The 55,670-nt window shown below is 74.2% G+C and carries 51 protein-coding genes and 2 pseudogenes (1 of these 53 running past the window's edge); 19 read left to right on the top strand and 34 right to left on the bottom strand.

Going from position 1 to position 55,670, the window contains the following annotated elements; translation table 11 throughout:
* From AB0A69_RS31285 to AB0A69_RS31235, 11 genes and pseudogenes are all read right to left on the bottom strand, one after another.
* On the bottom strand, positions 1-203 hold the start of the coding sequence (locus AB0A69_RS31285) for an ABC transporter ATP-binding protein (protein ID WP_361429017.1). It extends 1,531 nt beyond the left edge of the window; the window shows 203 of its 1,734 coding nt (coding positions 1-203); its start codon is at positions 201-203; its stop codon lies off the left edge, out of view.
* Positions 200-1,933, bottom strand: a complete 1,734-nt coding sequence (locus tag AB0A69_RS31280; RefSeq protein WP_361429015.1) for an ABC transporter ATP-binding protein — start codon at positions 1,931-1,933, stop codon at positions 200-202. Before AB0A69_RS31280 ends, AB0A69_RS31285 begins: the two co-directional genes overlap by 4 nt.
* The gene (locus tag AB0A69_RS31275) at positions 1,930-3,048 is read right to left on the bottom strand and encodes a hypothetical protein (RefSeq protein WP_361429013.1); all 1,119 of its coding nucleotides are present in this window, start codon (positions 3,046-3,048) and stop codon (positions 1,930-1,932) included. Before AB0A69_RS31275 ends, AB0A69_RS31280 begins: the two co-directional genes overlap by 4 nt.
* Positions 3,048-4,397, bottom strand: a complete 1,350-nt coding sequence (locus tag AB0A69_RS31270) for a YcaO-like family protein (protein ID WP_361429012.1) — start codon at positions 4,395-4,397, stop codon at positions 3,048-3,050. The genes AB0A69_RS31275 and AB0A69_RS31270 overlap by 1 nt, the downstream gene beginning before the upstream one ends.
* Positions 4,394-5,776, bottom strand: a complete 1,383-nt coding sequence (locus AB0A69_RS31265) for a CocE/NonD family hydrolase (protein ID WP_361429010.1) — start codon at positions 5,774-5,776, stop codon at positions 4,394-4,396. The genes AB0A69_RS31270 and AB0A69_RS31265 overlap by 4 nt, the downstream gene beginning before the upstream one ends.
* On the bottom strand, positions 5,773-6,582 hold the full coding sequence (locus tag AB0A69_RS31260; RefSeq protein WP_361429008.1) for a hypothetical protein: 810 nt from the start codon (positions 6,580-6,582) through the stop codon (positions 5,773-5,775). The genes AB0A69_RS31265 and AB0A69_RS31260 overlap by 4 nt, the downstream gene beginning before the upstream one ends.
* Before the next feature lie 193 nt (positions 6,583-6,775).
* Positions 6,776-6,913 (bottom strand): streptamidine family RiPP, encoded by a 138-nt coding sequence (gene amiA / locus AB0A69_RS31255; RefSeq protein WP_361429006.1) that lies wholly within the window; start codon positions 6,911-6,913, stop codon positions 6,776-6,778.
* A 61-nt stretch (positions 6,914-6,974) separates the two neighbouring features.
* Positions 6,975-7,809, bottom strand: a pseudogene (locus tag AB0A69_RS31250) (ABC transporter ATP-binding protein).
* A 25-nt stretch (positions 7,810-7,834) separates the two neighbouring features.
* Positions 7,835-8,848, bottom strand: a complete 1,014-nt coding sequence (locus AB0A69_RS31245; protein ID WP_361429004.1) for an iron ABC transporter permease — start codon at positions 8,846-8,848, stop codon at positions 7,835-7,837.
* On the bottom strand, positions 8,845-9,783 hold the full coding sequence (locus AB0A69_RS31240; protein ID WP_361429044.1) for an iron ABC transporter permease: 939 nt from the start codon (positions 9,781-9,783) through the stop codon (positions 8,845-8,847). The genes AB0A69_RS31245 and AB0A69_RS31240 overlap by 4 nt, the downstream gene beginning before the upstream one ends.
* Before the next feature lie 53 nt (positions 9,784-9,836).
* Positions 9,837-10,829 (bottom strand): ABC transporter substrate-binding protein, encoded by a 993-nt coding sequence (locus tag AB0A69_RS31235; protein WP_361429002.1) that lies wholly within the window; start codon positions 10,827-10,829, stop codon positions 9,837-9,839.
* A gap of 147 nt (positions 10,830-10,976) precedes the next feature.
* Between AB0A69_RS31235 and AB0A69_RS31230 the strand changes: the two genes are divergently transcribed.
* From AB0A69_RS31230 to AB0A69_RS31220, 3 genes are all read left to right on the top strand, one after another.
* Complete coding sequence (locus tag AB0A69_RS31230) at positions 10,977-12,200, top strand: hypothetical protein (protein WP_361429000.1); 1,224 nt, start codon at positions 10,977-10,979, stop codon at positions 12,198-12,200.
* A 177-nt stretch (positions 12,201-12,377) separates the two neighbouring features.
* A complete protein-coding gene (locus tag AB0A69_RS31225) occupies positions 12,378-13,139 on the top strand; it encodes a hypothetical protein (protein ID WP_361428998.1) in 762 nt (253 codons plus the stop codon).
* Between the two features lie 83 nt (positions 13,140-13,222).
* Positions 13,223-14,647 (top strand): hypothetical protein, encoded by a 1,425-nt coding sequence (locus AB0A69_RS31220; protein WP_361428996.1) that lies wholly within the window; start codon positions 13,223-13,225, stop codon positions 14,645-14,647.
* Between the two features lie 14 nt (positions 14,648-14,661).
* Here AB0A69_RS31220 and AB0A69_RS31215 read toward each other — a convergent pair whose 3' ends face one another.
* The 4 genes from AB0A69_RS31215 to AB0A69_RS31200 form a co-directional block, all read right to left on the bottom strand.
* Positions 14,662-15,240: a TetR/AcrR family transcriptional regulator gene (locus AB0A69_RS31215; RefSeq protein WP_361428994.1), complete on the bottom strand. Its 579-nt coding sequence runs from the start codon at positions 15,238-15,240 to the stop codon at positions 14,662-14,664.
* A gap of 88 nt (positions 15,241-15,328) precedes the next feature.
* On the bottom strand, positions 15,329-15,739 hold the full coding sequence (locus AB0A69_RS31210; protein WP_361428992.1) for a RidA family protein: 411 nt from the start codon (positions 15,737-15,739) through the stop codon (positions 15,329-15,331).
* Positions 15,740-15,925: 186 nt separating this feature from the next.
* Complete coding sequence (locus tag AB0A69_RS31205; RefSeq protein ID WP_361428990.1) at positions 15,926-16,147, bottom strand: hypothetical protein; 222 nt, start codon at positions 16,145-16,147, stop codon at positions 15,926-15,928.
* 22 nt (positions 16,148-16,169) lie between these two features.
* Positions 16,170-16,610, bottom strand: a complete 441-nt coding sequence (locus AB0A69_RS31200) for an ATP-binding protein (RefSeq protein WP_361428988.1) — start codon at positions 16,608-16,610, stop codon at positions 16,170-16,172.
* A gap of 130 nt (positions 16,611-16,740) precedes the next feature.
* Between AB0A69_RS31200 and AB0A69_RS31195 the strand changes: the two are divergent.
* Positions 16,741-17,563: pseudogene (locus AB0A69_RS31195) on the top strand (helix-turn-helix transcriptional regulator).
* A complete protein-coding gene (locus AB0A69_RS31190) occupies positions 17,560-17,748 on the top strand; it encodes a DUF397 domain-containing protein (protein ID WP_361428986.1) in 189 nt (62 codons plus the stop codon). Before AB0A69_RS31195 ends, AB0A69_RS31190 begins: the two are co-directional and overlap by 4 nt.
* On the opposite strand, the gene AB0A69_RS31185 is transcribed toward AB0A69_RS31190, so the two are convergent.
* Positions 17,735-18,583, bottom strand: coding sequence for an arylamine N-acetyltransferase (locus AB0A69_RS31185; protein ID WP_361428984.1), 849 nt, complete (start codon positions 18,581-18,583; stop codon positions 17,735-17,737). The two genes, AB0A69_RS31190 and AB0A69_RS31185, sit on opposite strands and share 14 nt — an antisense overlap.
* Positions 18,584-18,678: 95 nt before the next feature.
* On the opposite strand from AB0A69_RS31185, the gene AB0A69_RS31180 reads away from it, so the two are divergent.
* Complete coding sequence (locus AB0A69_RS31180; protein ID WP_361428982.1) at positions 18,679-19,476, top strand: SMI1/KNR4 family protein; 798 nt, start codon at positions 18,679-18,681, stop codon at positions 19,474-19,476.
* 74 nt (positions 19,477-19,550) lie between these two features.
* Here AB0A69_RS31180 and AB0A69_RS31175 read toward each other — a convergent pair whose 3' ends face one another.
* Both AB0A69_RS31175 and AB0A69_RS31170 read right to left on the bottom strand, forming a co-directional pair.
* Positions 19,551-19,889 (bottom strand): HEAT repeat domain-containing protein, encoded by a 339-nt coding sequence (locus AB0A69_RS31175; protein ID WP_361428980.1) that lies wholly within the window; start codon positions 19,887-19,889, stop codon positions 19,551-19,553.
* Between the two features lie 64 nt (positions 19,890-19,953).
* Positions 19,954-20,835: an NmrA/HSCARG family protein gene (locus tag AB0A69_RS31170; RefSeq protein WP_361428978.1), complete on the bottom strand. Its 882-nt coding sequence runs from the start codon at positions 20,833-20,835 to the stop codon at positions 19,954-19,956.
* A 102-nt stretch (positions 20,836-20,937) separates the two neighbouring features.
* On the opposite strand from AB0A69_RS31170, the gene AB0A69_RS31165 reads away from it, so the two are divergent.
* Together AB0A69_RS31165 and AB0A69_RS31160 are read left to right on the top strand one after the other, a co-directional pair.
* Entirely contained in the window at positions 20,938-21,417 is a 480-nt protein-coding gene (locus AB0A69_RS31165; RefSeq protein WP_361429042.1) for a MarR family transcriptional regulator, read from the top strand.
* 333 nt (positions 21,418-21,750) lie between these two features.
* Positions 21,751-22,197, top strand: a complete 447-nt coding sequence (locus tag AB0A69_RS31160) for a VOC family protein (protein ID WP_361428976.1) — start codon at positions 21,751-21,753, stop codon at positions 22,195-22,197.
* A gap of 59 nt (positions 22,198-22,256) precedes the next feature.
* Here AB0A69_RS31160 and AB0A69_RS31155 read toward each other — a convergent pair whose 3' ends face one another.
* The 3 genes from AB0A69_RS31155 to AB0A69_RS31145 form a co-directional block, all read right to left on the bottom strand.
* Positions 22,257-23,477, bottom strand: coding sequence for a hypothetical protein (locus tag AB0A69_RS31155; protein WP_361428974.1), 1,221 nt, complete (start codon positions 23,475-23,477; stop codon positions 22,257-22,259).
* Between the two features lie 89 nt (positions 23,478-23,566).
* The gene (locus AB0A69_RS31150) at positions 23,567-24,694 is read right to left on the bottom strand and encodes a hypothetical protein (RefSeq protein WP_361428972.1); all 1,128 of its coding nucleotides are present in this window, start codon (positions 24,692-24,694) and stop codon (positions 23,567-23,569) included.
* Positions 24,691-25,479, bottom strand: a complete 789-nt coding sequence (locus AB0A69_RS31145) for a GntR family transcriptional regulator (RefSeq protein WP_361429040.1) — start codon at positions 25,477-25,479, stop codon at positions 24,691-24,693. The genes AB0A69_RS31150 and AB0A69_RS31145 overlap by 4 nt, the downstream gene beginning before the upstream one ends.
* A 212-nt stretch (positions 25,480-25,691) precedes the next feature.
* On the opposite strand from AB0A69_RS31145, the gene AB0A69_RS31140 reads away from it, so the two are divergent.
* Complete coding sequence (locus AB0A69_RS31140; RefSeq protein ID WP_361428970.1) at positions 25,692-26,666, top strand: (2Fe-2S)-binding protein; 975 nt, start codon at positions 25,692-25,694, stop codon at positions 26,664-26,666.
* Positions 26,667-26,867: 201 nt separating this feature from the next.
* Positions 26,868-27,980 (top strand): DUF2637 domain-containing protein, encoded by a 1,113-nt coding sequence (locus AB0A69_RS31135; protein WP_361428968.1) that lies wholly within the window; start codon positions 26,868-26,870, stop codon positions 27,978-27,980.
* 130 nt (positions 27,981-28,110) lie between these two features.
* Here AB0A69_RS31135 and AB0A69_RS31130 read toward each other — a convergent pair whose 3' ends face one another.
* The 3 genes from AB0A69_RS31130 to AB0A69_RS31120 form a co-directional block, all read right to left on the bottom strand.
* Positions 28,111-28,530 carry an ATP-binding protein gene (locus AB0A69_RS31130; protein WP_361428966.1) on the bottom strand — a complete coding sequence of 140 codons (420 nt, stop codon included), beginning with the start codon at positions 28,528-28,530 and terminating at the stop codon, positions 28,111-28,113.
* A gap of 163 nt (positions 28,531-28,693) precedes the next feature.
* The gene (locus AB0A69_RS31125) at positions 28,694-30,439 is read right to left on the bottom strand and encodes a pyruvate dehydrogenase (RefSeq protein WP_361428964.1); all 1,746 of its coding nucleotides are present in this window, start codon (positions 30,437-30,439) and stop codon (positions 28,694-28,696) included.
* Between the two features lie 37 nt (positions 30,440-30,476).
* A complete protein-coding gene (locus AB0A69_RS31120; protein ID WP_361428962.1) occupies positions 30,477-31,748 on the bottom strand; it encodes a protein phosphatase 2C domain-containing protein in 1,272 nt (423 codons plus the stop codon).
* A 156-nt stretch (positions 31,749-31,904) separates the two neighbouring features.
* On the opposite strand from AB0A69_RS31120, the gene AB0A69_RS31115 reads away from it, so the two are divergent.
* Both AB0A69_RS31115 and AB0A69_RS31110 read left to right on the top strand, forming a co-directional pair.
* Positions 31,905-32,897: a helix-turn-helix domain-containing protein gene (locus tag AB0A69_RS31115; protein WP_361428960.1), complete on the top strand. Its 993-nt coding sequence runs from the start codon at positions 31,905-31,907 to the stop codon at positions 32,895-32,897.
* Between the two features lie 42 nt (positions 32,898-32,939).
* A complete protein-coding gene (locus AB0A69_RS31110; protein ID WP_361428958.1) occupies positions 32,940-33,422 on the top strand; it encodes a DUF456 domain-containing protein in 483 nt (160 codons plus the stop codon).
* 47 nt (positions 33,423-33,469) lie between these two features.
* Here AB0A69_RS31110 and AB0A69_RS31105 read toward each other — a convergent pair whose 3' ends face one another.
* Both AB0A69_RS31105 and AB0A69_RS31100 read right to left on the bottom strand, forming a co-directional pair.
* Complete coding sequence (locus AB0A69_RS31105) at positions 33,470-34,792, bottom strand: Ada metal-binding domain-containing protein (RefSeq protein ID WP_361428956.1); 1,323 nt, start codon at positions 34,790-34,792, stop codon at positions 33,470-33,472.
* Between the two features lie 79 nt (positions 34,793-34,871).
* On the bottom strand, positions 34,872-38,225 hold the full coding sequence (locus AB0A69_RS31100; RefSeq protein WP_361428953.1) for a tetratricopeptide repeat protein: 3,354 nt from the start codon (positions 38,223-38,225) through the stop codon (positions 34,872-34,874).
* A 192-nt stretch (positions 38,226-38,417) separates the two neighbouring features.
* Here AB0A69_RS31100 and AB0A69_RS31095 point away from each other — a divergent pair, with 192 nt between their 5' ends.
* Entirely contained in the window at positions 38,418-39,356 is a 939-nt protein-coding gene (locus tag AB0A69_RS31095; RefSeq protein WP_361428951.1) for a hypothetical protein, read from the top strand.
* Positions 39,357-39,483: 127 nt separating this feature from the next.
* Here AB0A69_RS31095 and rsgA read toward each other — a convergent pair whose 3' ends face one another.
* The 6 genes from rsgA to AB0A69_RS31065 form a co-directional block, all read right to left on the bottom strand.
* On the bottom strand, positions 39,484-40,638 hold the full coding sequence (rsgA, locus tag AB0A69_RS31090; RefSeq protein WP_361428949.1) for a ribosome small subunit-dependent GTPase A: 1,155 nt from the start codon (positions 40,636-40,638) through the stop codon (positions 39,484-39,486).
* A gap of 276 nt (positions 40,639-40,914) precedes the next feature.
* Positions 40,915-42,180, bottom strand: coding sequence for a cation:proton antiporter (locus AB0A69_RS31085; protein WP_361428947.1), 1,266 nt, complete (start codon positions 42,178-42,180; stop codon positions 40,915-40,917).
* A gap of 1 nt (position 42,181) precedes the next feature.
* A complete protein-coding gene (locus AB0A69_RS31080) occupies positions 42,182-42,652 on the bottom strand; it encodes a TrkA C-terminal domain-containing protein (RefSeq protein WP_361428945.1) in 471 nt (156 codons plus the stop codon).
* Positions 42,653-42,722: 70 nt separating this feature from the next.
* A complete protein-coding gene (locus AB0A69_RS31075) occupies positions 42,723-43,295 on the bottom strand; it encodes a DM13 domain-containing protein (RefSeq protein ID WP_361428943.1) in 573 nt (190 codons plus the stop codon).
* A gap of 125 nt (positions 43,296-43,420) precedes the next feature.
* A complete protein-coding gene (locus AB0A69_RS31070) occupies positions 43,421-44,536 on the bottom strand; it encodes a HAMP domain-containing sensor histidine kinase (RefSeq protein ID WP_361428941.1) in 1,116 nt (371 codons plus the stop codon).
* Complete coding sequence (locus AB0A69_RS31065; RefSeq protein ID WP_361428939.1) at positions 44,529-45,221, bottom strand: response regulator transcription factor; 693 nt, start codon at positions 45,219-45,221, stop codon at positions 44,529-44,531. Before AB0A69_RS31065 ends, AB0A69_RS31070 begins: the two co-directional genes overlap by 8 nt.
* Positions 45,222-45,332: 111 nt before the next feature.
* On the opposite strand from AB0A69_RS31065, the gene AB0A69_RS31060 reads away from it, so the two are divergent.
* Positions 45,333-45,752, top strand: coding sequence for a VOC family protein (locus AB0A69_RS31060; RefSeq protein WP_361428937.1), 420 nt, complete (start codon positions 45,333-45,335; stop codon positions 45,750-45,752).
* Here the strand turns inward: AB0A69_RS31060 and AB0A69_RS31055 are convergent.
* Together AB0A69_RS31055 and AB0A69_RS31050 are read right to left on the bottom strand one after the other, a co-directional pair.
* On the bottom strand, positions 45,692-46,420 hold the full coding sequence (locus AB0A69_RS31055) for a helix-turn-helix domain-containing protein (protein ID WP_361428935.1): 729 nt from the start codon (positions 46,418-46,420) through the stop codon (positions 45,692-45,694). The two genes, AB0A69_RS31060 and AB0A69_RS31055, sit on opposite strands and share 61 nt — an antisense overlap.
* A gap of 10 nt (positions 46,421-46,430) precedes the next feature.
* A complete protein-coding gene (locus AB0A69_RS31050; protein ID WP_361428933.1) occupies positions 46,431-47,624 on the bottom strand; it encodes a YihY/virulence factor BrkB family protein in 1,194 nt (397 codons plus the stop codon).
* 17 nt (positions 47,625-47,641) lie between these two features.
* Here AB0A69_RS31050 and AB0A69_RS31045 point away from each other — a divergent pair, with 17 nt between their 5' ends.
* The 5 genes from AB0A69_RS31045 to AB0A69_RS31025 all read left to right on the top strand — a co-directional run bounded on the left by AB0A69_RS31045 (position 47,642) and on the right by AB0A69_RS31025 (position 55,636).
* On the top strand, positions 47,642-49,279 hold the full coding sequence (locus tag AB0A69_RS31045; protein WP_361428931.1) for an acyl-CoA dehydrogenase family protein: 1,638 nt from the start codon (positions 47,642-47,644) through the stop codon (positions 49,277-49,279).
* A 304-nt stretch (positions 49,280-49,583) separates the two neighbouring features.
* Positions 49,584-50,879 carry a GAF domain-containing protein gene (locus AB0A69_RS31040; protein WP_361429038.1) on the top strand — a complete coding sequence of 432 codons (1,296 nt, stop codon included), beginning with the start codon at positions 49,584-49,586 and terminating at the stop codon, positions 50,877-50,879.
* Between the two features lie 33 nt (positions 50,880-50,912).
* Positions 50,913-54,788: an ATP-binding protein gene (locus AB0A69_RS31035; protein ID WP_361428929.1), complete on the top strand. Its 3,876-nt coding sequence runs from the start codon at positions 50,913-50,915 to the stop codon at positions 54,786-54,788.
* A gap of 43 nt (positions 54,789-54,831) precedes the next feature.
* Positions 54,832-55,410: a GNAT family N-acetyltransferase gene (locus AB0A69_RS31030; protein ID WP_361428927.1), complete on the top strand. Its 579-nt coding sequence runs from the start codon at positions 54,832-54,834 to the stop codon at positions 55,408-55,410.
* A 142-nt stretch (positions 55,411-55,552) separates the two neighbouring features.
* Complete coding sequence (locus AB0A69_RS31025) at positions 55,553-55,636, top strand: putative leader peptide (protein WP_312846103.1); 84 nt, start codon at positions 55,553-55,555, stop codon at positions 55,634-55,636.
* Positions 55,637-55,670 lie beyond the last annotated feature (34 nt).

Genomic DNA, 55,670 nt, shown 5'->3' with positions numbered 1-55,670 from the left:
CCGGTCGTGGCGGCGGCGGGGGCGGTGCGGTCCATGACGGCGGTGCCGACGGTGTGCGCGGCGAGCGCCACCAGGGCGACGAGCGCCGCCTGGTCGACGAGCGCGGCGGCGAAGGTGCGTGCCGTCATCGCCTTGTGGGCGGCGAGGACGGGCAGCAGGGCGCGCAGCGCGCCCCGCTCGGGGGTCGTGGTTCCGGCGCTCACGCCGCCTCCTCATGGGTGCGTCCGGCGGCGACGAGCCGCGCGTAGAGGGCGCTGCGCGCCAGCAGACTCGTGTGCGTACCGACCGCGTCGACCCGCCCGCCGTCCAGCACGACGATCCGGTCCGCGTCCCGTACGGAGGCGAGGCGGTGCGCCACGACCAGGCACGTACGGCCGCGCGCGGCGCGGAGCAGCTCGCGCCCGATGAGGGCCTCGCGGCGCTCGTCGACCGCGCTCGTCGCCTCGTCGAGGACGAGGACCGGGGCGTCCGCGAGGAGCGCCCGGGCGAGGGCGAGGCGCTGGCGCTGGCCTCCGGAGAGCGTCGCGCCGCGCTCCCCGACCTGGGTGTCGTAGCCGTCGGGAAGGCGGGCGATCTCGTCGTGGACGCCCGCGGCGCGGGCGGCGGCGTACAGCTCGTCGTCGGTCGCGCCGGGGCGGGCCAGGCGCAGGTTGTCGGCGACGGAGGCGTGGAAGAGGTACGTCTCCTGCGACACGACGGCGATGCCGCGGCGCAGCGCGGCGAGCGCGAAGGCGGTGTGGTCCGTGGAGTCGAGGGTCACGCGGCCGCCGTCCGGGTCCCACTGGCGCAGGAGCAGGGCGACGAGCGTCGACTTGCCCGCGCCGGAGGGGCCGACGACGGCCGTCGTGCGGCCCGCTTCGGCGGTGAACGACACCCCGCGCAGGGCGGGCGCGGTGGCGCCGGGGTAGGTGAACCGCACGTCGTCGAAGCGGATGGCCGGGGGGTGCGCGGGGGTGCCCTCCGTGCCCCCGTCCCGTACGGACGGTCGCGCGGTGCGGAGTTCGGCGATGCCGTCGGCGGCCGAGACGCCGAGGTAGCCCGCGTGCCACTCGCGCGACAGGTCGCGGACCGGGCGGAAGCACTCCGAGGCCAGCATGAGGAGCAGGTACGTGCCCGTGGCCGCGGTCCGCCCGGACGCGGCCGACGCGCAGGCGACCAGCGCGGCGGCGACCGTGCCGCCCTGGACGGCGAGGTCGGTGATGCCGGTGTCGATCAGCGACACGCGCAGTTTGGCGACGGTGGCGCGGTGCAGGGCGGCCGAACGCTCCTCCAGGCGCGCGCGCACGCGGGCGACCGCACCGGCGGCCCTCAGCGCGGGCATGCCCTGCAGCGCCTCCAGGTAGTCGGCGGAGAGCGCCTCGTACGACCCCCAGTGCTCCTGGCCGCGCCGGGCCAGCAGCGTGTCCCACCAGCGGGGCGCGAAGAGGGCGAGGACGAGGGCGGGGGCGAGGGCGAGGAGCGCGGCCGGCTCGACCACGGCGACGGCCACGAGCAGCAGCGGCGGCAGCACGCAGGTGACCAGGAGCTGTGGCAGGTAGCGGGAGACGTACGCGTCGACGCCCTCGACGCCGTCGACGAGCGTGGCGCGTACGGCTCCGGCGCGGCCGTCCGTGCCGCGGCCGACGGGGCCCAGGGTGCCGAGCCGCTGAAGGAGCGCGTCGCGCAGGCCCGTCCGTACGCGCGCCCCGGCGCGAACGGCGAGCGTGCGCTGACGGCGGGTCAGCGCGGCGCGGACCGCGACGGTGGCGAGGACGGCGGCCAGGAGGCCGGGCAGGGCGGCGGTCTCGCCCCGGGCGATCCGGGCCAGCGCGAGGGCGAGGAGCACGGCCTGGGCCAGGTGCGTGACGGCCACGGCACCGAGCAGAGCCGTGGCCCCGAGGAGGGGGCGGCGCGCGATCCTGGCGGCGCGCAGCAGCTCCGGGTGGAGCATCATGGCCGGTGGGTCCCTTCTGTGTCGGCGGTGCGGAGCCCCAGCGCGAGGGCGTGCACGAGGTCGGGCGGGCCGTCGGGGCCGTGCTGCCAGGAGCCGATCGGGCGCGAGGCCTGCCCGAGGTGGCCCGCCACGGCCTGGGCCAGGCCCACGGCGTACCCGGCGTGCAGGTGGGCGTGGCGGACCCGGGCGGGCGGCGCGTCGTCGGGGCAGCCGTGCGCGAGGAGCAGGGCGCCGACGTGCCCGAGCCAGTGCTGGTCCGCGGCGCGGGCGGCGAGGGCCGGGGGGATCTCGGTGGTGAGGTGCCACCGCACGGCCGTCGTGCGGCGGGCCACCGCCAGGACCGTGTCGAGCGCGGGCCGTTCGGGTACGGCGGGGAAGGGCGGCTCCGCGCTGCGGCGCGAGCGCAGCGCGGCCTCAGGAAGCGCGGGGGCCTCCGTACGCAGCCAAGCCGTCCCGCCGCCCAGCCCGCCGAGCGCCTTCCAGGTGTCCTCCAGGACCGGGGTCGGCGCATGGCGCGTCGGCGGGGGCGGGGCCCCGGGTCCGTACGCCGACCAGCGTTCCAGTACGTCGGGCGGGCCGGGTGTCAGGCGGACGGCGGCGAGCGGGTGTTCCGGTTCGGCGCCGTGCCAGTCGGGCGGGAGGCCCGCCGCCCGGGCGAGGAGCGTGACGTCCGCGTCCGGGCACCACTCCGGCGCGCCCGCGAGCGCGAGGGCGGCCGCGGCGTGGCCGGTGTCCAGGAGCAACAGCGGCCAGGCGCGGTGGCCGTAGTGGGAGGCCGTGCGCCGCGCGGTGACGGTGAGGACGGCGACCGCGCCCGGCGGGGCGCCGGCGGGCGCGGGACCGCGCGCGATCAGGCGGTGGCGTACGGGGTCGTACGCGTACCGGCCGGGCGGCAGCGCGGTGCCCGGGCCCAGCAGGAGGTGGGCGTTGACCGGGTGCAGGGCGCCGGCGGACGCGGCCGGGCGCAGCCGGCCGCCCGCGAGGGACAGCCGCAGGAGCCGGTCCAGCGGCGGCGGGACGGGCCGGGGTTCGCCGGGCCAGGGGGTGACCTGGTGCCCGGCCGGGAAGTCCGGGCCGGGCGGCTGGGGGGAACGGGCTCGGGTCAGGGCGTTCATCACATGTGGGGCGGCGGCGCGAGGGTGAAGTCGGCGGCCGTGGCGGGTGCGTGGGTGCGCCAGTGGCGTGCGAGGGCCGCTTCGCCGAAGCGCGGGCAGCCGAGGTAGGCGAAGGCCGCGGGCTGGTTGGGGATCAGGCCGGAGACGAGGACGCGGGCGACGCGCAGGGGCGTCTCCCGGACGTCCTCGGTCGTCAGGTCGAAGGTGAGGATCCGGTGGCCGGCGAGGCGGGCCTCCAGGTCGCTCCGGGTGCCGGGCTTGACGTCGGTGACGGGGACGGTGCCGAGCGCCGGGTCCGTGAAGCGGCGCGCGTACGGCTCCATGCGCGGGTCGAGCCACACCTGGACGTGGGCGCCGAGGTCGCGTACGGCGGCGAAGTCCGCGCCGCAGTCGTCGAGGTAGCGGCGGTCGGGGCGGTGGTCGAGGTAGAGGCCCCGGGCCAGCATGCCCGCCTCGATGGCCTGGAAGACCCAGCCGTCGGCGTCGGTGGTGCCCTGGGTGAAGACCCACGTGTGCACGGCTTCGAGGACGGCCTTGCGGGCGGCTTCGGCCGGGTCGTAGCGGCAGGCGAAGCCGGCGGCGTACAGGCCGCGGGCGGGGTCGTGGACGAGGGCGGCCATGCAGGGCGCGAACTCGGAGGGCATCTCCACGATCCACACGTCGAGTGCGCAGCCCGCGAGGTCGTCGAGGAGGCCGGGGACGCTGGCGGGGTCGATGCCCCGGGTCGGCCCGTCGAGGTGCCACCACAGTTCGAGGGCGTCGCGCTCGACGATCTCGAGGAGCGCGCGTTCGACGGCGTCGTCCAGGCCCTGGCCGGTGGCGATGCCCGCGTAGTTGAGGTGGTGCGTGCGCGGGAGCGAACAGTGCGCTCCCTGGCGCCAGTTGAGGTGGGTGAGGGCGACCGGGGCCCACACCTCCTCGCCGTCCTCGGTGCCGCGCGCCCAGAGGGCGGGCGTGTCGGGGGTGAGCGGCCGGTACGGGAACCCGGGCCGGGCGTACTGCCAGGGCGCGTAGGCGGGCAGGTCGCCGGGGCCGTACAGGCGCTTGCCCTCGGCGGCGAGTTCGGCGGCGGTGGCGCGGCGCGGCGCGTCGGGGTGGCCGGGCGGCGGGACGCGGTTGCCGCAGTAGCGTTCGACGGCCTCGGCGATGGCCGCGACGCGGGCGCCCGCCGGGTCGCCGAAGGTGGTGCCGAGCGAGACGCGGTCGGCGGGCCAGGCGCCGAACCGGCGGGCGTCGGAGACGTCGGCGGTCATGGCGGTGTAGCGGGGTGGGGCGCCGGTGGGGTGCGGTACGGGCTCGACGCCGCGTATCAGCCCGCAGACCGGGTCCACGAGGGCTTCGATGTTCACGTCTGGATCTCCTGTACGGGGTCGACGGGGTGGGCGCCCCGGACGACGGGGAGGAGCAGGGCGCTGCCCCGGGTGCGTACGGTGCGGTGGGAGGGCAGCAGGCGGGTGGCGGTCACCGGGTCCTCGCCGGTGTGCGGGTTGCGGGCGTGCGCCGGGAAGTGGTGGCCCGCGACCTCCAGGCGCAGCCGCGTACCGGCGCGCAGCCGCCGGGCCAGGTGCCCGAGGGGGACGGTGAAGGGCCCGGGCTCGGTGCGGCGTACGACGCCGGTGGCGAGCGGCTCGGCCCGGCCGTCGGGGTCGAGGGCGACGAGCCGTACGGCCCAGTCGGCGCTGGGCGCGTCGGCGGTGGCGTCCAGGGAGACGTCGGCGGGGCCGAGCAGGTCCAGCGGGCGCGGCAGGGGCGGCGAGAGCAGCAGGCAGCGGTCCGGGGTGCCGTCCGCGGGCACGTCCAGGTCGTCGGAGCGGACGGGGCGCTCGGGGTCGGCGGTGAAGTCGGCGCCGCGCAGCAGCCGCAGGCCGGTGCCGAAGGCGTACGGGGCCGGGTCGAGCGGCTGGGGGCGGTACCAGTGGTCGCTGCCGCCGAGCGCGAGCGCGCCGGTCCGGCCGGTGAGCGCGCCGGCGAGTGCGGCGCGGGCCCAGCCGGTGTAGAGGGCGCCGAGGGAAAGGCGGTGCGCGGGGCGGGCCTCCGGCGCCGGTTCGGCGGTGAGCCGGTGGCCCCAGGGGCCGAGCAGCAGACGGGCGGGGCCGGGCCAGTGCCGCCACAGCCGGAGGGTGTCCTCGGCGAACGGGTCGCGGCTGCCTCCGACGGCGAGCAGCGGCACGGCGGAGGCGGGTGTCTCGCGGCGCGGCGCCCGCCACAGGGCCCGCCAGGCCGGGGAGTCGAGGATCCCGGTGACGGGGAGGTGGTCCAGCGCCGCGGGCGTGACGGTGAGGCCGCCGTGCTGGGACCACCAGCCCGCGCGGGCCTGGAGGCGTTCCGGGCCGGTCGTCTCACGCGCGGTCTCGGCGAGGCCGAGGGCGGGAACGGCGGCGATCACGGCGTCGGCGCCGGGTGTGACGAGGGCGCAGTGGGCGGCGTAGGAGGCACCGGCGGCGATGACCCGGCCGTCGCTCCAGGGCTGGGATCGGACCCAGTTCAGGGTCGCCTCGCCGTCCGCGCGTTCGTGGTCGCCGTACGGCTGCCAGTCGCCGTCGGAGGCGTGCCGGCCGCGGACGTCCTGGGCGAGCGCGGCGAAGCCCCGGGCGGCCCAGCCGCGCAGCTCGGCGCGGTGGTGGCGGCGGTCGTACGGGGTGCGGACGACCACGGCGGGGTGGGGGCCGGGCGCCGGGGGCAGGCAGACGTCGGTCGCCAGCCCGTCGATGCGGACGGTGCCGGTCACGGGCGGGCGTCCAGCGGGGCGACGTCCGGCACGGGCAGGACGGGGTGTTCGGTGACGGTGAGGTCGCGCACGTCGAGGCGGCGCAGCCGGCGCCGTACGGGCAGGGGCGCGCCGTTCGCCCAGGCGATGAGGTCGCCGGTGAGCAGGGCGGCGGTGAGCGCGGCGGAGGCCTCGGTGTGGCCGCCGCCGTCGGGGGTGGTGTGTCCGGCCCAGTAGGCGGCGAGTTCGCGGTGCGCGGGGGTGGCGGCGAGGCGCCGGAGCCGTACGTGCGCGGAGGTGACGTCGCCGGGGGCGCACGCGAGGGGCTCCAGCCAGGCGTGTGCGCCTTCGCGGTGGCAGCGCAGGAAGGCGGTACCGCGGGCGGGGAGTTGGTCGGCCTCGTCCCAGACGCCTTCGGGGGCGGGTCCGTCCAGGCACCAGACGACCGCGGTGCGCGCGGGGTCCTGGTCCCGGAGGGCCTGGTCCAGGTCCGGGAGGGCCGCCTCCCGCACGCGGGCTCCCGCGTCGCGGACGTACCGCGTGAGCGGCCCTGTCAGCCCGGGGTCCCCGAGCACGACCACGGTGCGTCCGTCGAGCGGGGCGGAAGCCCGCGTGCGGGTGGTGTAACCGGCCTCCTCGAAGGCGTCGGCGAGGGCTGCCAGCTCGCCGGACACCGGGTGACCGGTCGTCAGATGTGCCAGGAGGTCCGTCTCGTCCACGTCTCCGGTGTTCACCCGCAGAAACGTTCCGTCGGGCGTGCGGACGGCAAGGCCCTGGTCAGGGACGGTGACGAGGGCGACGCCGGGGGCGAGCCGCACGGTGGCCACGAGGTTCCTCCAAGGGGGAAGGGCGGGACGGGGACGGGACGGGCCCGCCCGGGAAGGCGATCCGGGCGGGCCCAGGCACGGGTGACGCGGTGTCGGCCTCGCTCGGCCGACTCGGCTCTACTCGGCCTTGTTCGGCCTTACTTGGCTTGGCCTTGGCCGGCCTTGGCCGGCCTTACTAGGCCCTGCGTCGGCCTTACTTGGCCGCGTCGGCCTCGACGGCGTCGGCAGCGTCGTCGAAGGGGTTCTCGACGAGGGCGTTGGAGTGGGTCGCCGACAGGTGGGCGAGCTGACCCTGCTCGGCGATCGGCGTGAACACCTTGTTCTGCTCCATGAGTTGAGCCTCCGTTTTCTCCGGGTGACCGCGCCGCCGGATCGGCGACGCACCACAGACACTAATGAATATGATTTTCATTCCGCAAGAGGTGGGGCGGTCGGGAGAGGGTGATCCGGGTAACACACCGGCCATCCGCCCTCCGGATCGCGCCCCACCCGGCCCGCCACGCCGAGGACGTCGGCGAGCAGCACCGGGGTCACCACCTCCGCCGGCGGCCCGTCCGCCGCCACCCGGCCGCCCCGCAGCGCCACGATCCGGTCCGCGAACCGCGCCGCGTGCCCGAGGTCGTGCAGCACCATCACGACCGTCAGCCCCCGCTCCTCGCGCAGCCGTACGACGGTCTGCATCACCTCCAGCTGGTGCCGCAGGTCGAGGTAGGTGGTCGGCTCGTCGAGCAGCAGCACGCGGGTGTCCTGGGCGAGCGCCATGGCCAGCCGTACGCGCTGGCGCTCGCCGCCCGACAGCGCGTCCACGGGCCGGTCGGCCCACGCGGTGACGCCCACGTCCGCCATGGCGCGGGCGCACACGGCGTCGTCGCCGTCCCGCAGCATGCCGAGCGGCCCGCGCGCCGCGTACCGCCCCTGACGTACGAGCTGACGCACGGTCATACCCGGTACGGCGGGAGCCTGCTGGTGCAGCAGGGCGACTCGGCGGGCGGCGGCGCGGCGCGACAGGCGGGCGAGGTCGTCGCCGTCGAGCAGCACCCGTCCGGCGGCCGGTTTGAGCAGCCCGGCGCAGAGCCGCAGCAGGGTGCTCTTGCCGCAGCCGTTGAGGCCGACGAGGGCGACCAGGTCACCCGGGGCGATGGTCAGGTCGACCCCGTCGAGCACCTCGCGGCCCGGGTAGCCGAAGCGGAGCCCCTCGACGCGTACCGAGCCGGTGGCCGTGGCCACCGGGTCCAACAGAACGCTCACGTTCTCACTCCTCACTCGCCGTGCGGCGGCGCGCCACGATCAGCAGCAGCGCCGCGCCCACGCAGGTCGTCAGCGCCCCGGCGGGTACGCTCAGCCGGTCCATGTCCAGGGCCCGGGCCGCCACTTGCGACAGCCACTGGGCCCCCGCGTCCGCCCCGCCGACCACCACCGCGCCGAGCAGCGCGGCGCCGGGCAGCGCCACGCGCAGGTCGGCCCCGAAGAGCGCGAACGCGAGGTGCGGCACGAGCAGCCCGACGAACCCGAGCGCGCCGACCGTCGAGACCGCCCCGGCGGTGAGCGCCACCGCGCACACGAGCGCGGCGACCCGGGCCCGGCCGGTGTGCAGCCCGGCCGCCGCGGCCTGTTCGTCGCCGCAGCGCAGCAGGGTCAGGGGCGCGGCCAGGGCGTAGGCCGCGACGGCCCACACGGTCGCCCACGGCCACAGCAGGTTCCAGTGGGCCCACACCCGGCCCTCGGTGGAGCCGACGAGCCACTGGACGACGCTGCCGAGTTCGCCGGGCGCGACCAGCAGCATCACGGCCGTCAGCCCGGCGAGCACCGCCGAGACCAGCACGCCGTACACGGCCATCTGCGCCGGATCGCCCTTGTCGCGCCCGGCCAGCAGCCACAGCAGGCTCGCCCCGGCGAATCCGCCCAGGCAGGCGGCGGTCACCACGGCCGCCGGGGACTCCCAGCCGGCCAGGCCGAGCCCGGACGCGGCGACCGCACCGAGCACGGCGCCCGGCGTGACGCCGGTGACCTCCGGCCCGGCGAGCGGATTGCGCAGCGCCGACTGGAGGACCGTGCCGGCGAGCCCGAGCGAGGCGCCCGCGGCCAGGGCCACCAGGGTGCGCGGCAGGCGCAGGTGGAGGACGACGTGCCGGGCGGTGGCGTCGCCGCCGCCGCTCAGGACGTCCCAGACGCCGGAGGCCGGCACGGCCCGTCCGGCGACCAGCCCTGCGGCCGCCACGACGACGGCGAGGAGCAGCAGGGCGGTGGTGCGTCGTGCGTACGTCACCGGCGGGACCTCGCCTTCAGCAGGGCGACTCCGGCCGGGACCCCGACGAGCGCCGTCCAGGCGCCGACCGGGGTCTCGATCGGCGCGAGGGCGAGCCGCGCCGGCTGGTCGGCGCAGGCCACGACGAGCGCGCCCCACACCGCCGACCACGGCAGCCAGCCGACCGCGTCCGAGCCGGGGCGCAGCTTCCGCGCCAGGTGCGGCGCGAGGAAGCCGACCCAGGCGACCGGCCCGCACACGGCGACCACCGGCGCGATCAGCAGCACGGAGATGGTGAGCGCGGCGAGCCGCGCGCGCCGTACCCGTACGCCCAGGGCCTGGGCGTCGTCGTCGCCGAGCCGCAGCACGCCGAGGACCGGCGCGCAGAGCACCAGCGCCGGAACGGCCACCACCAGCCAGGGCGCGAGGCCCGTCACGTCGTCCCAGGTGCGGGCGGAGAGGCTGCCGAGCAGGTAGCGGTAGATGAGCTGGAGGTCGAGCTGGTCGGCCAGCACCAGCAGCACCAGCAGCGCGGCCTGGAGGGCCGCGGCGACGGCCGCGCCGGTGAGCAGCACGGCGGACGGGCTGCGCCCGAACCCGGCGGCGAGCAGCGTCAGTACGCCGCCGACGGCCGCGCCCGCGAGGGCGAGGAGCGGCTGCACGGCGAGCGGCACGGACAGCGCGAGGACGAGCGGGGCGGCGACGCCGAGCGCCGCCCCGCTGGAGACGCCGAGCATCTCGGGGACGGCGAGCGGGTTGCGCAGCGCCTCCTGCAGGACGAGCCCGGCGGCGCCCAGGCAGGCGCCGGCGACGAGCGCCAGCACGAGCCGGGGCAGCCGCAGTTCGGTCACGATGACGCCGGCGAGCCCGTCCCCGCCGAGCGCGTCGGCGAGCGCGGCGGGGGGCACGTACGGCGTACCGAGGCAGAGCGCGCAGCCGATGACCGCCAGCAGCACGACGGCCACCGCGGCCCCATGGCGTACGGAGACTCGTGCGGACACTCGTGCGGTCACTTCAGCGCGGCCGTGGCCTCGTCGAGGACGATGCCGAGCGACCGGGTGCCGCGCCCCTTGGCCCACACCTCGGAGTCGACCTCGTGGACGTCACCGTTCTTGACGGCCGGAATGCGCGACCAGAGCGGGTTCTTGGCGAGCTTGTCGGACAGCTTGCCGTCGGAGGGTCCGCCGAAGGAGAGCGTCTCGACGAACATCACGTCCACGTCGGCGGCGAGGATCTCCTCCATGCTGTACGTGCCGTCGACGCCGCGGCTCTTCCACGGGTAGTGGGCGATCTTCGGGAAGAGCCCGCCGGCGACGTCGTTGCCGGGGGTGGCGACGCCGAAGTTCTCGTCGCTGCCGAAGATGATCAGTGCGGTCTTGTCGCTCTTGCCGCTCTCGGCCTTGGCCAGCTTGGCGCGGAACGCCTTCTCGGCCGCCTCGCCCTGCTGCGTACGCCCGGTGAGGGCGGCGAGGTTGCGCAGGTAGCCGACGCTGTCCTCCCAGCGGTTCGGCTGCACCGGCCAGAAGACGGTGGCGCCCTTGAGCGCGGGGGCGAGCTTGCCGTGCGTGTCCTCCAGGCCGATGACCAGGTCCGGCTTGTACGACAGGATCGCCTCGGCCTCGGGGGCGAGGAACCCGCCCGGTACGACCGGGATCTTCGCGGCCTTCTCCTTGCCCAGGAACTTCGGGTGGGCGAGCAGCTTGGAGTTGGTGGCGGCGGGCGTCATGCCGAGCTCGGCGAGCATGTCGTCGCAGAGCGCGACGAGGCAGACGACGCGCTGCGGCGGGGCCTTGGTGGTGACGGTGACGCCCTTGGCGTCGGTGACGGAGCGGGCGGCGGCGATGGGCTCGACCTTCACCTCGGTCTTCGGCCCGGCCTTGGCGCCGTCCTCGGCGCCGCCCCCGGCGGTGTCGGCGGTCGAGCCGCAGCCGACGAGCAGCGCCCCCATGACGGCCGTGGCGGCCCAGCGGCGCACGGTGATCCCCAGCATTCTGCGTGACATATGGCTCTCGGTTCCCTGTCTCGGTCCCGGGGCGGGATCGGGCGTGCGGCAAGGGCGCCCCGGGCCGCTCCCCCCACCACACAGATGTGCCACATGATAATCATTATCAACAATGTCGCCGTTCCACCACCCCTCGGGAGCCTCGCCATGCCGCTCGCCCCACGTCTGCTGGTTGCCGATCAAGTCGCTGGATGCATACGCGTGTTGGACCTGCCGGACGGCCGCGTCCGCGGTGTCCTGGAAGGCCGGCACCTCGCCGAGCACGCCGGGTTCCTGGCCCTGCCCGGTGGCCGCTGGGCGTTCGTCGACGACCTCGCGGGCGAGCTCGTCGTCCTCGACCCGTACGGCCCCGACGCGGGCCGCCCGCTCGTCGCGGCGACCACGCCGGTGGCGATCCCGGCCGAGCACCTGGCCGTCGACCCGTCGGGGCGGTACGCGGCGGTCACGACCGGCCTGGGCCGCAGCTGGGAGCCGTGGTCGGACCTGCTGACGGTGGTCGACCTCGACGGCGGCAGGTCCGTCCGGGTCCGCACGCGGGTGGGCGAGCCGGGCGTCACGGTCCTGGACGGGCCCGGCGAGCCCGGCGGCCCGCTCGTCGTCCTGCGGCACCGGGAACCCGGCGCGCTGGCCGCCTACCGGTACGACGACCTGCTGGCCGCCGCCCCCGCGTGCCCGCCCGCGACGCCCGCGTACGAGACGGAGCTGCCCGACCACGACGGCCACGGCGACGCCCACGACCCGCTCACCGGGCGGCTGTTCGCGGCCGCCGGGTCCGGGGTGCACCGCGCCCGGCGCGACGGCGACCGCCTGGTGGCCGAGGAGCCGCTGCCCTGGGCGGGCCCGGGACGCGGCTACTACCTGCGGCTCGACCCGGTACGCCGGGTGCTGTGGTCCTGCGTGCGCGGCGGGCCCGCCGACCCCGGCCGCTGGCCGGAGTGGACCAACGACGCCTGGTTCCACACCCTCGACGGCGAGCGCACCGGTCGCGTGCCCCTCGGCCCCGGCCTGGTCTTCCGGCTCGCGGTCGCCGCGCGGCACGTGGCGTACGCGCGTGTGCACCCGGACGGCGACGAGCTCGTGCTGCTCGACCGCGACGAGCCGAGGGTCGTGGCCCGCCGGCCGCTGCCGCCCATGGACGGCGCGCCGAAGCCCGGCGCCACACCCTGGGACGGGGTGCAGCGGCGGGCGATCGCCGCCTCACCGGGCGCGGGGTTCACCGCCGTCACCCGCGGCGGCCACGGCGAGGTTCACCTTTTCGACGGAACCGAGCCGGTGGCCACGTACACCCTGCCGACCCCCCTCGACGACGGGGGCCACCTGGCCCTGACGGCCCCGGGAGACGGCGCCTGGGGCGACCCGGTGGGCCGCTGAGGGGCTGCGGCGGGCGCGGCCGACGGTGGCCGGCCGCCCACTGATTGTGAATCAATTCACCTGACCCTCTTGGCCGGGCGTGCCGTTCCGTGCTGAGATTCGTCCGGGCTCAACGGCACTCACAGCACTCAACAGCTCAATGGCGCGCTCGGGGAGGGCAATGTGGCGGATACCGCCATGTCTGGTTCCGGAACGACCGCAAGCGACGATCCCCTCCAGACCGCGGTATGGCGGCTGCGTTCCCGCGGCTGCTGGAGCGACGCGGCCGCCCTGCTCGCACCCCGCGCGGACCAACCCGCGGCGGCGCTGCAGCGCGCGGCCCTGCTGATCGAGCGGTGCCTGTACACCGAACAGGGCTGGGCCGAGGCGGAGGACGCCCTGCGCGTGGCGGAGGCGCTCGCCCACGACGACGGCGAGCGCGGCGCGGCCGCCTGCGAACGCGGCTACCTCGCCTACGCGTCGACGCTGCACGGCGTACGGGACCGGGCCGACGAGGCCCGCGCGGCGCTGGGCCGCGCCGCCGCACTGATCGGACCCACCGCGCCAGGCCGCCCGCTGCTGGACTTCCGGCGCGGCCTGCTCGCCCAGAACCTCGCCGACTCGCCGCAGGCCGCCCGCGCCGCGTACCGCCGCGCCCACGCGGGCGCCACCGCCCAGGACGACCGGCTGCTGATGTCCTTCACCTGGCGGCACCTGGCGGGGCTGGCCCTGCGCGACGGGGAACTGGCCGAGGCCCGGCACGGCTTCGCCGAGTCGCTGCGGCTGCGCGAGGAGCTCGGCTACCTGGTCGGTACGGCCCCGGCCCTGGCGGCCCTCGCGGAGGCCGAACCGGAGCCGGAAGCGGCACGGCTGCGCGAGGAGGCGCGGCGGCTGTTCCGGCTGCTGGGCGGCGTACCGACGTGGCTGGCGGCGCAGTTGGCGGTCCGGCCTGCCGCCTGAGGGGCGCGCGCCCGGCGTCGGGGGGCACTGCCAGAGGGCGTTGTCAGAGGGCGTTGTCAGAGGGCTCTGCCATGATCGGTGGCATGAGCGACACCAGCCTCGACCAGGCACGCAGAGCCCTCGACGCCCTCCGTACACGCGAGGGCGTCGAACTCCTCGACGGCATCCCGGACACCGAACTCGACACCTGGCCGATCGCGATACCGGCGGCCGTCCGCGCGGTGCTGCGCGAGGTGGGCGGCATCCGGTACGGCCGCGAGCGCTACGACTTCGAGCCCCGGGGGCTCGACGTCGGCCAGTGGGGCACCGGCGACCTGCTCGTGGGCGTGGGCGGCGAAGACGACTGGGGGCCGATGGTCCGCGTCGAGGAGTACGACGACATGGAGATCGTCATCGAGGCGCCGACGTTCACCTCCTGGCTGCTGACCCTGGGCGCGGAGCGATCCGCCCCCGAGGCGACCCTCGCCGCCATCCCCTCCATCGAGGCCGCCGAGGGCCCGGACGCGGAGCTGGCCGCCCTGGCCGACGGCGGGGACTCCCTCACCGACCTGGTGGACCTGCGCGCGGTTCCCGGCTACCCGTGCCGGGTGGCGTGGGAGCCGTACCACTCCCTGGAGTACGACACCGCCGACACGGGCAGCAGCGACATCGAGTACGAACTCATCGGTGGAGGCCGGGCGTTGCTGCTCCGCAGCGTGCCCAGCGGCGACTTCCTGGACCGCCCGGTGCGCCGCCACCGGATCCCCGCCGACGCGCCGCGCCGCGCCGTCACCGAACTGCGCGCCCTCGCCGCCGACCACCCCGACCTGGTGACCCTCGAACCGGGCTGCACCGACGAGGAGATGGACAGCTGGCCGGTCCCGGTCCCGGAGGACATCCGCACGGTCCTCCGCGCGATCGGCGGCGTCCGCATGCCGGGCCTGCACACCCTGCGCCTGCTGCCCGGCGCGCCGGAGCACACGGTCGACCCGGAGGTGCACCGCATGATGGGCGGCGACGGCACGTACTGGCCGATCGCCCACGTCACGTACGGCTCCAGCGTCGCGCTCGCCCAGATCCGCATCGACCCGGACACCGGCGAGTGGGGCTACGTCGTCTCACTCCCCTGCGACCTGCGCGACCTTGGCGAGGAGCCCGAGCTGTCCCTGCTCGCCGAGTCGCTGCCGCACCTCCTGCTGACGATCGCCAAGGCAGCCCGCGAAGCCGCCGCGGCCCCGGACTTCGCCGGTCGCATGACCTCCGCCTTCCTGTACTTCACGCCCAACACCGGCGAACCGTGGACCCGCCCGGTCCCCGTCGAGGAGTGGTCCGACTCCTCCGACCCGCTCCGCGCCGCGCTCGCCACCCTCCCGCCGGGCACCCACGTCGCCGACCTGCGCGACTCCCCCATCCCCACGGACCTCTGCTTCCACCGCTCTTACCTCTGGCCCTACGGCGCGGACTCCCTGGACCGCCTCCACTTCACGGCGGCGGGGCGGCTGGTGGCGGCCATACCGAGGAAGCCCTGACCCGGCCTCGGGTGTCACAGGTCGGCGAGGGTGCTGTCCACGGTGGCGAGCAGGGCCTGCCTGTCGTCCCGGACCCTGCCGAGCACGCGCAGTCCGTAGTACGTGCTCTGGATCCGGCGCGCTAGGGCGCGGACATCACCGGTGGCACGGATCTCGCCCGTGTGGCGGCCGGCGGTGAGGACCGCGTACAGCTCGTCCTCGACCCGGTCGAAGCTGCGCCGTACCGCTTCCCTGATGTCCTGGTCGAGGCCGGCCGCCTCGATGGCCGCGTTGATCGCGAAACAGCCCCGGCGGTCGGTCTCGTCGAGGTCCGCGTCGATGGCGTGGATCATCATCTCGCGCAGCCGGTCCTTGACGGGGCCCGGGCGCTGGAGGAGCGCGATCTGCTCGGCGGTGCTGGTCTCGTAGTACCGGTTGAGGGCGCGCAGGTAGAGGAGGCGCTTGCCGCCGAAGGTGTTGTAGAGGCTCGAGGGCCCGAGGCCCGTACTGTCGCACAGGTCGCGGGTCGACGTGCCCTCGTAACCATGGCGCCAGAAGGTCTCCATGGCGGCGGTGACGACGCGGTCCTCGTCGAACTGTCGGGGCCTGGCCATGTCCCCCACCCTAGGTTTTTTGGAACAGGTTGACAAAACGTGACTGCGGGCGGCCTTCGGGCGGTACGCGCCGCCCACAGTCCGCGCGTCAGGCCACGGCACCGACCGCCTCGATCTCGATCATCCAGTCCGGGTCGGCGAGCGCGGCGACCTGGACGAAGCTTTCCGCGGGGAACGGCGGAACGTAGTACTCCGCACGGAGGGCCGCGAAAACGTCCTGGTGGGAGAGGTCCGTGACGAAGACGGTGACCTTCACCGCCTGGTCGAGACCCGAGCCCCCGTTGGCCAGGACGGTGGCGACGTTGGCCAGGGCCCGCCGCGCCTGCGCCTCGAAGTCCCCGCGCCCGACGGTGGCTCCCGTCGCGTCGACCGGCGCCTGACCGGAGGTGAAGACCAGCCCGCCCACGCGGATGCCGAGCGAGATGCCGTCCTGCGCGTACCAGTCGGGGTCCGCCGTGACGCGGGTACGAGTGAGGGGCGGCGTGGAAAGCGGTGTCATGTCTGCTCCTTCTGGCGTGACTTGGTGGTCGGATGTGTGCCTGGGAGGGCCCCATGTTTTGGATCGAGTGCTTCATAACGCGGCGCGAGACATCAAGCACCTCGCCCCGGCAGGGACCGTAGCACGTTATGAAGCGAATGCTTCAAAACCGGGGCCAGACCGGAGGCTCACGCGGGGCGGCGATCCCTACGCGTCCTCCGGTAGGTGGTAGTAGACGGTCCCCGACCGCCAGGCGCCGTGCTCGGTCATCTCCGCCTCGATGACGACGTCCTGGATCTCGACGGGCCCCAACGCCTCGATGGCGTCGGCCAGTCGCCGCAAGAGAGCGGGAACGCTGTCGCAGCCGGGGCCGAAGGGGTTGGCCAGCGAGAAGTGGCGCACGGTCCAGTGCGCGGGAGTTTCGGTCACGGGCCGATCCTAGGATCTGCCGCTACCCGGCCCACATCTTCAGCTCGGCCCACACGGTCTTGCCCACCGGCACCCTGTCCGCCACGCCCCACGCGTCGGCGAGTGCCGCCACCAGGAGCAGCCCGCGCCCGCCGTCCCCGTACGGCTCGGGCGCCACCACCACCGGTCGGCGCTCGCCCCGGGTGTCGCCGACCTCGATCCGCAGGACACCGTCCCCCGACAGCGCGAGCCGCACCTCGAAGTCCCGCCCGGGCACCCGCCCGTGCGTCACGGCGTTCGCCGCCAGCTCCCCCACGACGAGCGCGGCCGCCTCGGCGCCGTCGCTCCCGTACGGAACACCCCACACGTCCAGCCGGTGCCCGGCCAGATGCCGGGCGAGACGCGCACCGCGCCGGGTGGAGCTGAACCGCTGAGTGAACACACGTACGGTAACCGGGCTTTGCTCTGTCACGTGACCGCTCATGCGCCCACCGTGGCGGCTGCGCAAGGGGGTTGACCAGCCCAACCACTCGTACGCTGCCACGGCGTACGGACTCACGCTGTGGACAGTACGCGTCACGGTCCGTGACGATACGGGACGGAGGTGTTGCCTTATGACAGCCAACAACACGGAACCCGAGTCGTCCGACAGTCTCAAGGCGTTCGGCGCGGTACTCAAGGCCTTTCGCATCCGGGCGGGCCTGACACAGGAGGAGTTCGCCGCCAGGGTCCACCACTCCGTCCACTTCGTGGCCTCGGGTGGAACAGGGCCGCCGGATGCCGTCGCCGGAGTTCGTGGAGCTGGCGGAGGAGGTGCTGGACGCGTTCGGGGCGCTGCGGGGTGCGGCGCAGCATCTGTCGCGGGAGAGGTTGGCGTCCTGGTTCCGCCACTGGTTCAAGTTGGAGGAAACAGCACGGACCGTGTGCACGTACGAGTGTCGAGTGATTCCCGGTCTGCTCCAGACCGAGGCGTACGCGCGAGCACTGATCCTGAGCGTTCCGCCGCCTCCGACACCTGAGGAGGTAGAAAACCGGGTGTCCACGCGGCTGGCACGCCAGTCCCTCTTGCTCCGCAAGGAGCCCATCGCATTCAGCTTCATCGTCGAGCAAGCCCTGCTCGAACGCCAAGCGGGCGGTGTCGAGGTCACGCGTGAGCTCCTCGACCACCTGATGGCATGCGCGTCCCGAACGAACATCGAACTGCAAATCGTGCCGCTGCAACTCCCCGACCACGCCGCCCAAGACGGTCCCATGCAACTGGCGGAGACACCGGACCACAAATGGCTCGGCTACGTGGAGGGCCAGGTGTCGGGAGCCCTGATCACGGACCCGAGAGCCGTCAGCAAGCTCCAGCAGCGCTATGCCAAACTGCGCTCACAGGCACTCACCCCCGCAGATTCCTTGAACCTGCTGAAGCGAATGCGAGAGGCCCTATGACTAACACGACGGAACTTGCCTGGTTCAAGAGCAGCTACAGCAGCTCGCAGAACGACAGCTGCGTCGAGGTCGCCACCTGCGCCTCCACCGTCCACGTGCGCGACTCCAAGGACCCGGCGGGCCCGCAGCTCGCGCTCTCGCCCGCCGCTTGGGCCGCCTTCGTACCGCACGTCAGCTTGGGGTGACGGGCGGCAGATCGTCGGGCGGCGTGATGCCGAAGGTGTCGGCGAGGACGCCGGACAGCTCCTCGTCGGTCACGACGCGCTCGGTGCGGCTGCCGTCAGCGCGGGTCTCGGCGAGGCGGCGGTTCGCGAGGGACAGGTGCGTGTCGTCGGTAACGCGCTGGACGTAGAGGGTGCGGGAGAACGGGGAACGGGGGTTGGTGGCGATGTGCCAGTTGATGACCTCGAAGTCGGGTGCCTCGAAGGGCTCGACCGTGAACGCGTACTGATCGGCCCACATCCCGGCGCCGCCGCCCTCGGCAGGCTCGTACGCCTGGAGCACCCACATCTCCAGCGGTCCGTCGTGCGGGGCGTGCACGAGACGGTGGCGGCGCGAGCCCGCGCGGAACTCGGTGTCGGTGACCAGCGGCGCCGCCTCGATGAGCGAGCCCGCCGCGCCGAAGCCGACGTCCGCGAGGAAGTCGCCCTCGCCCGGTACATGAACGAGCAGGCACATGTGCGTGCGCGGCCGGATCGCGCCGTCGGCGCCGACGAGGACGCGGGCGGCGAGCCGGGTCACGCGGAAGCCGAGGGCTTCCAGAGCGGCGGCGAAAAGGGTGTTGTGCTCGTAGCAGTAGCCGCCGCGTCCGCCGTGGATCAGCTTGGCGACCAGGTCCGGGAGGGCGAGGGACGGCGCGATGCCCCGGATCGGGTCCAGGTTCTCGAAGGGGACGGCGTAGAGGTGCGCACGGTTCAGGGCCCGCAGCGTGTCGGCGTCGGGCTTGTGGTCGCCCCGGAGCCCCACGTGGGTCAGGTAGGCGTCGAGGTCGAAGGGCGCGGTGTCGTCAGGTCTGGCCATGATCCAACCGTACGCATGTACGGGACGATGCGGCCAGGGCCTGCTCGCACAGCGGGACACGTGCCTTGTCAGTGCTGTGCGCTTCACTGTCCTCCATGGAGCTCACGCACGCCGACGTCAACAACCTGCTGGCCCGGCTCGACCCGCCGGGCGGCTTCATGTACCTGCCCAGCGGCATGGACCCGCAGGTCCTGACCGACCTGCTCTCCGGCATGCTCGGCACCCCGTGCACCCTCGTCCTCGACGACTTCACCGATCCGACGGTCGACGAGTCCAGGGGTGCGGCGCTGCTCGCCTTCTTCGAGGGCCGGGCCGTGAAGATACGGGCGTGGGCGTACGGGGATCAGTGGATCGGCACGGGTACGGCGCGGGACGCGGAGGGGACCGAGCGGCCGGTGCTGGCGGTCGCCCGCAGGGTGGTGCCCGAACCCGTGGCGGTCGCTCCGGGCGATGACGTCGACTGGGTGCGGCGGCTCATACGGATCACGGGCTGGACACAGCCCGCGCAGCGGCCGGACGTGGACTGGGCGGAAGTGGAGTCGCGCCTGGGCACCGCGCTGCCGAGCGACTACAAGCGCATGGTCGAGACCTTCGGAGAGGGCGCCTTCGACGCATGGCTGGCCCTGAACCAGGAGCCGTGGACGGACCTCAGGGAGGACGGCCTGCTCATCTGGGCGGCTACGGAGCACGAGGAACTGTACTGCTGGAGGACCGACGGCGACGACCCCGACCGTTGGCCCGTCGTGGTCCAGACGTTCGACGGCGAGGACGTCCCCTTCGACTGCCAGACCGCCGAGTTCGTCTGCCGCATCCTCGTCGACCCGCACCACCGGTTCACGATGGCCCGTTATTTCGACACCCACTGGTTCATGAGCTATCGGGACGCGGACTGAGCGATGGCGAGGAGCGCCGGCCGAAGGCGCGGAGCGATGTCTTCGCGGTCCCGGCCCACGGCGGACGATACAGATCAGCACCCTGTGTCGTGCGTCCACGCCGAGGCAGCTGCGGCACCACGTCCCACGAGCGCGTCACCTACCCCGGTCTGCAGCCAGTCGGCCTGGTTGTCATCAGCTTCGGCAGCCGCGAGAGCGATGAGCCTTATGGCGGCCACCGTCCCCACTCGGGCCAGGGCCTCCGCCGTGTGTCGAGTCACCGCCGTGTCCTCGTCGTCCAGCAGCAGCGCCACCAGCGCTTCCGCGGCCTCGGGAACCTCGGCGAAGGGAGCGAGGGCACGCCCAGCACGAGCACGTCGCGTCCACGAAGGAGACGACGCCTCGGCCAAGGCCGCCTCCAACGCACTCCTCATCTCTGGCACGACAGACAGTCTTATGCCTCGAAGCGCCGCGGCCAAACGATGGTGGCAGGTGAGGTCACCGATGCGCGGGTATGGAGGCCAGGTGCGCGGTCCAGTCCTGGTGGGCGGCCCAGTCGGTGAAGCTGTGCCAGCCGACTTCGGGGTAGTCACGGCGCAGCCCGGCGACGTCGACATCGAGGCCCGAGGTGGTGAAGTACTCGAACATGGCGGCCAGGTCGGCGGACCGGGTCCGCACCTGGGCCAGCGGCACCTCCTGATGACCGATCGGGCGGCCGATGGCTCCTGCGAGGATCTGCGCCATCTCGGCGGGGGTGCGCTCATCGGAGGCGATGTCGATGCGGCGGCCGGCGAACTCGTCGCGGCGCTGGAGGACCAGCGCGGCAAACGTGCCGATGTCGGTGGCGGGGATGAGAGTGAGCGGACGGTCGGCAGGCATGGGCCAGGCGAACGCGCCCTGGCGCAACCCCTCCAGGGTCCAGCCGCTCGCGTAGTTGTCCATGAACGCGGCCGGGGCGATGACCGTCCAGGGCACCGAGGCCTCGCGCAGGTGCCGCTCGACCAGGTGCTTGCTCTCGTAGTGCGGGACACCGGTGTGGCGGTCGGCGTGGGCGGCGGAGGTGAACACGACGTGCTGGAGGCCGGCGGCCGCCGCGGCATCCACCAGGGTCTTGCCCTGCCGCGTCTCGGTGGAGGTGTCGGCGCCGAACGGGGTGGTGACCGCGAAGAGCGAGTCCGCCCCGAAGAGCGCCGCGTCGAGGGACGCGCGGTCGTCGAAGTCGGCATGGCGAACATCGGCTCCGAGGCCGCGCAGGGTGGCGGCGGCGGGCGAATCAGGACGGCGGGTGAGCGCGCGCACGTGGTGGCCGGCGGCGAGCAGGGCGCGGGCGGTGGCCCCTCCCTGGGCTCCGGTGGCTCCGGTGACGGCGACGTCGAGCATAGGCCCCCCAGGGATAGAGTAACTGCGTGACGCATTGACTGTGTCACGCAGCAGAATAGCCCGAGATCGCTGCGTCGCGCAGCAATGGGGAGTGTGATCCAGTTGGCAGAGTCGCGCCGGGCCCAGCTGTACGAGGAGCTGTCGACGGAGTCCCGCCGCTACCTGGCGGCGTATGTGCTGTTCAACCAGGCCCTCGCCGACCATCTCGGGCTGCACCCGACGGATGTGCAGTGTCTGAGTCTGCTGACGGCCGAGCCGGGGCCGCTCACCGTCCGGCAAATCGCCCACATGACGGGTCTGACCACAGGCTCTGCCACACGGCTGGTGGACCGTCTCGAACGAGAGGGCTACGTGGTCCGCACCCCCGACCAGCAGGACCGCCGCCGGGTACTGGTCGCCCCCGTGGCAGAGCGCGTCGCGCGCGTCACCGAGGTATGGGACGACCTCGGCCGTGCCTGGCAGTCGCTGCTCGACGGCCATACCGAGGACGAACTCGAAGTCATCACCCGTCACATGCGACAAGCTCAGGACCTCAGCCACGCCCAGATGCGACACCTGCGCTCCCGCCCCAAGCCAAACTAAGCGTCCACACGGCGGGTGTCCGGGGCGCTGGCTCAATCGGCGCGTACCCGGGCGGCGAGCCGGTGGCTGGTGGTGCGCGGCAGCGGCTGGGGCAGCCGGGCGGGCGACACCGAACTGCCCCAGGCCACCGAGGGGCGACGCCCGGCTACCCGGAGGCATCACAGGCCACACCAGCCCCTCTCACCCCATCCCTTGACGAAACAGTCCACCTAAACGATCGCGGTCGGGTGTGTGGGCACTTTGCCCCACGACAGGGGTCACCTCAGCTTGTCGTGCAACGTCCGGCCAGAAAACCGGCAGACATGGCTTCGGCATCTGCTCGATCATGAGTTGATGACTGCCTTCTACCATGTGTGCTTCGTCGTGCCGGACATCGAGAGGGCTATGGAGGATCTTGGGAGGTCTGTAGGGGTCGGCTGGAGCGCTCCTGTAGCTGATCGGCTTGGCGAGTGGGACTATCGCATCGCCTTCACCCGCGGCGGACCACCATTCATAGAGTTGATCGAGGGGCCCACTGGGAGTCCTTGGGACGCGTCGCAAGGAGCCCGGTTCGATCATCTGGGGTACTGGACCAGCTCTGTCCAGCGAGGCTCGGAGCGTCTGGCGAACGACGGTTTCGCCGCCGACTTCTCCGGCTGCCCCTACGGCCGGCCCTTCGCCTACCACCGCTTGGACAGCATTGGCGCCCGCGTCGAGCTGGTGGATGTGACGCGGCAAGCGAGCTTCTTCCTGAAGTGGCACAGCGATGGAGGCCCAATGCCTGTGATCGACGAGAGATGACAGCAGGGTGGGGGCGGCCGCACCTTGAGCTCGCGCCGTCGCCCGCGCCCCGCGAATCCTCAGCCCGCCGTCGTCGCCGTGACGCCCGACGGCGCCTTGCGCGGCGCGCCCGCGCACTGCAGGGCGAGGTTCTTGTCGGCCTGCGCCAGCTGCCGCAGGGCGTCGGAGAGGCAGGTGCGCAGAGCCTGCTGGCCGTAGAAGTTGGGGTGGAGGGACTCGGCCTCGTCGGTGGCGGGGAGGGGGGTCTTGGAGCGTTCGAAGTAGCGGGCCCACTGGGCGTCGGCGGCGGCGGGGAGGTAGACGCGGCCCCGGGTGGTGAGTTCGGCCTGGTGGGTGGAGGTGTGGCAGACCTCGTGGCCCTCGGCGACCCTGCGGACGTCGAGGAAGGAGACCTGCTGGGCCGTGGCGGCCTTCTTCAGGGCGGCGGACAGGGCGGGGTAGACCTGCGTGTTCAGCCAGGCGAGGTCGCGGTTGTAGAAGGGGCAGCCGTAGGTGCCCCAGCGGGTCCAGCTGTGTTCGTCGTCGGCGGTCGTGGCCGGGTCTCCGGGGGCGAGCGTGGCGGGGTAGGACTGGAGGACGATCCGGGCCGACGAACCGGCGGCCGCGAGGGCCTCCTTGACCTTGGCGACCGTGTCGGCGGCCTCCTGCTCCGCCGCCTTGACGCTCTTGAGGACGGGACCGGTCACCGCCGGGTCCACCGAGCAGTACGCGTTCGCCTTCCAGGACGCGGCGCACCTGCGGGCGGCCTCCGGGAGTGCGGAGCCGCCGACGGAGACGACCACGTACCCGACCTTGGTGCGCTCCGAGGCGAGGAGCGCCTTCAGCTGCTCCAGCTGGGGCCGCTCGCTGCGGTAGGGCTCGCTCAGGACGTGCCGGGTCTGCGCGCCGGAGCAGGCGAGGTTGAGGGGGTGGGCGATCTCGCCGTGCGGGCTGGGCGCGCCCTTGGCGCCGTGGATCTCGGCCGTGTCGGAGCGGTGGCAGTCCGAGGCGCTGGGCGCGTACACCGAGTCGAGCGGCAGGTTCTCGGCCTGCGTGCGGTCCGTCGCGGCGCGCAGCTCGGCCGGGACGCCGCCCTTGGCCCAGTCGCCCTCCGCGTTGCCCTTCCATCGGGCCCCCTCGCCGGCGATGAAGCCGTCGCCGAGGGCGACCGCGTAGACGGAGTCCGTGGCGGCCCCCGGCGCCGGCGCGGGCGCGGGGGCCATGGCCGTGAGCGAGGCGGGCAGCGCGACCAGCGCGCAGAGCGCGGCGGTACGGCGACGGCGGCGGCGCGAGTGGCTCATGAGGGCGGCGTCCCTTCGGGCGGGCAGGATGCGGGGTCGAGGGGATCCTGACCACGACGAGTGCCCACGGCGTGGGGTGGGACGCCCGATCACCCGCAGGAGCGTTCCGCCTGCGCCAGGCAGAGCAGTACGTCGTCCAGGCCGACGACCAGCGAGCCGTCGCCCGTCACGGCGACCGCGCGGATCCGGGGCCCGGGGCGGAAGCGCAGGACCCGGCGGGTGCCGAGGCCGTGCAGCTCGGCGAGGCCGTCCGCCCAGGCGACCGCGAGGAACCGGTCGGCGGCGTGGAGGGCGACGACCGGGTGCGGGCGTGCGGCCACCGGACGGCGCGCGGGCGCACGGCGGGGGCGCCAGGCGCGTACGGTGCCGTCCGTTCCGCCGCTGTACGCGGTCGACGCCGAGGCCGCCAGCGCGGTGACGCGGCCGGGGTGCAGCGCGGCCTGGTCCACCCCGCCGAGGCCGAAGGCGTGCACCGTGCCCATCCGGTCGCCGGTCAGCACCGTGGGGCCGGCGGTTGCGAGGGCCGTCGCGGGGTGCCGGGCCAGGGTGGCCGTCACGGCCTCGGTCAGCCGGGTCGGCTGGCCGCCGCGCGTGTGCAGCCGGCCCCGTTCGTCCAGCGCCAGCCGCGTTCCGTCGGGGAGGCACGCGACCGCCGTGGCGCGCGGCTCGTCCGCCACGACCAGGCGCCCGTCCGGCGTGGTCGTCAGCGCGGTGCCGGGCGTACGGCGTGACCACGCCAGGTGCCACGGCTGCCCGGCGGCCGACTCCGCGAGGGCGGGCGCGAGCCGCGGGTCGGCGGTGTCGTCGAGCGCCGTGAGCAGGACCAGGGCGCGGCCCGCCGGGGTCTGCCCGTCGCGGATCAGCGCCTGCCCGGCGCGCAGCCACGCGGCGCGCAGGCCCCCGTGGGGGTCGGTGCCGGACTCGTACGCCTCGGTGACGGACAGCGGGTCGGCGGCGCAGACGGCCGCCGGGTCGTCGAGGTTCTGCGGGGAGCAGGGAGCAGGGGACGGCGGCGGACCGGTCGCGACGACGTCGAGGTGGCCCAGGGCGCGGAGCGCGTGGACGAGGTCGTCGTCGGGGGCGAGGTCCACCCGTACGGTGCGGGGCGGGCCGGCCAGCAGCGCGGACAGCAGCTCGGCGGGGGTCCCGGCGACCACGCCCAGCCGGTTGGCCAGCGTCCACACGGCGGCGCCCCGGGTCACGCCGGTGCCGCTCACTTGGCGCTGGTGAAGTGCTCGCGTACCAGCGACTGCACCACCGACAGGTCCTGGGCGATCAGCGCCTCCAGCAGGGCGCTGTGCTCGGCGGCGTCCGCGACGAGGTCGGCGCGGCGGGCCCGGGGCTGGTCGGTGAGCGGCCACTGGGCGCGGCGGTGCAGGTCGTCGGCGATGTCGACGAGCTGGGCGTTGCCGGCCAGGGAGAGGACGGCGCGGTGGAACGCGCGGTCGGACTCGGCGTAGTGGGCGATGTCGCCCCGGGCGGCGGCCGCGGCGGTGGCCTCGGCGAGGGGCCGCAGCTCCGTCCAGCGGTCGGCGGGGATCGTACGGGCCAGGCGCAGCATGACGGGCACCTCGATGAGGGCGCGGACCTCGGCGAGTTCGGCGAGCTCGCGCGGGGTGCGGCGGGTGACGCGGAAGCCGCGGTTCGGCACGACCTCGACGGCGCCTTCGAGCGCGAGCTGCTGCATCGCCTCGCGGACGGGGGTGGCGGAGACGCCGAAGCGGGCGCCGAGCGCGGGGGCCGAGTACACCTCGCCGGGGGCGAGCTCTCCGCTGACCAGGGCGGTGCGCAGGGCGTCGAGGATCTGCCCGCGTACGGAGTGCCGCTGCACGAGCGGTCCGGCGGCGGCACCCGGGGCGGGGGCGCCGGGGGCTGGGGCCGGGACGCCGGCACCCGAGGTAGGGGCGCCGGGGGCCGGGGGCTCGCTGTGGGTGTGTTCGCCGCGTGCCTGCTGTTCGGGGAGGCGGGCCGCCGGGTGCCCGCCGGGGCGCTGCCCGGGCAGTGACCGGTGCGGCGGGTGCGGCGGGGTCGTGGCCTTCTCGCGCGCGCTGCCCTGCTGCTCCACTCGGGTCCTCCTGGTGCCTGGTGCCAGGGCCCGGCTCGCGGTGGAAAGGGCCCGTGTGCACGATAAGGCCACGCAGTCGCAGTTCCCATGTCGATCAGATCGGGTAAGGTAAGGCTTACCTGCCAACGATCGTGATCGGTGGTCCCTGCATGACCGTCCCCGCGCTCCTCTCCACTCCCCGTCCCACCGTCGCGGCCTCGCCCGTGGCGGAGGCGTACGCCCGCCTCGCCGAGGTGTTCCCCGGGCTGCGGGTGCGTGAGCTGGCGGACGGCGAGTCGGCGCCGCGCGGTGGTGGCTGGGTCGGCGCGGACGAGCTCGCGGGCGGCGGGGAGGCCTTGGACGCGTTCCTCGCCTGGGACGACGCGCAGGTGGTGCGGGACTACGGGCAGCGGGCCCGGCCCGACGTCGTCGCCAGCTTCGCGCTGCACCGGTACGCGTGGCCCGCCTGCCTCCTCGTCACCGTGCCGTGGTTCCTGCACCGCCGGGTGCCCCGCCTGCCGGTCGCGGACGTGGCGTTCCAGCGGGCGCTGGGCCGGATGACGGTCCGGGTGCGGGAGTTCGCCTGCCTGCCCGGTGACCCTGCGGCCACGCTGCCCGGCGCCCGGGTCGTCCCGGACGAGGAGGCGCTGCGCGCGGAGGTGCGGGCGGCCGTCGCCGAGCACCTGGCCCCGGTCCTGGAGGGCTTCGGGCCGCGCATGCGGCGCGGCAAGCGGGCCCTGTGGGGCATGGTGACGGACGAGATCGTCGAGGGGCTCTGGTACGTCGGCCACCTGCTGGGCGAGGAGCCGCGCGCGATGGCGGAGCTGGACCTGCTGCTGCCGGGCGCGAGCACGGGCAAGGCCATGGGCACGAGCCGGGGCACGGGCACGGGCACGGGGGCCACGGCCGGCAGCGGCTCCGGGCCGGACGCGAGAGCCGAAGCCGCCGCCCGCGCCGCCGCGCTCAAGCCGTACGTCGGCTCCGCCGGGTTCCGCGAGCTGACCGGGCCGAACGGCGAGACGCTGCCGACCCGCGACCGGGCCAGCTGCTGCCTCTTCTACACCTTGCGCCCCGAGGACACCTGCGTCACCTGTCCGCGTACCTGCGACGCCGACCGCGTACGCAAGTTGAGCGCATCGGCGTGACCTCCACGCCACCCGCCCGGGTGGTGTGAATCGAACGCAACTCGCGCCTCCCCTACGGCAGTTCGATCAGATCGCACCTATTCGTATGCCGTGCGGCCCCGATGGCGTCCTCTTGCTCCGAAACCCCCGTGGTGCCCCGCGGCCTTCGGCCAATATGGCGGCCGACCGCCCTACCGCGAGCGACGATGCGAGGGACACCGCATGAGACTGACCGACATATCGCTGGACTGGCTGCTTCCGGGCGGCGTGATGCTGGTGGGGGTCGTGGCGGCGGTGGCGGTGCTCACCCGCGGCAAGCGGGCCGGCGAGAAGGCCGCCGACGACTCCTGGGAGCGCGGCGAGGAGCGCCGCCGCCGTAAGGAAGCCGTCTACGGCACCGCCTCCTACCTGCTCCTCTTCTGCTGCGCCGCGGTCGCCGCCGCTCTCTCCTTCCACGGACTGGTCGGCTTCGGCCGGCAGAACCTGAGCCTGTCCGGCGGCTGGGAGTACCTGGTGCCGTTCGGCCTCGACGGCGCCGCGATGTTCTGCTCCGTCCTCGCGGTGCGCGAGGCCAGCCACGGTGAGGCGGCGCTCGGCTCGCGCCTGCTGGTGTGGACGTTCGCGGGCGCGGCGGCGTGGTTCAACTGGGTGCACGCGCCCCGGGGCGCCGGGCACGCGGGCGCCCCGCACTTCTTCGCGGGCATGTCGCTGTCGGCGGCCGTGCTGTTCGACCGGGCGCTGAAGCAGACCCGCCGGGCCGCGCTGCGCGAACAGGGCCTGGTGCCCCGGCCGCTGCCGCAGATCCGGATCGTACGGTGGCTGCGGGCGCCCCGCGAGACGTTCGGCGCGTGGTCGCTGATGCTGCTGGAGGGCGTACGGACGCTGGACGAGGCCGTCGACGAGGTCCGCGAGGACCGGCGGCAGAAGCAGCAGAGCCGCCTGCGGCGGCGCGAGGAGGCGAAGCGGGAGCGGGCGCGCCTGCGGGCGTTCAACCGGCAGCACCGGGCCTGGGGGCTCGGGCGCGGCGGCCGGCAGGTCGACATGCGGTCCATGAACCCCGCCATGGGTTCCACGCACGTCGAGGTGCAGGCCGTCAACGTGGCGAACCGCCCCTCCGGCTCCGGCTCCGCGTCGACGGCCGTGGGATCCCCCATCGCGGAGCCTGCCATACCGGGGACGGCGGAGCCGCCGCCCCGATCCCGGCCCTCCCTCCAGGCCGTGAAGGACACTGAGCCGCGCATGGTCGACCTCACCGCGGAGGACGACACGCAGACGCTGCCACGGCTGGATTCCCTGGAGCAGAAACTCGCGCACCTGGAGCAGCAGTTCGGCTGAAGCACCCGGGGTGAACCCGGGCCGGGACCAGGTGCGTGGCCGGCGGGTCCGTCAGGTCCGGCGGGTCCGTCAGGTCCGTCAGGTCCGGCGGGTCCGTCAGGTCCGGCGGGTCCGTCCTGGCGCTCGCGCGTCAGGCGGGCCCGACCGCGCCGGACACCTCGAACCACACCGTCTTGCCCACCCCGTGGCCCCGTACCCCCCACGCGTCGGCGAGCGCCTGCACCAGGAAGAGGCCTCTGCCGTGTGTGCTGTCATCGGCGACGGATATGTGCGGCAGGGGCGGCGCCCCGTCGAAGTCCCGCACCTCCACCCGTAATCCGCCTCCCGGCTCGACCGTGGCCGTGACGACCGCACCGTGCCGGGTGTGGATCAGGGCGTTCGTCACCAGTTCGCTGGTGAGCAGCTCCGCCGCGTCGGCGGAGCCCGGTTGGCCCGAGCGCCGCAGCAGCTCGCGCAATCCGTGCCTCACCTCCCGTACGGCCGTGAGGTCGTCGCCGCTCACGTGCTTGCGCCACCGCGTCGGTCGTGCCGCTGTCTGACGCCTGCTCATAGCCCCCACCCGCACGGCTCGGCCCTTTCGCTCGAACTGGTTCACGGGATGCATGCCCCCGCCCACACGCCGTCACGCCTACGATTCCCAGGCCAGGGGGGCGGTCAGGGGGGCGCATCGGGGTAGTACGCGAGCGTGCGGGGAGCACCGGTCGGGCAGCGGGTCACGGCCGGGGGATGTTGCGCAGGTTGGAGCGGGCCATCTGGAGCATCCGGCCCACCCCTCCGTCCAGCACGATCTTGCTGGCGGAGAGCGCGAAGCCCGTCACCATGTCGGCCTTGATCTTCGGCGGGATGGAGAGCGCGTTGGGGTCGGTCACCACGTCGACGAGCGCCGGGCCCTTGTGCTTGAAGGCGTCCTTCAGCGCGCCCGCGAGCTGCTTCGGCTTCTCCACGCGCACCCCGTACGCGCCGGCCGCCCGGGCGATGGCCGCGAAGTCGGGGTTGTGGTTCTCGGTCCCGTACGACGGCAGGCCCGCGACGAGCATCTCCAGCTCCACCATCCCCAGGGAGGAGTTGTTGAAGAGCACCACCTTCACCGGCAGGTCGTGCTGCACCAGGGTCAGGAAGTCGCCCATCAGCATCGAGAAGCCGCCGTCGCCCGACAGGGAGACGACCTGCCGCTTGCGGTCGACGAGCTGGGCGCCGATGGCCTGCGGCAGGGCGTTGGCCATCGAGCCGTGCCGGAACGAGCCCAGGATGCGGCGCCGCCCATTGGGGGTGAGATAACGGGCGGCCCACACGTTGCACATGCCGGTGTCCACGGTGAAGACCGCGTCGTCGTCGGCCATTTCGTCCAGGACGGCGGCGACGTACTCCGGGTGGATCGGCGTGTGCTTCTCCACCTTCCTCGTGTACGCCGTGACGACCCCCTCCAGGGCGTCGGCGTGCTTCTTCAGCATCTTGTCGAGGAACTTGCGGCTGGACTTGGGGCGCACACGGGGCACGAGACAGCGCAGGGTCTCGCGCACATCGCCCCAGACGGCCAGGTCCAGCTTGGAGCGGCGGCCGAGGTGTTCCGGCCGCACGTCGACCTGGGCGATCTTGACGTCGCCGTCCGGCAGGAAGGCGTTGTACGGGAAGTCCGTGCCGAGGAGCAGCAGGAGATCGCACTCGTGGGTGGCCTCGTAGGCGGCGCCGTAACCGAGCAGCCCGCTCATCCCCACGTCGTACGGATTGTCGTACTGGATCCACTCCTTGCCGCGCAGGGCGTGACCGACCGGTGCCTTGACGCGCTCCGCGAACTGCATCACCTCGGCGTGGGCGCCCTGGGTGCCGGCGCCGCAGAAGAGCGTGACCTTGTCGGCGTCGTCGATGAGCCGGACGAGCGCGTCGATCTCGGCGTCGCCGGGGCGGACGGTGGGGCGGGTGGTGACCAGGGCCTGCTCGACGGGCTTGTCCGGGGCCGCCTGGGCTGCCAGGTCGCCGGGCAGGGCGACGACGCTCACCCCGCCGCGGCCGATGGCGTGCTGGATGGCGGTCTGGAGCACCCGGGGCATCTGCTGCGGGCTGGAGATCAGCTCGCAGTAGTGGCTGCACTCCTGGAACAGCCGCTCGGGGTGGGTCTCCTGGAAGTAGCCGAGGCCGATCTCGCCGGAGGGGATGTGCGAGGCGAGGGCGAGGACCGGGGCCATGGAGCGGTGCGCGTCGTACAGGCCGTTGATGAGGTGGAGGTTGCCGGGGCCGCACGAGCCGGCGCAGGCGGCGAGCCGGCCGGTGAGCTGGGCCTCGGCGCCGGCCGCGAAGGCGGCGGCCTCCTCGTGGCGCACCTGCACCCAGTCGATGCCGCGGGTGCGGCGGATGGCGTCGACGACGGGGTTCAGGCTGTCGCCGACGACGCCGTACACCCGCTGGACGCCGGCGCGCACGAGGATCTCGACGAACTGTTCCGCCACGCTCTGTTTGGCCATGGTCCATCCATCTCATGGCCGCCGCGTTCCCGCCTCTTCATTCCTCCCACAGGGCCACGGCCGTACGGTCATCGGCGTAGCCCTTCACCCTCAGCTGGGTGTCCGCGAGGAACCGCGCCAGGCCGGGCGGGCCGCCGCTCCCCCACCGCTCGGCGAGCTCCTTCGCCAGCGCCCCCTCGCCGCGCAGCGGCTCGGCGAGCCCGGGGCCGGCCAGCAGCAGCGTGTCGCCGGGGCGGGCGACGGAGGCGCGGAAGCGGAACGGCTCCGCCGGGGGCGGGACGGGAGGTTCGATGTACGGGGAGGGGGGCGTGGGGACGCCCAGGTCCATGGTCAGCCGGTCGCCCTCCGGGGTCTCGGCGGGCGTCGCGCCGGCCCTCGCCGGGTCCGGGGGTGAGCCGTAGCCGACGACGGGCTCGCCGGTGAGGTCCTTCCGCTCCGGGGGCCGCGGCTCGATGTCCTGCCAGACGCCGCCGCGCAACCGGAACAGCCCGCCGTCGCCGACGCCGAAGAACACGCGCGTACGGCAGCCCGGATCGGCGGTCATCAGCAGGCAGCGCAGCCCGGCGGTGTATTCCTCCGGCGCGACGCCCAGCTCGGCGGCGCGGGCGCGCAGCTTGCCGTAGGTGCGGTCGGTCAGCCGGTGCAGGCCCGACTTGAGGTCACGGCGGCGGCCCGCCCTGATGTCCTCGGACAGCCGCGCGTGGCTGCGGCCCACCGCGTCGCCGATCCGCCGGCAGGCGTCGGCGGCGGCGAGGTGCGCGGCCTCGGCGGCGCGTGCGCCGGTGGCGACCGCGACCAGCACGAGGGCGGCGTCTCCGCCGCCGAACCGGGCGGTCAGCAGCGCGTCGCGGCGCGGCTCGCCCCGGTACCGCGCGGAGTCGCCGCGTACGGACGCGGCGCGCAGAGTGTACGTGCCGTAACGGGCGCCGTCGAGCACGGTGTCGGCGACCAGCTGCCCGAGGTGCCCGGCCTGGGCGGGGGGCAGGGCCGTCGGTTCGGCGTCGTACGTCGGCGGGCCGGCGCCGACGTAGCCGGCGCGCGGGCCGGGGAGCCGGGGTGACGCCGCATCAGCCGCTATGCCGGAGGCCGGGGCGGGCGCCGAACCGGACGCCGTGTCGGACGCGCTGTCGGACGCCGAACCGGGGGCCGGGGCGGACACCGGGCCGGCCACCGTGTCGGACGCCGAGTCGAAGCGGTCGTCCAGAGTGTCGCCCGTCGCGGCCGGGGCCGTGTCCGGTGCGCCGTCGTCGTACAGCTTCTCCCACCAGTCGTCCCCGCCGGTGGTGGGCGTCTCCCCCTGTGGGCTCATGCCCTTAATTGTCCACCGCCCGGTGCGGAGGAAAACGGTCATCCGGAAAATGACCGCACCATGGCAGCGGGGCGGGTGGGGCGGTCATGATGAGCACGGCGGGTTCACGCCGTGGCCGTTTCACGCCACGGCCGCGGGAACGAGGGGGCTTCAGGGGTGCTGTCCGCGATAGGCCTGGACGAACGGCAGGAGTCGGCGTACCGCGCGCTGGTGTCGCTGGGTGCGGCTGAGGTCGCGGATCTCGCGCACCGGCTGGCGCTGCCGGAGCCGGACACGGAACGCACGCTCCGGCGGCTGGAGTCGCGGGGCCTGGCCGCCCGGTCCCCGGTGGGCGCGGGGCGCTGGGTGGCGGCGCCGCCGGCCGTGGCGCTCGGGGCGCTGCTGACGCGCCAGCGGCACGAGCTGGAGCGGGCGGAGCAGGCGGCGGCGGTGCTCGCCGAGGGGTACCGGGCGGAGGCGGCCGGGCCCGAGGCGCACGACCTGGTGGAGGTGGTGACGGGCGCGAGCGCGGTGGCGCACCGGCTCCGGCAGCTCCGGCTGGGGGCGGCGCGGGAGGTGTGCGCGCTGGTGACGGAGCCGTACGGTCCCGGCCCCGGCCCCGGTCCCGAGCCCGATGCCGAGCACGCGTCCGCGTCCGAGTCCGCGTCCGCGCCCGTGGAGTACCGCGCGGTCGTGGCCCGGTCGGTGCTGTCGCGGCCGGACGGGGTGGCCGGGCTGCCCCGTGCGGGGCGGCTTCGGGTCGCGGACCGGCTCCCGGCGGACCTGGTGATCGCCGACGGGACCCTGGCCATGGTGGCGCTGGCGGGTGGCCGGGACGCCGAACCGGCGGGGCTGGTGGTGCACGCGAGCGGGCTGCTGGACCTGCTGACGGCCCTCTTCGAGGCGGTGTGGCGCGAGGCGGTGCCGCTGCGGCCGGGCTCCGGAGAGCGCGTGACGGAGGGCACGGCCCCCGGTCCGGACGCCACGGACCTGGAGATCCTCTCCCTGCTGCTGGCGGGCCTGACGGACGCGAGCGTCGCCAAGCAACTGGACCTCGGCCTGCGCACGGTCCAGCGCCGTGTGAAGGCCCTGATGGAGGCGGCGGGCGTGACCACGCGCCTCCAGCTGGGGTGGCACGCGTACGAACGCGGGTGGGTGGCGCGCAGCTGACTCCGACCTGCGCGGAGGGAGCGGGTCCGGCAGGCTGGACGCGTGGGTGCGTGGCAGCTCGTCGTGACCGGGGCGGTGATGCTGCTCGGCCTGTTCGGCGTGCTGGTCCCCGGTGTGCCGGGCACCTGGCTGGTGTGGGCGGCGACCGCGTGGTGGGCGCTCCACGAGAAGAGCGGCCTCGCCTGGTGGCTGCTCGTCGCGGCGACGGCCCTCCTCCTGCTGACCCAGGTCATCGTCTGGCAGCTGCCCGCGCGGCGGCTGCGCGGCGCGGGCGTCACCGTCCGGATGGTGGTGTACGCGGGGGTGGGCGCGCTGCTCGGCTTCGTGCTGGTCCCGGTGATCGGAGCCGTACCGGGCTACATCGGCGGCATCTACCTCTCGGAGCGGTTCCGGCTGGGCGGCCACGGGCCGGCCGTCGCCTCGACCCGGACGGTGATGCGGGCGATCGGCGGGAGTGTGCTGGTGGAGCTGTTCGCATGCCTGCTGGTCGTCGGCGGCTGGATCGGCGCGGTGCTCGACGGCTGAGCCCCTCGCACCCCTCCCCCCTCCCCCCCCACGCCCCCTTCACCCGCTCACCCCGTGAGGTACCGCGTGGCGTACGAGCGCCAGGGCCGCCACTCCTCCCGGTCCGCGCGCTCGTCGAGCGCCACGTCCGGGTCCCCCAGGGCGCGCATCCGGATCAGCGCGGCCGGCCGGGCGCCGACCCCGGGCAGCGCGCGCAGCGCCCGCTCGGCCTCGTCGCGGTCGGCGCCCGGGTCGAGCCGCAGGTCACCGCCGGCCAGCGCGGCGGCGAGCGCCCCGGCCCTCGGGTGTCCGAGCAGCGCGGCGGGCGCGGGGAACAGGTGCGTGAGCCCGCCGCACGGGGTGTCGAGCGGCGTGCCGTGCGCCTCGACCAGCCGACGTGCCTCCGCGCGCCCCACCAAGGTCCGTACCGCGAACTCCTCCGGCTCCGCGGCGCCGGGCGACCGCAGGCCGGGGCGGGCGGCCGCGAGGGAGCCGAGCCGCTCGGCGACCGCGTACGGGTCGGCGTCCAGGTCGAACAGGCGGCGCAGCCGCTGGACGGCGGTCGTCAGGTCGCGGAGGTCGCTCAGGTGGATGCGGGCCTCCAGCCACGGCCCGGAGGACCGCTCGTCGACGGCGGCGGTCCCGGAGCCGTACGGCAGCCGCAGCGTACGCCGGTAGGTGCGCGCGCCGGGCCGGCCGGCGACCTCCTCCACGCCGTCGACGGCCTCGTCCGCCAGCAGGTCGAAGACCTCCCGCGCCGCGTACGCGCCCCGGTACGCGAGCCGCAGCGGGACCCCGCCGGCGCCGCTGCCCCCGCGACGACGCCGCTCGCCGCGCAGCTCACTCGGCGTGCGCGCGTAGATCTCCCGGATCGTGTCGTTGAACTGCCGCACGCTGGCGAATCCGGACGCGAAGGCGATCTCCGTCACCGGCAGCGGTGTGGTCTGCAGCAGCGTCCGCGCGGTGTGGGCGCGCTGGGCCCGGGCGAGGGCGACCGGCCCGGCGCCGAGCTCGGCGTTGAGCTGGCGCTGCACCTGGCGCGCGCTGTACCCGAGCCGCTCCGCCAGACCGGGGACGCCCTCGCGGTCCACGACCCCGTCACCGATCAGGCGCATGGCCCGCGCCACCACGTCCGCGCGTACGTTCCAGGCGGCGGACCCGGGCACGGCGTCGGGGCGGCAGCGGCGGCAGGCCCGGAAGCCGTGGCGCTGGGCCGCGGCGGCGGTCGGGAAGAACGTGACGTTCTGCCGTTTGGGCGTGACGGCCGGGCAGCTGGGCCGGCAGTAGATGCCGGTGGTCACCACCGCGAAGAAGAACACGCCGTCGAAGCGGGCGTCGCGGCTGCGCACCGCCTCATACCGGGTGTCCGCCTCGCTCTCCGTCTCTGTCACGCCTCCAGTGTCGCCAGGCCGCCGGGTGCGGTCCGGCGGTTTTCGGACACCGCGTTCGTTCTCTCGTTCACCCGGTCGTTCATCCCGGGGCGAGCGCCGTCTCGGTCGCCAGCGTGGCCGGGTGCCGGGACCCCAGCACCTCGGCCTGGTGCGGGAGCAGCCCGGCCAGCAGTTCCCTGGCCTCCGACGGGCGACCCGTGCGCAGCAGGACGTCCGCGAGGCGGGCCCGGGTGGCGAGGGTGTGCGGGTGCCGGGCGCCGTTGCGCTCCGCCTGCTCGGCCGCCGTCGCGGACAGCAGCTCCGCGGCCTCCTCCGCGTGTCCCGCCCCCACCGCCCGCCCGAGCAGCTCACCGAGGCGCGAGCGGGCGTCCAGCACGTCGGGGTGGCCGTCGCCCAGCACGCGGGACCGGTCCGCGAGGACCGTGCGCAGCTGCGCCACGCCCGCCTCCGGGTCACCGGCGGCGGCGGTCCACCACGCGATGCCGAGGCGGGTCGTCAGGACCTCGGGGTGGTCGGCGGACCCGTACACCTCGATGCGCTCGTCGCGCAGGGCGGTGAGCTCCCGCACCGCGCGCTCCGGGTCGCCGGTCTCGCCGTGGATCCAGGCCATGTTGTGGCGGGTGATCAGCACGGTGGGGTGGCGGTCCCCGTTGACACGGCGCTGGTCGGCGAGGAGTTCCTCGTGGAGCCGCAGCCCCTCCACCGGGTCGCCGAGTTCCCAGGTGTAGCGCGCGATGTTGAGCCGTACGAGGAGCGCGTCGGGGTGGTGCGGGCTCTTGACCCGCTCCACCTGGGGGAGCAGTTCCCGGTAGGCGGCGAGGCCTTCCCGGGGCCGGCCGCCCTCGGCGGTGAACTTGCAGATGTTCATGCGGCTGAAGACCACCTGCTCGTGGTCCTCGCCGAACACCTCGACACGGTCGCGCAGCAGCTGTTCGTGCATGGCGAGCGCCTCGTCGGGCCGGCCGAGGCGGCCGTACCAGTACGCGATGTAGTGGCGGCTCTCCAGGACGTCCCGGTGCGTGGGCCCGAGGACCCGGATCTGGTGGGGCAGGAGCTCCTCGTGGAGCCGCAGGCCCTCGGCCATCGCCCCGCCGCGCCCGGTCCAGTAGGCGATGTGGTGGCGGGTTTCGAGGGTCCGCCGGTCGTCGGGGCCCAGGACGCGGGTCTGGGTGGCGAGGAGCTCCCGGTGGAGCTCCACGGCCTCGGCGAAGCGGCCCGTCTGGCCGGTCGCGTAGGCGATGCGGTGCCTGCTTTCCAGGATGTCCTCGTCGTCGGGCGGCAGCACGCGCGACTGGACCTCCAGCACCGCCTCGTACATCGCGCGCGAGGTGCTGTACGACCCGGCGCGCCCGGCCCAGTAGGCGGCGTGCTGACGGGCCCGCAGGGTCGCGATGTGCTCCGGGCCGGGCCGGGCGGACAACCGCTCGCACCAGGCCAGCCACCGGTCGCGGTTGGCGGCCGCGTCGGGCGACGGCCGGGCCTCCAGGCTGGCGAGTACGCCCGGGTAGTCGCCGAGCTCCCACAGGTGTACGGGTTCGGCGTCGCGCGCGTACGCGTGGAGGGGGTCGTCCGGATCGTGGTGGATCATGGGGGCCATTGTGCCGAGCGCTTCGGCGAGGGCGCGGTGGCCCTCCGTCGGCGACAGCCGCCCCTCGGTCTCGGCCGCCTCCGCGATGTGGTCGACCATGGTCTGGTGGTCGGCGCCGATCATCTCCCCGACGCGGGGCTCGGGGACCCGGCTCAGCAGCCCGGGCAGCAGCTCCAGCACCTGGTCGAGTTCGGGTTCGGTGCCGGGGCCGTGGAGGTGTGCGGCCGCCCGGAGCAGGAGCGGGCGGGGCAGCACCGGGCCCTGGCCCACGGCGCCCAGGACGTTGAGCACGGCGTCCACCCATGCGGCGCGGCCGCCGGGCGCGTTTCTGCGGGCGCGGTCCCAGGCCTCCTCGTACAGGGCGTCGTGAAGGGTTTCGGAGCCGGCCGCGGCCCCGGCCTGGACCAGCAGGCGGACCGTCTGCCAGTTGCCGGCGGCCCGCCGGAGGATGTCGCCGCGCCGCCCGGCCCCGCCGCCCTCGGTGCGCAGGTACCCCTTGATCTGCTCGTCGGAGGCGGGTTCCATGGGCAGCCGGTGCCACGAGTGGGGCAGCCGGAGCCCGTCGCGGCTGGTGACGACGATGCCGAACCAGGGAGGCGTGCCCGCGACGAGGCTGTCCAGCGCCTCGGTCAGGCGCGGGATCTGGCTCGGTTCCATCTGGTCGAGGGCGTCCACGACGACGCGTACGGGCTCGGTGGACGTGCAGCGGGACAGGGGCTCGGCCAGCAGGCGCCGCTGCGGCGGCATCGCGTTGCGCTCGGGCTGCGGTACGTCGCGGCGGAACGCCGCTTGGGCCTCCGCGAACCCGGGCAGGTAGGCGGCGAGTTGGCGGGCGATGTCCGAGAGGACCCGCTCGTCCGCGGACGTCGGGCCCAGGTGGTGCAGGGCCGTGACGCGGAACTCCGCGGCGTACGCGAGGAGTTCCGGCCGGCACAGGGCGGCGGCGAGCACGCTCTTGCCGTAGCCCTTGCGACCCACGACCGCGACCGCCCGGTGCGTCGTCACCGCGTCGATGACCTTCGGCAGCGACTCGGGCGTCTGGAACCGGCGCAGATGGGTCAGTTGCGCCTCACCGGGCGGGCTGGCGGCGAGCACGCTGAACGCCTTGACGTAGGCGGCGTTCCGGGCGATCCAGTGCGGCCGCGCGGGGTCGGGGCCGCTGTAGGAGCCGCCGTGCGCCACCGACTGCGGCTGCTGCCCCCTGGCGGCCGAGCCCGCCGCCCAGCGCAGCTGGTCGTGGTAGAGCAGGCGGTCGAGGCGCGCGTGGCCGTCCCGCAGCACCCGGTTGACCTCGCGCACGAACGACAGGCCGTAGGCGGGCTGGTCGGTGGAGGCGGAGGTGAGGACCGCGATCTCGCGGCCCCGTTCCACGGAGGCGGGGAACCACTCCCGGGCGGCGGCGAGCGCGGCGACGCCGGACTGGCAGGCGTCGATGAGCACGGCCAGCGCCCGGACGTCCCCGTGGCGGGTCAGTCCGTCGCGCAGGCCCTCCGGGACGGAGTAGGCCGTCCGCGTGTCGGGCACGGCCGGGCTGGTGGCCACGGGGTAGAGGAAGTCGTCGTGGCGGACGCCGAGCCCGTGGCCGAGGAAGGCGAGCAGGAGGGTGGCGGGGCCGTCCTGGGCGGACGCCGTGGTGTGCGCGAAGGCGGCGGCGACCGCCTCCCGTACGGCCTCGACGCCGTCCGGGTCGAGCAGCAGGCCACCGCCGTGGGCGGGCAGGCAGCCGCCGCGGTCGTCGTCGAGCAGATACGCGTTGAGCGCCTCCGCCTGACGCGCGAGGTCGTCCAGGTGCCGGCCGGAGCCGTCCCACTGCGCGGCGATCACCAAGGAGAAGCGGTTCGACATCGCGCCATTATCGGGGAGGGGTGTGCAAAGGAGGCTGTGCGGCGGCGAGTTGACCGCCCGCCGGGCCGGAAGGGATGCTGGTGCGGCGGCTACGGCTGCACTGGCGCGACATTGCAGTCGCAGCCAGGCGACAGCGAGAAGCCCGGGCCGGTGACGGTCGGCGCCGGGCCGGCGGAGGGGGAACCGCACACAGTGGCAGAAGTCGTTCTCGTCCATGGCATCGGCCCCTTGGGCCAGACCGTCGACGAACTCCACGGCGAGTGGACCGCGGCGATCGGCGAAACCCTGCGGGCGGCGGGCGAGGCGGACCTCGCCGACCGGCTCACGACCGGGCGCGTCAGCAGCGCCATGGCGTACTACCGTGACCTCTTCACCCCGTACACGCCCCGCGACGAGTGGGACCAGCCGCTGCCCGAGACGATGGCGGCCACCGCCCAGCGCGTCGGCCAGGACCTCCTGGAGAACGTCGAGGAGCACGCCGCCGACCCTGACGACCGCGCGGAGGCGGCGCGGGAACTCACGGCGTTCCGTGAGGACCTCGGGCCCGAGCAAGGCGTTCCGGAGCTGCTCCGGCTCACGGTGGGCAGCCTCGCCCGCTGCGGCATCGTCGCGCGCTCGGTCTTCGGCGCGCTGAAGACCACCCTCCTGCGGAACCTGGCCCAGGTCGCCGCGTACCTGGAGGACGAGGACATCCGGGAGCGGGCGCAGCAGGCCGTGCTGGCCGAGATCGGGCCGGAGACACGGGCGGTGTACGCGCACTCCCTGGGGACGGTCGTCGCGTACGAGGCACTGCACCGGCTGGACGCGCCGCTGCCGCTGCTGGTGACCTTCGGCTCGCCGCTGGGGCTGCGCACCATCGTGCGGGAACGGGTCCGCCCGCAGCCGCCGTTCGCGCCCCCGCGGGTGGCCCGCTGGGTGAACGTCGCCGACCGGGACGACTACATCGTGGCGTCGATGAACCTGCGCAAGGTGCTGACGGGGCCGTGCGAGGCGCTGGAGGAGACGAGGAAGGTCTCCAACCCCGGCCTGGACGCGCACCCGGCGGTCAAGTACCTCGGCCACGGCGAGACGGTGCTGCCGCTGGCCGAAGCGCTGCGGGACGGCGTCTCGGAGGCGGCCGCCGTCAGCTGACCGAGCGTCAGGGCCGGTTCGGGGTCCCCGAACGGGGTGCCGAGGCGGGGTGCCAAGGCGGGGTGCCCGCGCCAGGAAGGCACGAGCACCCCGTCCCGCTCGTATCAGCCGAACCGGTCGTACGGCGTCAGCGCGCGCGCCCCCGCTTGGCCTCCATCGCCGCACGGCCCTCCGCGCCCCTGCGCTTCCACTCCTTGCGCATCTCCACGCGCAGGCGGGCGTTCGTCTTGGCGACGATGTGCCGGTTCTCGCGGAGGAGCTTGCGGTAGCTGTCCAGGCGCCGCTCGGGGAGGGTGCCGGCCTCGACGGCGGCGAGGACCGCGCAGCCGGGCTCCGCCTGGTGGGCGCAGTCGTGGAACCGGCACTCCTCCGCCAGCTCCTCGATCTCGGAGAAGACGTGCCCCACGCCCGTCCCGGCGTCCCACATCCCGACGCCCCGCAGCCCGGGCGTGTCGATCAGTACGCCGCCGCCCGGCAGGAGCAGCAGGTTCCGGGTCGTGGTGGTGTGCCGGCCCTTGCCGTCGACGTCGCGGATGGCCTGGACGGCCATGGCGTCCTCGCCGAGCAACGCGTTGGCGAGGGTGGACTTGCCCGCGCCGGAGACGCCGAGCAGCACGCTGGTGCCGCCCGTCACGACGGCGGCGAGCACGTCGACGCCCTCGCCGGTGGCGGAGCTGACCGGCAGGACCTGCACACCGGGCGCGGTGGTCTCGACGTCCTGTACGAGGTACGACAGCCCGACGGGGTCGGGCACCAGGTCCGCCTTGGTGAGCACGACGAGCGGCTGCGCGCCGGACTCCCAGGCGAGGGCGAGGAACCGCTCGATCCGGCCCAGGTCCAGCTCACCGGCGAGGGAGACCGCGATGACGGCGTGGTCGACGTTGGCCGCGAGGATCTGCCCCTCGGACCGCTTGGAGGAGGTGGAGCGGACGAACGCGGTGCGCCGCGGCAGATACGCGCGTACGTACCGGGGAGTGCCGTCGCGCTCGACGGCGGCCCAGTCACCGGCGCAGATGACGCGCAGCGGGTCGTGCGGCGTCACGAACGCGGTGTCGGCGCGGACGAGCCCTTCGGCGGTGACGACGTCGCACTGGCCGCGGTCGACGCGTACCACCCGGCCGGGGAGCAGCCCCTGGGCGGCGTACGGGGCGAATTCCGCCTCCCACGCCGCGTCCCAGCCGTACGGGGCGAGGGAACGCGGCGCGGAGGAAGAAGAGAGGGAGGAAGAGAACGAAGAAGAAGACGAAGAGAACGAAGACGACGACGAAGTCGACGAAGACAAGGGGGAGACCCTTCAGGGAAGGGTGACCTCCGGCGAGGGCGCGAGCCCGGACGGGCGCGCGGTCTCAGGGGTGCGTTGCGTCAACCGGAGGCCACGGGAATGGCGGTGACATAGGACTGGATGCGGGCAGCGCCCAGCGCAATGACAGTCATCGGTCAACACCTCCCGCCCATAGTTCTGACGTTCTCGTCGTGGTCGTGCGAACGGCTTCACCGTAGGCCACGTCCGCACACCCGCGCCAATGTATTTTCCGGCGTGCGGCAGTCGGCCCGGTGTTCATCGGCCTTCGGCCGGCCCGCTGACGGTCACGCCGTCCCGTGCTCCGGCCCTCGCGCCGTCCGCCATCCGCTCGTGGCCGGACGGCGGCGGATCCGCGCGGGGCCCGGGGCGGCGGGGCAGGCGTACGCGCCGCAGGGCCGGTTCCGTCCAGCGGGCGGCGAGGGGGCCGAGGATCACCAGGATGAGGACGTACGCCGTGGCGAGGGGGCCGACGCGCGGTTCCGTGGCGACCGCGAGGCCCGCGATGACGATGGAGAACTCGCCGCGGGCGACCAGCGCGCCGCCCGCGCGGAGGCGGCCGCGGCTGCCGATGCCGGCGCGGCGGGCCGCGTACCACCCGGTGGCGATCTTGGTGAGGGCGGTGACGAGGGCGAGCAGCAGCGCGGGCACCAGCACCGGCGGGATGGCGGCCGGGTCGGTGGAGAGGCCGAAGAAGACGAAGAAGACGGCGGCGAACAGGTCGCGCAGCGGGGTGAGGAGCTTGCGGGCGCCCTCGGCGACCTCGCCGGAGAGCGCGATGCCGACGAGGAACGCGCCGACCGCCGCGGAGACCTGGAGTTCCTGGGCGACGCCGGCGACGAGCACGGTGAGGCCGAGGACGACCAGGAGCAGCATCTCCGGGTTGTCGGAGGAGACGGCGCGGCTGATGAGGCGGCCGTGGCGGAGGGCGACGTACAGGACGAGGCCGACCGTGCCGAGGGCGATGAGGACGGTGATGCTGCCGCCGGCGAGGCCGACTCCCGCGAGCAGGGCGGTCAGGAGCGGGAGGTAGACGGCCATCGACAGGTCCTCGATGACGAGGACGCCCAGGACGACGGGGGTTTCGCGGTTGCCGAGGCGGCCGAGGTCGGTGAGGACCTTGGCGATGACGCCGGAGGAGGAGATCCAGGTGACGCCGGCGAGGGCGACGGCGGCGACGGGTCCCCAGCCCAGGAGGAGGGCGGCGGCGGCGCCGGGGGTTGCGTTGAGGAGGAAGTCGACGGCACCGGAGCGGGATTGCGTCTTGAGGCTGGTGACGAGCTCGGTGGCGCTGTACTCCAGGCCGAGGAGGAGCAGGAGGAGGATGACGCCGATCTCGGCGCCGACGGCGACGAAGTCCTCGCTGGCCTTGAGCGGGAGGAGGCCGCCGTGCCCGAAGGCGAGTCCGGCGAGGAGGTAGAGGGGTATCGGGGAGAGGCCGATGCGCCCGGCGAACCGTCCGACGAGTCCGAGGCCGAGGATGACCGCTCCCAGTTCTATGAGGAGCGCGGTGGTGTCGTGCATGTCATCCTCCGGCGATGATCGCGGAGAGGGCGTCCACGCCCTCGCGGGTGCCCACGGCGACGAGGGTGTCCCCCACGGCCATCCGGAAGTCGGGGGCGGGCGAGGGGTGGACACTGGTGCGGCGCAGGACGGCGACGATGGAGGCGCCGGTGCGCGTGCGGGCCCGGGTGTCACCGAGCAGCCGCCCCGCGTAGGGGGAGCGGCTGCTGACGGGGATGTGTTCGGTGACGAGGTCGAGGCCGTCGGTACGGATGGCCTCCAGCGGCGCCGGATCGATCAAGTGGGCCAGGGCGGTGGCCTCGTCGGGGGTCAGCGGCACCGACGCCTCGCAGGTGTCGGGGTCGTCGGCGCGGTAGAAGCCCAGGAAGCGGCGGCCGTCGTTGTGGACGACGACGGAGATGTGCTGGCCCGCTTCGGTGGTGACGTCGTACTGCGTGCCGACGCCCGGCAGCGGGGTCCGACGGGTTCCCATGATCGCCCTCCCGGGGTGGCGCGTGGGCGCGGTCGATGGCGGCGAGAAAAGGATCTTCTTTACCTTATCATTACACTTTCTTCAGTGGCGCGGCGCCGAACGAGACGTCGAAGCGGTCGCACCAGATGCTGACGCTGGTGTACTCGGCCGGGTCGATGCCGGCGGGCAGCGGGTAGTTCTGGTCGCCCTTGTTGCCCTTGAGGTCACCGAGACCGACGTACGCGCCGTCGTCGAAGACGTGCCAGCCGGCCTTGCCCTCGCGGACGGGGGCGTCGGTGAGCCAGACCTTCAGGTCGGGGCCGTTGCTGGTGTCGAGGTTCTCCAGCCGCAGGACGTGGGAGCCGTCGGCGAGCCGCAGCACGCGCACGGTGCCGGAGGTGCGGTGCTCATGGCTGATGAGGCTGCCGGTGGCGACCGTGCGGGGCGCGGCCGGGGTGGCCGGGGTCGCCGCGGCCGAAGGGTCCACCGTGGGCGGCGCGGTGGGCGGTGGCGCCACGGCCGACGGGGCCGACTCGTCGACCGTCGCATCGGTCCACAGCTTCCAGGGCTGGAACCAGTACAGCCCGAAGCCGGCCGCCGCCAGCACGAGCGCCACGGCGCCTGTCACCACCGGGCCGGTCATCCGACGTCGTACGCGACTCATCACTGCCTCCAGGTATCCACGGGGTCCGCTCGCATGCACGGCCCATTCAACGCGGAGTACCGGCGTCGGAGGCGGCTCACGCCATGACGAAAGTCTTACGTCACCGGGACGTACGGCCCCCGGGCCTACGCCCCCGGAGCGGCCGGGAGGACGACCTCGAAGCGGCAGCCGCCGTGGACGTTGCGCACGTCCGCGCGGCCGGCGTGCGCCTCGACGATGCCGCGCACGATGGCCAGGCCCAGGCCCGCTCCCGCGGGCGGCGTCCGGGCCGCGGTGCCCCGCCAGCCGGTGTCGAAGACCCGGGGAAGGTCGGTTTCCGGTATGCCGCCGCAGCCGTCGGTCACGGAGAGCACCACCTGGTCGGCGCGGCGCTCGGCGGCGACCGCGACGGTGCCGTCGGCGGGGGTGCGGCGGATGGCGTTGACCAGCAGGTTGGCCAGCACCCGGGTCATCTCGCGGCTGTCCACCTCGACCGGCACGGTGTCGACGCGGTCGCCGACGAGCCGTACGCCGAGCTCGCGGGCGAGCGGATCGGCGCCGGCGAGGGCCTCCTCCACCAGGTCGTCCACGGATATGCGGGCCGGGGTCAGGGAGAGCGCGCCCGCGTGGATGCGGGAGAGGTCGAAGAGGTCGCCGACCATGGCGTTGAGCCGGTCGACCTCGGTGCGCATCTGCCGGAAGTAGCGCTGCGGGTCGGGCGCGACGCCGTCCTCGAGCGCCTCGGACATGGCGCGCAGCCCGGCGAGCGGCGTACGCAGGTCGTGCGATATCCAGGCGACGAGCTCACGCCGGGACTTCTCCAGGGCGTGCTCCCGCGCCCGGGAGGCGGACAGCTTGGCGCTGGTGGCGGCCAGTTCGCGGCTGAGCTCGGCCAGCTCGGCGGTGGCGGCGCCGCCGGGTGCGGCGAAGCTGCCGCCGTCGCCGAATGAGCGGGTTGCCCGGGTCAGTTCGCGGCTGCGGGCGACGACCCAGCGGCCCAGCAGCAGGGCCGTGGCGAGGGCGACGACCCCGGCCATCGCCACGACGGTGGTCATGACGGAGAAGTCGTGCGGCTCCAGGAACATCGCCTTGCAGACGGTGAGGGTGCCCGCCAGCATCGCGGCCACGGTGACGGCGGCGACGACCGTCAGCGAGACGACGAGCGAGCGGTGGCGCAGGGCGCGCAGTACCAGGGCGCCGACGATCCCGGCGGCGGCCGCCCCGGCGAAGGCGTAGGCCGCGATGAGGAGCAGGTCATTCATCGGCGCCTCCCGGCCCGGGGTCGAAGCGGTAGCCGACCCCCCACACCGTCCGGATCAGCCGGGGGCTCGCCGGATCGTCCTCGATCTTGCCGCGCAGCCGCCGCACGTGGACGGTGACGGTCGACAGGTCGCCGAACTCCCAGCCCCACACCTCGCGCATCAGCGCCTCCCGGCTGTGGGCCTGCCCCGGGTGCCGCATGAGGTGCCCGAGCAGGTCGAACTCGCGCAGCGTCAACGCCAGCTCGCGGCCGTCCTTGGTGGCCCGCCGGGCGGCCGGGTCGAGCACGATGCCGGCGCTCCTCGCCGGCGCGGGGGGCGGGGGCGCGGCGCCCCGGCGCAGTACGGACTCGACGCGCAGCACCAGTTCGCGCGGGCTGAACGGCTTGGTCACGTAGTCGTCGGCGCCTATCTCCAAGCCGAGGACGCGGTCCTCCTCGTCGCCGCGCGCCGTGAGCATGATGACCGGCACCGGCCCGCGCTCGCGCAGCGCGCGGCACACCTCCAGGCCGTCCATGCCGGGCAGCATGAGGTCCAGCACCACCAGCTCGGGCCACCGCACGGCGGCCAGCCGCAGCGCCTCGGCCCCGTCGGCCGCGCGCGCGACGGAGAATCCGGCCCGTTCGAGGTAGCCGGTGACGACCTCCGAGACGGTGGGGTCGTCGTCCACGACGAGGATGTTGCGCATGCCGCCAGTCTGTCGGACGGCACTGACAACGCCCGCGGCGCGGGTGATGACCGTTCGGTGACGTCCGATTCGTACAAGACCGGCCGCATGGCGGCTGCCTAGCGTGCGGTCATGACCACTGCGAAGCCCACGACCACCCCGACGCCACACCTGGACGCCATCGGCCTCGTCGTCTCCGACATGGCCGCCTCACTCGCCTTCTACCGCCGCCTCGGCCTGGACCTCCCCGCCGACGCCGACTCCGCCCCGCACGTCGAGGTCACGCTGCCCGGCGGGCTGCGGGTGCTGTGGGACACCGAGGACGTCATCCGCTCGTTCGACCCCGACTGGACGCGCCCGCGCGGCGGCGACCGCGTCGGCCTCGCCTTCCGCTGCGCGGACCCGGCCGGCGTCGACGCGGTGTACGAGTCGCTGGTCGCCGCCGGTCACCGCGGGCATCTGAAGCCCTGGGACGCGGAGTGGGGCCAGCGCTACGCCGTGGTGCTGGACCCCGACGGCTGCGCGGTGTCCCTCTTCGCCGACGCGACGTAGGCGCTGAGCGTGGTGCCGGCCAGGGCCCGCACCTCCCGCGCCAGGTGCGCCTGGTCGGCGCAGCCCGCCTCGACCGCCGCCCGCGCGTACGGCACGCCCTCCCGTACGCGCGCGAGCGCCCGTTGGAGCCGCAGCACACGCGCGAGCGTCTTGGGGCCGTAGCCGAAGGCGTCCAGGGAGCGGCGGTGCAGTTGGCGGGCGCCCAGGCCCACGGCGGCGGCGGTGGCGGCGACCGGGCGGCCGGCGTCCAAGCCCGCGACCACGGCCCGCACCAGCGGGTCGGGGCGCGGCGCGTCGGCGGCGAGGCGCAGCGCCAACTCCTCCAGCGCGGCGGCCCGGTCGCGGGCGGCCGAGACGCGCTCCGCGAGCCGCCGCACACGGGGGCCGGGCCACAGCGCGTCCAGCTCCACGCGCCGGTCGCGCAGCTCGTGGGCGGGCACGCCCAGGATCAGCGGCGCGTGCCCGGGCGCGAACCGGACCCCGGCGTAGGCGTCGCCGGGGTTCTCGGGGACGTACGCCCGGGTGTCGGGTCCGGCGACGAGCAGGCGCCCGTCGGTCCACAGCAGATCCATGCACCCGTCGGGCAGGACCCGTCCCGTCCCCGTGGGCGACCCGCCGTGGGTCCAGACGACAGCGCCCTCGAGGCGTGCGGTTCGCTCCTCGTACACGCTTCCCAGGCTAGGCCGACCGATCCGTGTCGTCACGGCGTCGGTCCTTGTCGCGGTCCCGGTCCCTTTCCTTCTCCTTTTCCTTGTCCTTCTCCTTCGGCGAGTGCAGCCGCGCCACCACGTCGTCCGGCGGCAGGAACCGCGACCAGCGCTCGGGGAACTCCGAGGGCATGTCCGGGTCCTCGTCGTCCAGGTCCTCCACCGCCGCCTTCGCCCGGGCCACCAGGGCGGCGGCCTCGGCCGCGCGGGCGCGCTCGTTCTCGGCGCGGGCGGCGGCGGTGGCGACGGACGGCCAGACGCGGTCGATCGCGGCGTTCACCGCGGCGCCGACCAGGACCGCGAAGGCGGAGATGCCGATCCACAGCAGGACCGCGATCGGCGCGGAGAGCGAGCCGTAGATCGTCGGCCCCTCGACCGTACTGGTCAGGTAGATGCGCAGCAGGAAGCTGCCGAGCACCCACATCCCGAGGGCCACCAGGGCGCCCGGCACGTCCTCGATCCAGGGCGAGCGGACCGGGACGGACACGTGGTACAGCGTGGTGAGGAAGGCGATCGACAGGAGGATGACGACGGGCCAGTACAGGACCGAGACGACTTCCGTGCCCCAGGGGATCAGCTCCACCACCCGGTCGGGGCCCACGACGGCCAGCGGCAGGACGACCGCGCCGATCAGCAGGGCCACGATGTAGAGGAGGAAGGCGAGCAGCCGGGTCGCCACGATGCCGCGGTGGCCGTCGAGGCCGTACATCACGGTGATCGTGTCGATGAAGACGTTCACGGCGCGCGATCCCGACCACAGCGCGATGGCGAAACCGATCGAGATGACGTCGGGGCGGCCGCCCTGGGTGACGTCCTCCAGGAGGGGTTTGGCGATGTCGTTGACGCCCCGCTCGGACAGGACCGTGCCCACGGCCGCGAGGATGTTCTTCTCGATGGAGGCGACCGTGGTGGTGTCGGTCCACTCGTCGATGTAGCCGAGCAGCCCGAGCAGGCCCAGCATGAGGGGCGGCAGCGACAGGAGCGTGAAGAACGCCGCTTCGGCGGCGAGACCGAGGATCCGGTACTCGATGCACGAATTGACGGTGTCCTTCAGGAGGAGCCACGCCATTTTCCGCTTGGAGACGTTGCGGTAGAGGGCCCGCGCCCGGTGGAGTCGGCCCGGTGACCTGGGGTGCCACTGGGGTGTTTCTTTTGCTGCCTGCACCTCCTTACCGTATCCGCATGGCAGCCACCACCCACACAGTGACCAACCAGCCTCCGCCCCTGGTCGGGTACGACGTCTTCGCCGCCGATCATGCACTGACCGAGGCCGTGGAACGCCACCTTCCGCTCGAACTCCTCGACGACGCCCGCAGCGAGCTGTCGAAGCTCGGCACCACGGCCGGGTCCGTCCAGGCGCAGGAGTGGGGGTTCCTCGCCAACGAGAACCCCCCGAAGCTGCGCACCCACGACCGGTACGGCCACCGGATCGACCACGTCGACTTCCACCCGGCCTGGCACCGGCTGCTGGGCCACGCCGTGACCAACGGCCTCACCAACGCCTGGGGCCGGCCCGGCGGCCACGTCCGCCGCGCCGCCGGGTTCCTGGTGTGGACGCAGACCGAGGCGGGGCACGGCTGTCCGTTGTCGATGACGCACGCCGCCGTCCCGGCGCTCCGCACGGACCCCGAGCTCGCCGCCGTGTGGGAGCCGAAGCTGACCTCGCAGGTGTACGAGGGCGAGGAGCTGCGGTCCCCCGCCGAGAAGAACGGCGTGCTCTTCGGGATGGGCATGACCGAGAAGCAGGGCGGCAGTGACGTACGGGCCAACACGACGACGGCCACGCCGCTGGCCGCGGCGGGCGAGTACGTCCTGACGGGCCACAAGTGGTTCTGCTCCGCGCCCATGTCGGACGCCTTCCTGGTGCTGGCGCAGGCGCCCGGGGGGCTGACCTGCTTCCTGGTGCCGCGCGTCCTCGACGACGGCAGCCGCAACGTCTTCATGATCCAGCGGCTCAAGGACAAACTGGGCAACCGGTCGAACGCGTCGAGCGAGGTGGAGTTCGACGGCACCTGGGCGCGCCGGGTCGGCGAGGAGGGCCGCGGGGTGCGCACCATCATCGAGATGGTGGCGGCGACCCGGCTGGACTGCGTGGTCGGTTCGGCGGCGCTGATGCGGCAGGCGGTGGTGCAGGCCGTGCACCACGCCGCGTACCGCAGCGCGTTCGGCGGCGTACTGATCGACAAGCCGCTCATGCGCAACGTCCTGGCCGATCTGGCGCTGGAGTCGGAGGCGGCGACCGCGCTGGCGATGCGTCTGGCGGCCGCGTACGACTCCGACAGCGAGCAGGAGAAGGCCTTCCTGCGCCTCGCGGTGCCCGCGGCCAAGTACTGGGTGACCAAGCGGTGTACGCCGGTGACGGCGGAGGCGCTGGAGTGCCTGGGCGGCAACGGCTACGTCGAGGAGTCGGGGATGCCGCGGCTGCTGCGCGAGTCGCCGCTGAACTCGATCTGGGAGGGCTCCGGCAACGTCCAGGCGCTGGACGTGCTGCGGGCGCTGCAGAGGGAGCCCCTGGCGCTCAACGCGCTGCTGGAGGAGGTCGGCAAGGCGCGGGGCGCCGACCACCGGCTGGACGCGGCGATCAAGGACCTGCTGACCGAACTGGCCGACCTGGAGGGCGTCGAGGCGCGGGCCCGCCGGCTGGTCGAGCGGATGGCGCTGGTCCTCCAGGGCTCCCTGCTGGTGCGCTGGGCCCCGGCGCCGGTGGCGGACGCGTTCTGCGCGTCGCGCCTGGGCGGCGACTGGGGTGCGGCGTTCGGGACGCTGCCGCACACGCTGGACCTGCGGGCGGTGGTGGAGCGGGCGCGGGCGGTCGTCTGACACGGGCCCGAGAGGCAAGCGGGCGCGGGCCGCTGTGTCCGTACGGCCCGCGCCCAGGGAGAGTGGGGTGGTGCTGCGCCGACACGGCACCAACCCAGTGCTCGTACCGGAGACCGTCGCCGGACGACCGGTACGACGCCACTTTCGTACGGGCGCACGCCCCTGCGCGAGAGTTGCAGGGGGTTGCAGCGTCATGGGCAAAGCCGGTGCACGCCCGTGGCGGTCAGGGGAGGATGGGGTGACGTATACCGGCCACCGTGCGCGGGGCAGCGGGGAGGGACAGGTGCGCAGAGCGACTGTCGACATGGCGCGACTCGCCGCCATGGACGCGCGGGAGGCGGCGCTGCTGCTCAAAGGCGTGCGGGAGGCCACGCTGAGAGGCGGCCCCTCGCCGCTGGCGCCGCGCGCCGACATCCGCGAGTCCTGGCAGCGGATGCTGCGCAAGGGCGTGGATCCGGACAGGGACCACCGCTCGCGGCTGCTGTCGTCGGTCGAGTTGGAGCGCCGCCGCAGCGCCTCGCCGCTGGCGGAGCTGCTGCCGCTGCTGCGGGAGGGACTGATGGCGGCGCCGGGATCGGCCTCCGGGTCGGTGCCGCACATCATGGTCGTGGCGGACGCGGACGGCCGGGTGCTGTGGCGGGAGGGCAGTCCGGCGGTCCTGCGGAAGGCGGACGGGCACGGGTTCGAGCCGGGCGCGGACTGGACGGAGGCGACCGTCGGTACGAACGGCCTGGGTACGCCGCTGGTGACGCGCCGCCCGGTGCAGGTGCACTCGGCGGAGCACTTCGTGTCGACGCACCACTCCTGGACGTGTGCGGGCGCGCCGATCACGGATCCGCGGGACGGGCGGCTGCTCGGCGCGGTGGATGTGAGCGGGCCGCTGGCGACGATGCACCCGGCGACGCTGCTGCTGGTGAGCTCGGTGGCCAAACTCGCCGAGGCGGAGCTGCGCAACCGGCACTTCACGGCGCTGGAGCGGCTGCGTTCGGTGGCGGCGCCGGTGCTGTGCCGGGTGGGGGGCCGGGCGGTGGCGGTGGACGCCCATGGGTGGATGGCCGCGGTGACGGGCATGCCGCCGGTGGGCCGGCTGACGCTGCCCCGCGGCTTCGGGGCGGGCCGGGTGCTGGTGCCGTCGCTGGGGCGGTGCGCGGTGGAGCCGCTGCCGGGCGGCTGGCTGCTGCGGGTGGAGGACGACGAGGACGGCGCGGCGGTGGCCGGGGGCCCGGGGCGGGTGGTCCTGGACGTGAGCCGGCCGCGCCGCTGGTCCCTGGAGGTGTCGGGCGGGGCGGGCGGCTGGACGCAGGAGCTCAGTCCGCGCCACGCGGAGTTGCTGTACGTCCTGGCCCGGCATCCGGAGGGGCGCAGCGCGGCGCAGCTGGCGGAGGACGTGTTCGGCGACCGTACGCGCACGGTGACGGTCCGCGCGGAGATGTCACGCGTCCGGCGCACGCTCGGGGGGGTGTTGGCGCACCGGCCGTACCGGTTCCGTGAGGAGGTGGAGGTGATCCTCCGCCATCCGGACGATCTGTCCGAGCTGCTGCCGCACTCGACGGCCCCGGCGGTGGTGGCGGCGCGGGGTGGTGCGGCTTCTAAGCTGTGAGCCGCACAAGGGCGGGGCGGGGAGGCGCGGCGGATGCAGGACGCGGGCAGCCGGAACGGCGGGAACAGCCGGAACGTGGTGGGCGACAGCACGGTGGTGGGTTCCGTCGTACAGGCCCAGAACATCGGGCAGCTGACCATCCATCAGGCGCCCGTGCCTCTGGTTCCGTCGGGTGCCGAGGATCCGTGGGTGTCGGCGGTCCGCGGCTCCGCCGTCTGGAAGCACGTGCCGGACAGCCGGGACGCCGGGCCGCACCGCGAGGCCGCCGCGGCGATGGCCGGTGCGCTGGCCCGGCTGCGCGACGCGGCCGAGGCGCGCCTGGCCGACGATCCGTGGCAGGACCCGCACAGCGCCCTGCGTTTCGCCGAGCGGGTGGAGTGGCTGCTGGGCGAGGAGCCGGGGCTGGACCTCCATCCGGCCGAGGCGGCACTGTTCGCGCTGGTCCCCCTCCTGTCGCGGGTGCACGACCTGCGGATGGCGGCGGACCGGCTGGACGTCGAGCCATGGCTCCTGGGCGTGCCGGTGCAGGCGCCGGAGCGGGCGTCGTTCGAGGCGTACGCCGACGGTCACCGGCTGCTGGTGCAGCGGGCGCTGCTGCGCCCGGAGGCCGAGGCCCCGATCGGCTGGTGGCTGTACCACCGGTGGCTGGTGCGGCACGAGAGCCATGCGCACGAGGAGACGGTGCGGGAGCTGCTGGACGCGCTCGGCACACCGGACGCCCCGCTGCACCGGGTGGTGACCCCGCGTCGCGTGAGCCGGCTGCTGCACGCGCTGCGGCGCGGCCCCGACGTGTGCAACCCGGAGTTCCTGGACGCCCTCCCCTCGGAGGAGTCGCTGGGCGTCCAGCGGGTGCGGGACCAGCGGCTGGCCCTGCTGTGCTCGCTGGCGTACGCGCTGACGGCCGAGGTGACGACGCTGCCGGACATCGTGGCCGAGCACCTGGGCATCCCGCACCCGGTCGGCCTGGCCGCGCTGTGCACGACGCTGGAGGAGTCGTCGTGGGGCGGCCCGGCGGACCTGCCGGTGCTGCGCGCCGAGTGCGCGCACGAGGCGGTCGTGGAGGGGTTGCGCACGGCCGTCGCCCGCATGGACGAGACCCTGCACGCGGTGACCCGTACGGTACGGGAGCGGATCACGCACCCGATGCCGCGCCTGCCGGTGCGGCTGTCGGCCGACGGAGTGGTCCCGGCCGACGGCACCTTCACCGGCTGGGCGAGCTTCCGCCTCGACGAACGCCGGGTACGCGAGCTGCTCATGGGCGTCCAGCTCTACAAGGACCCGGACCTCGCGGTGAGGGAGCTGTACCAGAACGCCCTGGACGCCTGCCGGTACCGGCGGGCCAGGACGGAGTACCTGGACCGGACCCACGCGGGTGCGACGTACGCGTACGAGGGCTCCATCGTCTTCGAGCAGAGCGTCGACGACGACGGCCGCGCGTACGTGGAGTGCCGCGACAACGGCATCGGCATGGGCGAGGCGGAACTGCGGGGCGTGTTCTCGCGGGCGGGCGCCCGCTTCGCCGAGCAGCCGGAGTTCGGCGAGGAGCGCGCGGAGTGGGCACGGCTGGACCCGCCGGTCGAGCTCTACCCGAACAGCCGGTTCGGGATCGGTGTGCTCAGCTACTTCATGCTGGCCGACGAGCTCCGCGTGACCACCTGCCGCCTCGGCCGCGACGGCCGCCCGGGGCCGGTGCTGGAGGCGTCGATCTTCGGCCCCGGGCACCTGTTCCGCATCGTGAGACGCGCGGAGCGCGGCACGGAGCCGGGGACGACCGTCCGGCTGTATCTTCGGGAGGCGGGCGACAGCGACTGGTCCTGCCCCGGCGTACTGGACCGACTGCTGGGCGTCGCGGAGTTCCCGACGGTGGCCCGGCACGGCGTCGATGTCGTGACCTGGGAGCCGGGGCGGCTGCACGAACGTCGATGGCCCAGGAACGAAGAGTTCGGTCTGCATGTCTCGGGAGCCATCGACGCCTGGCCGGACGCTCCGGCCGGGGTCCAGGTCTTCTGGTGCAGGAGCGGTGGAGGACTGCTGGTGGACGGCCTGGTCGTCCGCCCCGCGGTGACCGGCGGCCTGGTGTCGGCCAGAGGCGGCGAACTGCCAGGGGCCGTGGTGAACCTCTCGGGACCGTTCGCACCGGAGCGCCTCACGGCGGACCGGTCCCAGATCCTGGACGATCTCCGCGAGCCACTGCGGCGGCTCATGGTGGACGCGGCGGCCCATCTTCTCGACAGCCCGTTGCTCGACTACCGCTGGCTGACCTGGCTCGCCGAGGACAACGAGGTGCTGGCGGACTTGGTCGTGGAGCACTGCATCGCCGAGGACCGCGCGATCGCGGTACCGGAGATGACCTTCTGCGACGCTCGGACGGGCTACTTCATCGAGGACCTCCCGTTCCTCTTCCCGGAGCTGAAGGACGTGTACGACGCACGCAGGTGGCGCACGACGACCAGACTCACCATGCCGGACCACATCCTGTTGTGGCGGCTGCTGGCGCACCGCCCGCACCCCGTGCTGAACGAGTTGATCCGGCTCTGCCCTGAGCTGGACGCCATCGGGCCCGTGGCTCCCGCTCTGCCGTCCGACGCTCGCCTGCTGCGGCAATGGAGTCACCACCACCGTGCGGTGTGGGAGTTTGCCCAGACCCTTGGCCGGTCGCCCCGGGCCGTTGTCCTGCGCGCCGCCCACCTGGGGTTGTTCGACGGTTCCTGGGAGGCGTTTCCCTCCGAGCTGCCACCGGCAGGCACAGGGACGACAAGGGCGGCCTTCCGGCGCCCTGCGCGCCCACGGCCCGGCGTGAGTCTGCTCATCCGGACCGCCCAGCAGGAACGAGCCTCGCTCGGCTCCATCGTGGACCGGTGGAGAAACGCGGGCGTCGACGTCCCGGACGCCATGGTCCACACCGCCGAGGCAGCCGCTGCGGACGATCTGCTCGCCCCCTACCTGCGACAGAGCGAGAGCGCTCACTGGTTCAAGCCGGGCGCCCACGTCGAGCCCGGCCGGCTGGTGATGCTGGCGAACGCCCTGTCCGTCACCGTCCCGGACCTCTGCGCCCGGCTGCGCGCGTGCGGACTGATCGTGGACGGGACCGGCCTGCCCGACCGGCCCGGCCCGGAGCTCGCCAGGCTCCTCAGCTCTCTCCTGACGGGAGCCTCCCCGTGGCTGGCGGTCGGTGATCCCGTGTCCCCCGCGCATGTGCTGGAGGCGGCAAAGGCGAGAGGGATGGCTCCGGCGGAGGTCCTCACCTGGTACGAGAGCCTGGGCTTCGCGGCGCCGGAGGGGTTCCCTGCGGAGGTGGAGCCCCATGACCTCGACCTGCTCACCCCGCCGCAGGGCTATGGCCCTACTCAGGCTCCTCTGCGGCCAGGCCGGGCGGTGGACTACAGCCACCTCTTGTCAGGCGCGCGTGGGGCCGGGGTCTCTCCGGCCGAGGCGGCGTCCCGACTGCACGCTTTCGGGCTCCTGGTGCCCAAGCTGCGCTCCGTCGTACCGTCGGATCTGGACCACCAGCTGCTCGCGGAAGACGGTCCGCTTCCCTGGGGCGGCCTGCGTGCCGTCGAGCCCGTACCGTTCGCCCGCATCCTGATCGCCTCACGGAGACTGGGCATCCACCCCCGGGAGATCGCCGGGCGACTGGCCGAGCACGGGATCACGTCCTCGTGTCAGGACCTGCCCGACGGGCTCTCGTACGACATGGCCTTCCTCTTGATCGACGAATGGGAGAAGAGGGGCAGAGCCGGCGCCGTCCCCCTGCAGGTCCTCATGGAGAAGGCCAGGGAGGTGCGCGAACCCATCGCCCGCGTCCACCACTGGCTCGTCCAGCTCGGCATCCCCGTCACCGACCCCGCCGAGGCCGTCGGCGCCGCCCTCCCCCGCATCCCCCTCATCTCGCGCACCCCCGCCGACTGACGCCGCTGGCCACGGCCCCGCGCCCCGTGTTTCCCTGGCCCCCATGAGCAGCAGCAGCCTCACCGTCACCACCTGGTCCCTCGAGCAGACCTCGCCCGCCGACCTGCGCCCCGCGGCCGTGCCGGCCGGCGACGTCGTGATCCGGCGGGCCGAGGTGCCGTCCCCGGAGTTCAGCCGGTTCCTCTATACGGCGGTGGGCGGCGACATCCGCTGGGTGGACCGGCTCGGGCTGACCTACGACCAGTGGCGGGAGATCGTGGAGCGGCCCGGGGCCGAGATCTGGGTGGCGTACGAGAAGGGGACGCCCGCCGGGTACGTGGAGCTGGACCCGCAGGACGACGGGGTCGTGGAGATCGTCTACTTCGGGCTCATCCCGGCGTTCCGGGGACGGCGGATCGGCGGGCATCTGCTGTCGTACGGCACGGCCCGCGCCTGGGACCTGGCGGAGCGGTGGCCGGAGCGGGTGCCGACGAAGCGGGTGTGGCTGCATACGTGCTCCCTGGACGGGGAGCACGCGATGGACAACTATCTGAGGCGGGGCTTCCGCCTCTTCGACACCACGATCACGGAGGAGCCGGATACTCCGGTTCCGGGGCCGTGGCCGGGGGCCCACCCCGCTTGAGCCGGCCGGCGGCACGCCACGAGTGCCGAGTGAGCGTCCGATATGAGTGACGCATGACACATTGGTCCACACTTCGAGACATCCATGTCCGCATCGTGGACAAAGGTGGACTGGGTCCAAAGTCCCATGCCACGCTTCCGTCATGTCTCGAGCTGGAATTGCCTTGGTGAGTCGGCGGCACGTCGACCTCGGCCGCATGTCCAGCGCCATCTGTCCGGTGAGCTGAGCCCAGCAGCACCACCGCGATCCCCGAACCCCCG

This window comes from Streptomyces sp. NPDC045431 (assembly GCF_040646655.1).
GTDB lineage: Bacteria > Actinomycetota > Actinomycetes > Streptomycetales > Streptomycetaceae > Streptomyces.
Note: the sequence above shows the minus strand (reverse complement) of the source record. Positions and strands in the feature narration are given on the sequence as shown.

Coding starts and splice junctions, on each gene's coding strand:
- AB0A69_RS31280 (WP_361429015.1), bottom strand. CDS start 1,933: ATGATGCTCCACCCGGAGCTGCTGCGCGCCGCCAGGATCGCGCGCCGC.
- AB0A69_RS31275 (WP_361429013.1), bottom strand. CDS start 3,048: ATGAACGCCCTGACCCGAGCCCGTTCCCCCCAGCCGCCCGGCCCGGAC.
- amiA (WP_361429006.1), bottom strand. CDS start 6,913: ATGGAGCAGAACAAGGTGTTCACGCCGATCGCCGAGCAGGGTCAGCTC.
- AB0A69_RS31235 (WP_361429002.1), bottom strand. CDS start 10,829: ATGTCACGCAGAATGCTGGGGATCACCGTGCGCCGCTGGGCCGCCACG.
- AB0A69_RS31230 (WP_361429000.1), top strand. CDS start 10,977: ATGCCGCTCGCCCCACGTCTGCTGGTTGCCGATCAAGTCGCTGGATGC.
- AB0A69_RS31225 (WP_361428998.1), top strand. CDS start 12,378: ATGTCTGGTTCCGGAACGACCGCAAGCGACGATCCCCTCCAGACCGCG.
- AB0A69_RS31220 (WP_361428996.1), top strand. CDS start 13,223: ATGAGCGACACCAGCCTCGACCAGGCACGCAGAGCCCTCGACGCCCTC.
- AB0A69_RS31215 (WP_361428994.1), bottom strand. CDS start 15,240: ATGGCCAGGCCCCGACAGTTCGACGAGGACCGCGTCGTCACCGCCGCC.
- AB0A69_RS31210 (WP_361428992.1), bottom strand. CDS start 15,739: ATGACACCGCTTTCCACGCCGCCCCTCACTCGTACCCGCGTCACGGCG.
- AB0A69_RS31200 (WP_361428988.1), bottom strand. CDS start 16,610: ATGAGCGGTCACGTGACAGAGCAAAGCCCGGTTACCGTACGTGTGTTC.
- AB0A69_RS31190 (WP_361428986.1), top strand. CDS start 17,560: ATGACTAACACGACGGAACTTGCCTGGTTCAAGAGCAGCTACAGCAGC.
- AB0A69_RS31185 (WP_361428984.1), bottom strand. CDS start 18,583: ATGGCCAGACCTGACGACACCGCGCCCTTCGACCTCGACGCCTACCTG.
- AB0A69_RS31180 (WP_361428982.1), top strand. CDS start 18,679: ATGGAGCTCACGCACGCCGACGTCAACAACCTGCTGGCCCGGCTCGAC.
- AB0A69_RS31175 (WP_361428980.1), bottom strand. CDS start 19,889: ATGAGGAGTGCGTTGGAGGCGGCCTTGGCCGAGGCGTCGTCTCCTTCG.
- AB0A69_RS31170 (WP_361428978.1), bottom strand. CDS start 20,835: ATGCTCGACGTCGCCGTCACCGGAGCCACCGGAGCCCAGGGAGGGGCC.
- AB0A69_RS31160 (WP_361428976.1), top strand. CDS start 21,751: ATGACTGCCTTCTACCATGTGTGCTTCGTCGTGCCGGACATCGAGAGG.
- AB0A69_RS31155 (WP_361428974.1), bottom strand. CDS start 23,477: ATGAGCCACTCGCGCCGCCGCCGTCGCCGTACCGCCGCGCTCTGCGCG.
- AB0A69_RS31140 (WP_361428970.1), top strand. CDS start 25,692: ATGACCGTCCCCGCGCTCCTCTCCACTCCCCGTCCCACCGTCGCGGCC.
- AB0A69_RS31135 (WP_361428968.1), top strand. CDS start 26,868: ATGAGACTGACCGACATATCGCTGGACTGGCTGCTTCCGGGCGGCGTG.
- AB0A69_RS31130 (WP_361428966.1), bottom strand. CDS start 28,530: ATGAGCAGGCGTCAGACAGCGGCACGACCGACGCGGTGGCGCAAGCAC.
- AB0A69_RS31125 (WP_361428964.1), bottom strand. CDS start 30,439: ATGGCCAAACAGAGCGTGGCGGAACAGTTCGTCGAGATCCTCGTGCGC.
- AB0A69_RS31120 (WP_361428962.1), bottom strand. CDS start 31,748: ATGAGCCCACAGGGGGAGACGCCCACCACCGGCGGGGACGACTGGTGG.
- AB0A69_RS31100 (WP_361428953.1), bottom strand. CDS start 38,225: ATGTCGAACCGCTTCTCCTTGGTGATCGCCGCGCAGTGGGACGGCTCC.
- AB0A69_RS31085 (WP_361428947.1), bottom strand. CDS start 42,180: ATGCACGACACCACCGCGCTCCTCATAGAACTGGGAGCGGTCATCCTC.
- AB0A69_RS31080 (WP_361428945.1), bottom strand. CDS start 42,652: ATGGGAACCCGTCGGACCCCGCTGCCGGGCGTCGGCACGCAGTACGAC.
- AB0A69_RS31075 (WP_361428943.1), bottom strand. CDS start 43,295: ATGAGTCGCGTACGACGTCGGATGACCGGCCCGGTGGTGACAGGCGCC.
- AB0A69_RS31070 (WP_361428941.1), bottom strand. CDS start 44,536: ATGAATGACCTGCTCCTCATCGCGGCCTACGCCTTCGCCGGGGCGGCC.
- AB0A69_RS31065 (WP_361428939.1), bottom strand. CDS start 45,221: ATGCGCAACATCCTCGTCGTGGACGACGACCCCACCGTCTCGGAGGTC.
- AB0A69_RS31060 (WP_361428937.1), top strand. CDS start 45,333: ATGACCACTGCGAAGCCCACGACCACCCCGACGCCACACCTGGACGCC.
- AB0A69_RS31045 (WP_361428931.1), top strand. CDS start 47,642: ATGGCAGCCACCACCCACACAGTGACCAACCAGCCTCCGCCCCTGGTC.
- AB0A69_RS31040 (WP_361429038.1), top strand. CDS start 49,584: ATGGCGCGACTCGCCGCCATGGACGCGCGGGAGGCGGCGCTGCTGCTC.
- AB0A69_RS31035 (WP_361428929.1), top strand. CDS start 50,913: ATGCAGGACGCGGGCAGCCGGAACGGCGGGAACAGCCGGAACGTGGTG.
- AB0A69_RS31030 (WP_361428927.1), top strand. CDS start 54,832: ATGAGCAGCAGCAGCCTCACCGTCACCACCTGGTCCCTCGAGCAGACC.
- AB0A69_RS31025 (WP_312846103.1), top strand. CDS start 55,553: ATGTCTCGAGCTGGAATTGCCTTGGTGAGTCGGCGGCACGTCGACCTC.